The 56088-nt window shown below is 60.2% G+C and carries 57 protein-coding genes and 1 pseudogene (1 of these 58 only partly in view); 32 read left to right on the forward strand and 26 right to left on the reverse strand.

The genetic code is table 11. The annotated features are described in order from the left end of the window. Window positions 1–232: 232 nt before the first annotated feature. Window positions 233–412, reverse strand: a pseudogene (locus tag PG887_RS00805) (DJ-1/PfpI family protein); the annotation flags it as partial. Between the two features lie 30 nt (window positions 413–442). Next, a complete protein-coding gene (locus PG887_RS00810; protein WP_128274306.1) occupies window positions 443–1390 on the reverse strand; it encodes a ketopantoate reductase family protein in 948 nt (315 codons plus the stop codon). 358 nt (window positions 1391–1748) lie between these two features. On the opposite strand from PG887_RS00810, the gene PG887_RS00815 reads away from it, so the two are divergent. Next, window positions 1749–2231, forward strand: a complete 483-nt coding sequence (locus PG887_RS00815; protein ID WP_010673357.1) for a YajQ family cyclic di-GMP-binding protein — start codon at window positions 1749–1751, stop codon at window positions 2229–2231. Window positions 2232–2334: 103 nt separating this feature from the next. On the opposite strand, the gene PG887_RS00820 is transcribed toward PG887_RS00815, so the two are convergent. From PG887_RS00820 to PG887_RS00845, 6 genes are all read right to left on the reverse strand, one after another. Continuing rightward, window positions 2335–3177: a nucleoside-specific channel-forming Tsx family protein gene (locus PG887_RS00820; RefSeq protein WP_041211271.1), complete on the reverse strand. Its 843-nt coding sequence runs from the start codon at window positions 3175–3177 to the stop codon at window positions 2335–2337. Between the two features lie 156 nt (window positions 3178–3333). Beyond that, on the reverse strand, window positions 3334–4737 hold the full coding sequence (locus tag PG887_RS00825; protein WP_442866327.1) for an AmpG family muropeptide MFS transporter: 1404 nt from the start codon (window positions 4735–4737) through the stop codon (window positions 3334–3336). Window positions 4738–4822: 85 nt separating this feature from the next. Beyond that, entirely contained in the window at window positions 4823–5152 is a 330-nt protein-coding gene (locus PG887_RS00830; protein ID WP_042864276.1) for a hypothetical protein, read from the reverse strand. Between the two features lie 114 nt (window positions 5153–5266). After that, entirely contained in the window at window positions 5267–5818 is a 552-nt protein-coding gene (locus PG887_RS00835) for a peptidylprolyl isomerase (protein ID WP_010673361.1), read from the reverse strand. A gap of 14 nt (window positions 5819–5832) precedes the next feature. Next, complete coding sequence (locus PG887_RS00840; protein WP_039040711.1) at window positions 5833–6405, reverse strand: YajG family lipoprotein; 573 nt, start codon at window positions 6403–6405, stop codon at window positions 5833–5835. Between the two features lie 24 nt (window positions 6406–6429). After that, entirely contained in the window at window positions 6430–7563 is a 1134-nt protein-coding gene (locus PG887_RS00845; RefSeq protein WP_270821007.1) for a methyltransferase, read from the reverse strand. A gap of 207 nt (window positions 7564–7770) precedes the next feature. Between PG887_RS00845 and PG887_RS00850 the strand changes: the two genes are divergently transcribed. From PG887_RS00850 to nqrM, 9 genes are all read left to right on the forward strand, one after another. Next, window positions 7771–8079: a BolA family protein gene (locus PG887_RS00850; protein ID WP_010673364.1), complete on the forward strand. Its 309-nt coding sequence runs from the start codon at window positions 7771–7773 to the stop codon at window positions 8077–8079. Between the two features lie 419 nt (window positions 8080–8498). Then, window positions 8499–9842, forward strand: a complete 1344-nt coding sequence (locus PG887_RS00855; protein ID WP_270821008.1) for a Na(+)-translocating NADH-quinone reductase subunit A — start codon at window positions 8499–8501, stop codon at window positions 9840–9842. Window positions 9843–9845: 3 nt separating this feature from the next. Continuing rightward, on the forward strand, window positions 9846–11075 hold the full coding sequence (locus PG887_RS00860; RefSeq protein WP_010673367.1) for an NADH:ubiquinone reductase (Na(+)-transporting) subunit B: 1230 nt from the start codon (window positions 9846–9848) through the stop codon (window positions 11073–11075). Next, a complete protein-coding gene (locus PG887_RS00865) occupies window positions 11065–11853 on the forward strand; it encodes a Na(+)-translocating NADH-quinone reductase subunit C (RefSeq protein WP_029313922.1) in 789 nt (262 codons plus the stop codon). The genes PG887_RS00860 and PG887_RS00865 overlap by 11 nt, the downstream gene beginning before the upstream one ends. After that, complete coding sequence (locus PG887_RS00870) at window positions 11846–12478, forward strand: NADH:ubiquinone reductase (Na(+)-transporting) subunit D (protein WP_005303545.1); 633 nt, start codon at window positions 11846–11848, stop codon at window positions 12476–12478. Before PG887_RS00865 ends, PG887_RS00870 begins: the two co-directional genes overlap by 8 nt. A gap of 3 nt (window positions 12479–12481) precedes the next feature. Beyond that, the gene (nqrE, locus tag PG887_RS00875; RefSeq protein WP_005303538.1) at window positions 12482–13078 is read left to right on the forward strand and encodes an NADH:ubiquinone reductase (Na(+)-transporting) subunit E; all 597 of its coding nucleotides are present in this window, start codon (window positions 12482–12484) and stop codon (window positions 13076–13078) included. Window positions 13079–13095: 17 nt separating this feature from the next. Then, window positions 13096–14319, forward strand: coding sequence for an NADH:ubiquinone reductase (Na(+)-transporting) subunit F (gene nqrF, locus PG887_RS00880; RefSeq protein WP_010673369.1), 1224 nt, complete (start codon window positions 13096–13098; stop codon window positions 14317–14319). A 3-nt stretch (window positions 14320–14322) separates the two neighbouring features. Next, a complete protein-coding gene (locus tag PG887_RS00885) occupies window positions 14323–15360 on the forward strand; it encodes an FAD:protein FMN transferase (protein WP_029313924.1) in 1038 nt (345 codons plus the stop codon). An 11-nt stretch (window positions 15361–15371) separates the two neighbouring features. Then, window positions 15372–15596: a (Na+)-NQR maturation NqrM gene (nqrM, locus tag PG887_RS00890; RefSeq protein ID WP_010673371.1), complete on the forward strand. Its 225-nt coding sequence runs from the start codon at window positions 15372–15374 to the stop codon at window positions 15594–15596. Window positions 15597–15677: 81 nt separating this feature from the next. Here nqrM and PG887_RS00895 read toward each other — a convergent pair whose 3' ends face one another. Continuing rightward, the gene (locus PG887_RS00895; protein WP_270821009.1) at window positions 15678–15890 is read right to left on the reverse strand and encodes a hypothetical protein; all 213 of its coding nucleotides are present in this window, start codon (window positions 15888–15890) and stop codon (window positions 15678–15680) included. 190 nt (window positions 15891–16080) lie between these two features. On the opposite strand from PG887_RS00895, the gene dinB reads away from it, so the two are divergent. The 6 genes from dinB (at window position 16081) to rlmM (ending at window position 22708) form a co-directional block, all read left to right on the forward strand. Further along, on the forward strand, window positions 16081–17133 hold the full coding sequence (dinB, locus tag PG887_RS00900) for a DNA polymerase IV (RefSeq protein WP_270821010.1): 1053 nt from the start codon (window positions 16081–16083) through the stop codon (window positions 17131–17133). Between the two features lie 67 nt (window positions 17134–17200). Continuing rightward, entirely contained in the window at window positions 17201–19336 is a 2136-nt protein-coding gene (locus PG887_RS00905) for a methyl-accepting chemotaxis protein (protein WP_270821011.1), read from the forward strand. A 286-nt stretch (window positions 19337–19622) separates the two neighbouring features. After that, a complete protein-coding gene (locus PG887_RS00910; protein WP_029313926.1) occupies window positions 19623–20543 on the forward strand; it encodes a transcriptional regulator GcvA in 921 nt (306 codons plus the stop codon). Window positions 20544–20555: 12 nt separating this feature from the next. After that, the gene (locus tag PG887_RS00915) at window positions 20556–21191 is read left to right on the forward strand and encodes an alpha/beta fold hydrolase (protein WP_270821012.1); all 636 of its coding nucleotides are present in this window, start codon (window positions 20556–20558) and stop codon (window positions 21189–21191) included. 43 nt (window positions 21192–21234) lie between these two features. Next, on the forward strand, window positions 21235–21621 hold the full coding sequence (locus PG887_RS00920) for a DUF423 domain-containing protein (RefSeq protein WP_270821013.1): 387 nt from the start codon (window positions 21235–21237) through the stop codon (window positions 21619–21621). Next, on the forward strand, window positions 21614–22708 hold the full coding sequence (gene rlmM / locus PG887_RS00925; RefSeq protein WP_042864272.1) for a 23S rRNA (cytidine(2498)-2'-O)-methyltransferase RlmM: 1095 nt from the start codon (window positions 21614–21616) through the stop codon (window positions 22706–22708). Before PG887_RS00920 ends, rlmM begins: the two co-directional genes overlap by 8 nt. Before the next feature lie 66 nt (window positions 22709–22774). Here the strand turns inward: rlmM and PG887_RS00930 are convergent, their stop codons facing one another. The 7 genes from PG887_RS00930 to queF form a co-directional block, all read right to left on the reverse strand. After that, complete coding sequence (locus PG887_RS00930; RefSeq protein ID WP_010673379.1) at window positions 22775–23218, reverse strand: hypothetical protein; 444 nt, start codon at window positions 23216–23218, stop codon at window positions 22775–22777. A 120-nt stretch (window positions 23219–23338) separates the two neighbouring features. Further along, complete coding sequence (locus PG887_RS00935; protein ID WP_049636264.1) at window positions 23339–24346, reverse strand: isocitrate dehydrogenase; 1008 nt, start codon at window positions 24344–24346, stop codon at window positions 23339–23341. A 142-nt stretch (window positions 24347–24488) separates the two neighbouring features. Beyond that, on the reverse strand, window positions 24489–25286 hold the full coding sequence (gene xni / locus PG887_RS00940; protein ID WP_042864270.1) for a flap endonuclease Xni: 798 nt from the start codon (window positions 25284–25286) through the stop codon (window positions 24489–24491). A 121-nt stretch (window positions 25287–25407) separates the two neighbouring features. Further along, window positions 25408–26763, reverse strand: coding sequence for a nucleotide 5'-monophosphate nucleosidase PpnN (gene ppnN, locus PG887_RS00945; RefSeq protein WP_010673382.1), 1356 nt, complete (start codon window positions 26761–26763; stop codon window positions 25408–25410). A 158-nt stretch (window positions 26764–26921) separates the two neighbouring features. Continuing rightward, on the reverse strand, window positions 26922–28523 hold the full coding sequence (locus PG887_RS00950; RefSeq protein ID WP_048208181.1) for a GGDEF domain-containing protein: 1602 nt from the start codon (window positions 28521–28523) through the stop codon (window positions 26922–26924). An 85-nt stretch (window positions 28524–28608) separates the two neighbouring features. Further along, window positions 28609–30879 (reverse strand): hypothetical protein, encoded by a 2271-nt coding sequence (locus tag PG887_RS00955; RefSeq protein WP_128273291.1) that lies wholly within the window; start codon window positions 30877–30879, stop codon window positions 28609–28611. A 116-nt stretch (window positions 30880–30995) separates the two neighbouring features. Further along, window positions 30996–31844, reverse strand: coding sequence for an NADPH-dependent 7-cyano-7-deazaguanine reductase QueF (gene queF / locus PG887_RS00960; RefSeq protein WP_270821015.1), 849 nt, complete (start codon window positions 31842–31844; stop codon window positions 30996–30998). A gap of 105 nt (window positions 31845–31949) precedes the next feature. Between queF and syd the strand changes: the two genes are divergently transcribed. After that, window positions 31950–32498 (forward strand): SecY-interacting protein, encoded by a 549-nt coding sequence (gene syd / locus PG887_RS00965; RefSeq protein WP_270821016.1) that lies wholly within the window; start codon window positions 31950–31952, stop codon window positions 32496–32498. A gap of 73 nt (window positions 32499–32571) precedes the next feature. On the opposite strand, the gene PG887_RS00970 is transcribed toward syd, so the two are convergent. The 5 genes from PG887_RS00970 to PG887_RS00990 all read right to left on the reverse strand — a co-directional run bounded on the left by PG887_RS00970 (window position 32572) and on the right by PG887_RS00990 (window position 35520). After that, a complete protein-coding gene (locus PG887_RS00970) occupies window positions 32572–33357 on the reverse strand; it encodes a Zn-ribbon-containing protein (protein WP_270821018.1) in 786 nt (261 codons plus the stop codon). Window positions 33358–33366: 9 nt separating this feature from the next. After that, window positions 33367–33672: a hypothetical protein gene (locus tag PG887_RS00975; RefSeq protein ID WP_270821019.1), complete on the reverse strand. Its 306-nt coding sequence runs from the start codon at window positions 33670–33672 to the stop codon at window positions 33367–33369. A gap of 158 nt (window positions 33673–33830) precedes the next feature. Beyond that, on the reverse strand, window positions 33831–34067 hold the full coding sequence (locus PG887_RS00980; protein ID WP_039039420.1) for a DUF2789 domain-containing protein: 237 nt from the start codon (window positions 34065–34067) through the stop codon (window positions 33831–33833). Between the two features lie 59 nt (window positions 34068–34126). Further along, window positions 34127–34423, reverse strand: coding sequence for a DUF3301 domain-containing protein (locus PG887_RS00985; protein WP_039039421.1), 297 nt, complete (start codon window positions 34421–34423; stop codon window positions 34127–34129). A 68-nt stretch (window positions 34424–34491) separates the two neighbouring features. Continuing rightward, a complete protein-coding gene (locus PG887_RS00990; protein WP_270821020.1) occupies window positions 34492–35520 on the reverse strand; it encodes a DUF3549 family protein in 1029 nt (342 codons plus the stop codon). A 197-nt stretch (window positions 35521–35717) separates the two neighbouring features. On the opposite strand from PG887_RS00990, the gene PG887_RS00995 reads away from it, so the two are divergent. The 3 genes from PG887_RS00995 to PG887_RS01005 all read left to right on the forward strand — a co-directional run bounded on the left by PG887_RS00995 (window position 35718) and on the right by PG887_RS01005 (window position 37454). After that, entirely contained in the window at window positions 35718–36053 is a 336-nt protein-coding gene (locus PG887_RS00995) for a YqcC family protein (RefSeq protein WP_010673392.1), read from the forward strand. Then, the gene (gene truC, locus PG887_RS01000) at window positions 36053–36829 is read left to right on the forward strand and encodes a tRNA pseudouridine(65) synthase TruC (protein ID WP_324046314.1); all 777 of its coding nucleotides are present in this window, start codon (window positions 36053–36055) and stop codon (window positions 36827–36829) included. Before PG887_RS00995 ends, truC begins: the two co-directional genes overlap by 1 nt. 184 nt (window positions 36830–37013) lie before the next feature. Further along, the gene (locus tag PG887_RS01005; RefSeq protein WP_103244425.1) at window positions 37014–37454 is read left to right on the forward strand and encodes a flavodoxin; all 441 of its coding nucleotides are present in this window, start codon (window positions 37014–37016) and stop codon (window positions 37452–37454) included. Window positions 37455–37525: 71 nt separating this feature from the next. Here PG887_RS01005 and PG887_RS01010 read toward each other — a convergent pair whose 3' ends face one another. After that, entirely contained in the window at window positions 37526–37666 is a 141-nt protein-coding gene (locus PG887_RS01010; RefSeq protein WP_158654935.1) for a hypothetical protein, read from the reverse strand. A gap of 315 nt (window positions 37667–37981) precedes the next feature. On the opposite strand from PG887_RS01010, the gene PG887_RS01015 reads away from it, so the two are divergent. The 3 genes from PG887_RS01015 (at window position 37982) to ptsG (ending at window position 42174) form a co-directional block, all read left to right on the forward strand. Next, entirely contained in the window at window positions 37982–39256 is a 1275-nt protein-coding gene (locus PG887_RS01015) for a maltoporin (protein WP_103244426.1), read from the forward strand. Between the two features lie 182 nt (window positions 39257–39438). After that, complete coding sequence (locus tag PG887_RS01020; RefSeq protein WP_233759714.1) at window positions 39439–40308, forward strand: MalM family protein; 870 nt, start codon at window positions 39439–39441, stop codon at window positions 40306–40308. A 432-nt stretch (window positions 40309–40740) separates the two neighbouring features. After that, window positions 40741–42174 carry a PTS glucose transporter subunit IIBC gene (ptsG, locus tag PG887_RS01025; protein ID WP_104454583.1) on the forward strand — a complete coding sequence of 478 codons (1434 nt, stop codon included), beginning with the start codon at window positions 40741–40743 and terminating at the stop codon, window positions 42172–42174. A 163-nt stretch (window positions 42175–42337) separates the two neighbouring features. Here the strand turns inward: ptsG and PG887_RS01030 are convergent, their stop codons facing one another. The 4 genes from PG887_RS01030 to map all read right to left on the reverse strand — a co-directional run bounded on the left by PG887_RS01030 (window position 42338) and on the right by map (window position 47497). Continuing rightward, window positions 42338–42721 carry a DUF3461 family protein gene (locus tag PG887_RS01030; RefSeq protein ID WP_039039426.1) on the reverse strand — a complete coding sequence of 128 codons (384 nt, stop codon included), beginning with the start codon at window positions 42719–42721 and terminating at the stop codon, window positions 42338–42340. A gap of 274 nt (window positions 42722–42995) precedes the next feature. Next, window positions 42996–43823 (reverse strand): 2,3,4,5-tetrahydropyridine-2,6-dicarboxylate N-succinyltransferase, encoded by an 828-nt coding sequence (gene dapD, locus PG887_RS01035; protein WP_104454582.1) that lies wholly within the window; start codon window positions 43821–43823, stop codon window positions 42996–42998. Window positions 43824–44001: 178 nt separating this feature from the next. Beyond that, entirely contained in the window at window positions 44002–46644 is a 2643-nt protein-coding gene (glnD, locus tag PG887_RS01040; protein ID WP_010673401.1) for a bifunctional uridylyltransferase/uridylyl-removing protein GlnD, read from the reverse strand. A 64-nt stretch (window positions 46645–46708) separates the two neighbouring features. Next, window positions 46709–47497 carry a type I methionyl aminopeptidase gene (map, locus tag PG887_RS01045; RefSeq protein ID WP_270821021.1) on the reverse strand — a complete coding sequence of 263 codons (789 nt, stop codon included), beginning with the start codon at window positions 47495–47497 and terminating at the stop codon, window positions 46709–46711. Window positions 47498–47855: 358 nt separating this feature from the next. Between map and rpsB the strand changes: the two genes are divergently transcribed. From rpsB to bamA, 9 genes are all read left to right on the forward strand, one after another. Continuing rightward, window positions 47856–48584, forward strand: coding sequence for a 30S ribosomal protein S2 (gene rpsB, locus PG887_RS01050; RefSeq protein WP_010673403.1), 729 nt, complete (start codon window positions 47856–47858; stop codon window positions 48582–48584). A gap of 104 nt (window positions 48585–48688) precedes the next feature. Next, entirely contained in the window at window positions 48689–49570 is an 882-nt protein-coding gene (gene tsf, locus PG887_RS01055; protein WP_010673404.1) for a translation elongation factor Ts, read from the forward strand. A 71-nt stretch (window positions 49571–49641) separates the two neighbouring features. Beyond that, on the forward strand, window positions 49642–50376 hold the full coding sequence (pyrH, locus tag PG887_RS01060; protein ID WP_010673405.1) for a UMP kinase: 735 nt from the start codon (window positions 49642–49644) through the stop codon (window positions 50374–50376). Window positions 50377–50471: 95 nt separating this feature from the next. Next, window positions 50472–51029, forward strand: coding sequence for a ribosome recycling factor (gene frr, locus PG887_RS01065; RefSeq protein ID WP_010673406.1), 558 nt, complete (start codon window positions 50472–50474; stop codon window positions 51027–51029). A 72-nt stretch (window positions 51030–51101) separates the two neighbouring features. Beyond that, the gene (gene uppS, locus PG887_RS01070; protein WP_270821022.1) at window positions 51102–51878 is read left to right on the forward strand and encodes a polyprenyl diphosphate synthase; all 777 of its coding nucleotides are present in this window, start codon (window positions 51102–51104) and stop codon (window positions 51876–51878) included. Window positions 51879–51905: 27 nt separating this feature from the next. Beyond that, entirely contained in the window at window positions 51906–52763 is an 858-nt protein-coding gene (locus tag PG887_RS01075; RefSeq protein WP_270821023.1) for a phosphatidate cytidylyltransferase, read from the forward strand. Between the two features lie 67 nt (window positions 52764–52830). Then, window positions 52831–54027 carry a 1-deoxy-D-xylulose-5-phosphate reductoisomerase gene (gene ispC / locus PG887_RS01080; RefSeq protein ID WP_270821024.1) on the forward strand — a complete coding sequence of 399 codons (1197 nt, stop codon included), beginning with the start codon at window positions 52831–52833 and terminating at the stop codon, window positions 54025–54027. A gap of 76 nt (window positions 54028–54103) precedes the next feature. Next, window positions 54104–55456: a sigma E protease regulator RseP gene (gene rseP, locus PG887_RS01085; protein WP_270821025.1), complete on the forward strand. Its 1353-nt coding sequence runs from the start codon at window positions 54104–54106 to the stop codon at window positions 55454–55456. Between the two features lie 34 nt (window positions 55457–55490). Then, on the forward strand, window positions 55491–56088 hold the start of the coding sequence (gene bamA / locus PG887_RS01090; protein WP_182935961.1) for an outer membrane protein assembly factor BamA. It continues 1826 nt past the right edge of the window; the window shows 598 of its 2424 coding nt (coding positions 1–598); the start codon lies at window positions 55491–55493; the stop codon falls past the right edge of the window.

Consider the following 56088-nt stretch of genomic DNA (forward strand, 5'->3'; position numbering starts at 1 on the left):
TTGGCAGACATAGGCTCTTCCCTGGCAAAAGGGAGAGCGTATCAAAGGTTTTTAAATCAATGCGTTAAGGATGATTCCGGTGAATGTGAACAGTGATTCCGGGATGTTGAACACTGTTTCCGGAAAGGAGGGGCGAAGTGTTCAGGTTGAACCGGAATGAGCGTTCACATTGGTCCGGAAATGGTGTTCACGTTGAATCGGAATTGGTGTTCATGATCGGCCGGAATATGCACAGCTCGTCGAGATGGCAATCCGCCACCAGTTGCACCCCGCGAGAGGCGCGGATCTGGCGCGCTCCGGTGGGGCAACAGGAGGCCAGCACCACATCGATGCCACCTCGAACCAGGGTATCGACGATGGCAACCGTCTCTATCTCTTCCGACCCGGGGGCCACCAGTACCAGTACGCTCATCTTGCACTCCTTGCTTGCCAGCTGCTCTGCTCAGCGCTTCTCTTTGATGGCCTGATAGAGACCCTGATTGACCGGCACCGCGATACCGTGAAGGGCGGCCTTGTTCAGCAGGAAGCCGGTGATGGCCTCGATCTCGGTCTCGCGGCCCTGTTCCATGTCCTGATACATGGAAGAGTAATTGTCGGCGGTGAGCTCCACCACCATCATGACACGGCGTAGCAGCTCTTCGCTGCCGGTAGGCTGACTTTCGGCCCGCATGACGTCAGCCACTTCCACGCAGATTTGCTGCAGGGCATCGGCAAAACGCGGACCGGCCAATTCGCCGTTCTTGAGCTTATAGAGCGCGGTGAGGGGATTGATGGCGCAGTTGACGGCGAGTTTCTGCCACTGGCGTGTCAGGATCTGCTCATCCCAACCGGCCTGACCCAGGGCGCTGGCCAGCTCGTCGGCGAGGTGGGCATGGGCACGGGCCGCTTCGTTGATTGGGCCCAGCCAGGTCTCCCCCTTGCCGGTGTGGCGGAACACGAAGTGGCCGCTCTGCATGGCGCCATGGCTGGTGACGCCGGCGATCACCGGATTGTCGGGGAAGAGTGCGACCACCTGATCGGCGATCCCCATGCCGTTGTGCAGCAGCACGATGGGCACTCCTGCCGCCAGTTGCCCGACCAGAGGAGTGAGGGCCGATATCACCTGCCCCGCTTTGGTCATCACCAGCAGGCGTTTGATGCAGCCCGGCTTGTCGATGAAGGCGCGTTCGATGGCCAGGAGCTGGGTATGCCCCTCAAGGGAGGTAAAGTCGACGCCGGGGTGCAAGGTGGCACGATGGCGCTCGCGCAGCAGGAGGCGGGTTGCTTGGCCGCTTTGGGTCAACAGGGAGGCGAAGACGCCGCCCAGGGCGCCACAGCCCAGCAAGGTCCACTCGGGAGAGACAGGGTGACGGCGTGTTTTCAGGTTGTTGTCGCGTAATCCGCTTGGCATGAAGAGGCTCGATCATGGGAAGGGCTGCCATCCTGTCAACCGCCAACCCGGGATAAGGGAAGATGTCGCTTGGTGAATACCTGGAACTGGTGCATGAGCTGGTTGCCGGGTCGTGCTCAAGGTTCATGCACAGCCAGGGAGCCTCATGTATGCATGACCATACGGGTTCCTGGGCTGCACTTCACCGAGTGTCGGACCTCTCGCGACCGCTCCTGGACGGGTTCTAACGGGTCTCACCATTCCTGTGCGCAGGGGATTCTAGCAGAGCAATCCCATCGAAATCAGCAAATTTGCCCGTTTTCTGGTAGATTTGCCCACCTGTCAGCACAACCTGAAGTACAGCATGAGGAGCCCGGCTATGCCGTCATTCGATATTGTCTCTGAAGTCAAAATGAACGAGGTGTTGAACGCCGTTGATAACGCCAACCGTGAACTGGCGACCCGTTTCGATTTTCGTGGTGTGGAAGCCAGCTTCGAATTGAACAAGGAAGAAGTGAAGCTGGAAGCCGACGCCGATTTTCAGCTCAAGCAGATGGTCGAGATCCTGCGTGGCGCCCTGCTCAAGCGCCAGATCGAGAACAGTTCCATGGACGTGGGTGACAGCGTCCACTCCGGCAAGCGTTTCCACCTGACCGTGAAGTTCAAGCAGGGGATCGACAAGGAAGTGGCCAAGAAGCTGGTGAAGCTCATCAAGGATTCCAAGATCAAGGTGCAGGCCGCCATCCAGGGCGACGAGGTGCGGGTCACCGGCAAGAAGCGCGACGATCTGCAAGAGACCATGGCGCTGGTGCGTGGCGCCGAACTGGGCCAGCCGATGCAGTTCCAGAACTTCCGCGATTGATGGCGAACGGGGAGGGCGCGGCTCTCCCCCCACTGCCAGCATGAGGGCATAAAAAAACCGGAGCAGCTGCTCCGGTTTTTTTGTGTCCGTGTGACGAGTTCGATTAGAACTTGTAGGTCACGGAGAAGTAGTGGCTGAAGCCAGAGCTCTTCCACGGGGTACCGTCGTAGGCGGTGGAACCGTCTTTGGTGCCGTAGGCATCCATGAAGTACTTCAGGCCGTAACCGACGGCGTAGCGGTCGGAGTGCCAGTAGATACCGTGGAAGGTAGCCAGGTTGTCGCTGGTACGGTCAGCACGGTTGTGGGTGTCCAAGTCGAAGGCGTAGTCCAGGTAACCCTGATAGGAGACGAAGCTTCCGTTGCTGAAGGTGTAGAAAGGCTTGAACCAGTTCATGGCGAACCAGTAACCGTTCCACTCACCCTCTTCTTCGGTGAAGAACTGGTTTTCGGTGGCGTGACGAGCATACAGGTTCATGCCCACTTTGCCGAACCAAGGCACTTGTACATCAGCACCCAGACCGATCATGTTTTCCATCTGGTTGTCGCCGATGTTGTTCAGAGAGGCGATGTAAACCTCTTGCACCGGACCGAAGGAGAGATCTTTACCAGTCAGCGCATCCAGAGACATACGCGGCGCAAACTTCATGAACAGGTTCTGACCCTTGTGCTTGTCGCTGTGACGGGAGTCGAAGATATCGAAGACGTCGACGTAACCGTACAGGTCAAACAGGCCGGAGCGACCACCGAATTCCATTTCGAAGTAGGTGTCGTTGTAATCTTCAGCACCTGCAGTGAAAGGACGTTGGTCGATGGTGTGCATCACGTTGAACTGCATCCACTTGTAGTCGTTCTTGTGGATGTCGCCGCTGTAGTCGGCAGCGAAGGCCGGAGTGGCGGAGGCAGCCAGCAGACCGGCAGCGATCAGAGTCTTGGTAAATTTGGCCATTTTATTGGTCTCTTGTGCGTTAGTTGAGGTTTTCCGTAGCCTGCCCACAAGGAGCGGGAGGGATTCTAGCCAAATAAATTCAACGGATAAACAAGCACCAGGGAACTTTGTCAGGATTTGTGAATCTAATCACCCCCTAAAATGCGCAAACGCTTGCTATTTGTGCGTTTGTGGTGACAAGGTGCTGCCTCGTTTGGCAACCATGATGATCAGGATCATCACCGGAATACCGAGCAGACTGGTGCCGATGAAGAAGTGGCTGTAGCCGATCTGCTCCACTACCCGGCCGGAAAAACCCGCCAGCAACTTGGGCAGCAACAGCATGATGGAGCTGAACAGGGCGTACTGGGTGGCGGAGAAGGCGACGTTGGTGAGACTCGAGAGATAGGTCACAAACGCAGCCGTGGCGATGCCGGCGCTGAGGTTGTCCAGCGAGATGATCAGGGTCAGCAGCTCCAGGTTGTGGCCCACTTCGTTGAGGAGAGCGAACAGCAGGTTGGTGCTGGCGGTCAGCACGGCGCCGAGGAACAGGATGCGCAGGGTGCCAAAGCGCATCACCAGCACGCCCCCGAGCGCGGCCCCCACCAGCGTCATGATGATGCCATAGACCTTGGTGATGGTGGCCACTTCCGTCTTGCTGAACTGCAGATCCACATAGAAGCTGTTGGACATCACCCCCATCACCACGTCCGAGATGCGATAGCAGGCGATAAGCCCCAGGATCAGCAGGGCCGAGGAGCCGTAGCGGCGGAAGAAGTCGGCGAAGGGGCACCAGATGGCCTCGTAGGTCCAGGCCCCCAGCCCGGCCAGCGTGGGTGACCAACCCCGTGCCAGCAGGGTAGCCTTGCGCGCCATCTGCTGCTCGTCCTGACTCTTGAGATCGATCTGCGGCTCGTGACTCATCAGGGTGGTGAGGATGCCAAGAGACATCAGCCCTCCCATCAGCAGATAGGTGAGCTGCCAGCCGCGATAGTCATAGCCGCTGTTGCTGCCGAGCCAGGCCGCCAGCGCAAGCGCCCCCGCTCCCGCCATGATCATGGCGAGTCGATACCCCGTCATATAGGACGCGGCCATGGCCGCCTGCAGCCGCTCGGGAGCGGATTCGATGCGATAGGCGTCGATGACGATGTCCTGGGTGGCAGAGGAGAAGGCCACCAGCAGGGCGAAGAGGGCCAGCTGGGCGAGCTGGGTCTTGGGATCGCAATAGGCCATCCCCGCCAGGGAGAGGGCGATCAGCACCTGGGAGAACAGCATCCAGCTGCGTCGTCGCCCAAGCAGCCGTGACAGCAGGGGCAGGGGCAGCCGATCCACCAGGGGCGACCACAGCCACTTGAAACCGTAGGCCAGCGCTACCCAGCTCATGTAACCGATGTCGGTCAGGCTGACATCCGCCTCGCGCAGCCAGAACGAGAGGGTGCCAAAGACCAGCAGCAAGGGCAGGCCGGAGGAGAATCCCATGGCGAACAGGATGAGTACCCGCGCTTCCAGATAGACGGCGAGGGCATCTCGCCAGCGGGTGGCGCGGCCCGGTGTGTGGCTGGGCGGGCGGAGATTGTTCAACAGCCTGACTCCTCTGGGAAAAGGGGGTCATTTTGTCAGGTTCGGCAGGCGTAGCCAAGGCAAGCCGAGTGGCGGGCGGCAGGTTTCAGGGGCGCGAGCCGATGCAGTGGTGCGGGCAGGGGCCCTCGTCGGCGAGAAAATTGGCGCAGGCCATGAGTTGCAGGCGCAGCGCGTCATCACAGAGGAGGCGCTGCTCATCCCACAGGTGCAGGCTGTGAAGCAGATGCCAGAACACTCCTTCCTGTGCGTTGGCGGGGGTTTTGTCCATGGGGATCACGCAGAGCGCCTGCCAGTGGGAGAGGAGCTGCCAACTCAAGTCTTCCAGCTGCTGATAGGGAATCTTGCGTGCCAGAAAATGGCGAACCGCCTGGGCCAGCGGGCCGGCGTGTTGGGTTATGTAATCATGACAGGTCACCGGCTCCTCCTTCTGGTTCTGCTCCCCGATGCGTGGCACACATCGGGGAGCAGAGTATAGAAAAAGAGACCGGTGACCCGTTCAGGGACGCGGTGGAATGTGATCCGGGCCGCGTTATTTGTCCGCGAGCAGCACCACTTTCTTCAGGATGATGGGGCTGGTGGGGACGTCGTTGGCACGCAGGATGGAGCTGTAGCCGGTCTGGACCTGGGCCAGTTTGTCCAGCACCTCCATCCCCTTCACGACCTGGCCGAACACGGTGTAACCGGCGCCGGCATTGGCGTTGAGGTTGTCGTTGTCCACCAGATTGAAATAGAACTGGCGAGTGGCGCTGTCGACCGCCTGGGTGCGGGCCATGGCGATGGTGCCGCGCTTGTTGGGCAGGCCGCCTCTGGACTCGTTGACCACGGGATCGAAGGTCGGCAGGGGCTGGAACTGCTGGTTGTAGCCTCCACCCTGCACCACGAAGTTCTGGATCACCCGGTGGAACAGGCTGCCGTCATAGCTGCCGTCTGCCACGTAGCGCAGGAAGTTCTTCACGGTCTGGGGCGCCTGTTTGGGGGCCAGCTCCACGACGATGGTGCCATGGTTGGTCTCCATCTGGACTTTTTGACCGGCAAAAGCCAGGGGGGCGATCAGGGTGACCAGTAACCAGAGTTTCTTCATTTATATATCCTCGCTCAGCTCGGCTGACCCTTGAGATAACCGCGCAGCGCCTCGTCGGCCATGATCTGCTGCAGCACGCTGCCCAGCTGCTGGTTCAGAGTGGATTCCAGATCGGCCATGCTCGGCTCACCCGGGCCCTCCTTGCTGGAGGACATGTTGAACTGCTTGGTCAGCTTGCTGCCCTGGAAGTCCGCAATCACCTGCAGGCTGACGCGGGACTTGGTGACATAGGTGAAGGTCTTCTCTTCCACGGTGACGGCGGCAGTGGAGATGGCCAGCGTCAGGTTGGTGGTGCCGCTGTTGCCCACTTCCAGGCCCTGGCTGCGCAGCCCTTCCGCCAGTTTTTCAGCCAGCAGGCTGTTGAGAGGCTGACTGCTGTTCACCAGCACAGGAGCCTTCTCTTTCTTCTTGATGGAGAAGACATAGGCGGCTTCACGCTTGTCCACCCCTTCCATGGTGATGCGGTTGCCGGAGTAGTACTGCTGGTTGGAGGGGATGACTTGCGGGTTGAGCAGGGCGCTCTCGGGCCAGTGAGTAGCACAACCGCCCAATACCAGAGCGGCCAGCAGCAAGAGTGACTTTTTCATCATGGGTTTCCTTTAGCTTTATCTTTAGCGTTTGATGGCTTTCAAAATAACGAATTTGCTGTTCGACGCAACGACTTGTGCGTTGCCAAACAGGCGCTTGAGTTTGTTGTGATAGTCCAGATGACGGTTGCCTACTATCCAGAGTTCGCCCCCCTGAGGCAACACCCGGTGGGCATCGCTGAACATCTGCCAGGCGATGTGATCGGTGATCGCCTGCAACTGATGGAAGGGGGGATTGCAGAGGATCCTGTCCGCTGCCCCGACGGGAACGTCATCGAGACAGTTGTTGACCATGAAGTGGGCACGGGGCAGGGCATCGGGCAGGTTGTGCTCGACGTTGAGCCGTGCGGACGCTACCGCCATCCGGGATTCGTCGATGAAGGTCACCTCCACCTCGCTGTCGCGCGCCAGCAGGGAGAGCCCGAGCACGCCGTTGCCACATCCCAGATCGATCACCCTGCGGGCACTGTGGATGGGCAGGTTGTCCAGCATGAAGCGGGCGCCGATATCCAGGCTCGTGCGCGAGAACACGTTGGCATGGTTGTGGATGAGCATGTCGGTGCCTTCCAGCGGCCAGACGGTCGGGAAGGGACTGGTCAGGAACGGGCGCTCGACGGCCGGGGTGCAATGAATGAGGCGCGCCTTCTTCCAGGCGAGCGAGGTGCGGGTCTCCCCCAGATACTTCTCGAACAGCTTGAGGGTGGAGGTGTGGATGTCCTTGGCCTTGCCGGCAGCAATGATGCGGGTCGCAGGGGTGACGACCCCGCGCAGGGCAAGCAGTTGCTGCTCCAGCAGCGCCTGATACTTGGAGACCTTGATCACCACCAGGGCGGGGGCATCGGGCAGGGGGGCCAGGGCATCCTGCAGGGTGATGGCGTGGGGATCCAGCCCGTTTTCCGCCAGGTTGGCCAGGGTGGCCCGCTCGCTGATGTGGGAGTCGGTCACGCAGACGGGGGCGTGGGCATGCAGGTAGCCTGCCAGGGCGCCGAAGCCGTCGTTCATGATGATGACGGGGCCGTCAGGTGCCTGCTGCGATTCGGCAAGGTGGCTTATCAGATACTCGTCCGCCGCATCCCAGGCCTGCAGGGGATCCTGGCTCTGCCGTGGGTAACGATACAGGGTCAGGCGGCAGTGGGCCGTGTCGAGCAGGGTTTGCATAGGCAAGAGTCCAACGTGTGATTGATGAATGGCGACCGTCTGCCCCGTGTTGCCCGGCAGCGGTGAAAGTGGCGCTATTCTAGCGGCGGCGGAGAAATTCACCAGTCCGGTGCGGCGAGAGCGAGCGGATCCTTCGTACCTGATGCATCGGGCGCACAACCCTGGCTACAATGGCCGGATATTCAACGAGGAGTCCTTACCGTGAGCATGCAACAACAGATAGAGGCCAAGCTGGCCGCCGCGCTCTCCCCGAGCCACCTGGAAGTGATCAATGAAAGCTACATGCACAGGGTGGCACCGGGCTCCGAAAGCCACTTCAAGGTAGTCGTGGTGAGCCAGGCGTTTGAGGGACAGCGTTTGCTGGGGCGCCATCGTCAGGTGAACGGGGTGCTGGCCGACGAGCTGGCGGGAGCCATTCATGCATTGGCGCTGCATACCTATACCGAATCCGAGTGGCAGGCCCGGGAGCAGGCGCCAAAGACGCCGGGTTGCGTCAGCAAATCCCCCTTTGCGTGAGCCGTTGGACCTTCTGATGGCGCCTTCCTCGGGCCATTAACAGCGCTATCACGAATGGTGTGCCGCCAGGGATGAGGGGTGTAGCATTATTTTTTCTAATCCTTTTCCTTATGTTTGAAAAATACCTCTATATGGTTAGTTTTGCGAAAAGTCCTTTAAAACCACGGTTTGCAAGGACGTGCGCGAAATATTCAGTGAAGGTTAATTTTGTGATAGGGCGGGGATTTTCCCCATTTGGCGTGGCGGCTAACTCGCCTAAGGTGGTAAACTCAGGCGCTTTTGAATGATCCTGTATGTTGCTGATTTGTTTATTTCTTCGACAGCTTTCCGCGATGTTGACGGGCTCATTCAACAACTCGTCGTGATGTATTTCTCGGCGCTAACCAACCTGTCTTCCCTTAACGGTAGTGCAAGTGAGTATGATTACAATTAAAAGAGGACTGGACATCCCCGTGCTGGGTGCTCCGGAGCAAGTAATCTACGATGGCCCGGCCATCACCCGTGTTGCTACACTCGGCGAAGAGTTCGTGGGGATGCGTCCTACTATGTTTGTCAAAGTAGGTGATCGCGTCATTAAAGGTCAGGAGCTCTTCGAAGATAAGAAGAATCCCGGCGTTAAATTCACGGCCCCTGCCACCGGTGTGGTTTCTGAGATCAACCGTGGTGCCAAGCGTGTTCTCCAGTCCGTCGTCATCGACATTGATGGGTCCGACGAGCAGGTGACCTTTGAGCATTTTGCCTCCGCCGAGCTGGCACAGCTCGAGCGCAGCAAGGTGCAGGAGATCCTGGTCGCATCAGGCCAATGGACCGCGCTGCGTACCCGCCCGTTCAGCAAGGTGCCGGCCGTGGGCTCCACCCCGCGCTCCATCTTCGTCACCGCCATGGACACCAACCCGCTGGCCGCCAGTGCGGAGCTGATCATCAAGGAACAGGCCCAGGCCTTCCTCGACGGTCTGGCCGTGCTGACCCGCCTGACCGATGGTACCGTCCACGTCTGCAAGGGCGAAGCCAGCCTGCCGCACTCCTCCCTGGCCCAGGTCAAGGAAGCCGTGTTCGTCGGTCCGCATCCCGCCGGTCTGCCGGGCACTCACATCCACTTCCTGGATCCGGTCGGTGCCAACAAGGTGCAGTGGCACATCAACTATCAGGACGTGATCGCTTACGGCAAGCTGTTCACCACCGGCCAGATCTTTACCGACAAGGTGATCTCCCTGGCTGGCCCGAACGTCATCAAGCCGCGTCTGCTGCGTACCCGTCTGGGTGCCAGCCTCAGCCAGCTGACCAACAACGAGCTGCGTGCGGACGAAAACCGCATCATCTCCGGTTCCCTGCTGAGCGGTGCCAAGGCCGAAGGGGTCCATGACTACCTGGGTCGCTTCCACAACCAGGTGAGCGTGCTGGGCGAAGGCCGTGAGAAAGAGTTCATGGGCTGGGTCAAACCCAGTGCCAACAAGTTCTCCATCACCCGTACCACCCTCTCTCACCTGATGAAGGGCAAACTCATCAACTTCACTACCACCACCAACGGTAGTGATCGCTCCATGGTGCCTATCGGCAACTATGAGCGTGTGATGCCGCTCGACATCCTGCCGACCCTGCTGCTGCGGGATCTGATCTCCGGTGATACCGACAGCGCGCAGGCGCTCGGCTGCCTGGAGCTGGATGAGGAAGATTTGGCGCTCTGTACCTTCGTCTGCCCCGGCAAGACAGAGTACGGCCCCGTCTTGCGTGAGTGCCTGACCAAGATCGAACTGGAAGGTTAAGCGATGAGTTTCAAGCAACTTCTTGAAAATATGGAACATCACTTCGAGCCGGGTGGCAAGTACGCCAAGTACTATGCCCTGTTCGAAGCGGCGTACACCCTGTTTTATACCCCGGGTTCCGTGACCCGCAATGCCGCCCATGTCCGTGATGCGATCGATCTGAAGCGCATGATGATCATGGTGTGGCTGGCTGTGTTCCCGGCCATGTTCTGGGGCATGTACAACGTCGGCAACCAGTCTATCGCCGCTATCGCCCACATGGGCAGCGCGGCCGGTGCCGATTCCTGGCAATACGCCCTGGCCACCCTGTTCGGTGCCTCGCTGGATCCGGCCGTCGCCGGCATCGGCAGCAAGATGCTGATCGGTGCGGCGCACTTCTTCCCGATCTACATCACCGTCTTCATCGTCGGTGGTTTCTGGGAAGTGTTGTTCGCCATGGTGCGCAAGCACGAGATCAACGAAGGCTTCTTCGTGACCTCCATCCTGTTCGCCCTGATCGTGCCGCCCGAGCTGCCCCTGTGGCAAGCTGCCCTGGGTATCACCTTCGGTGTGGTGCTGGCCAAGGAAGTGTTCGGTGGTACCGGCAAAAACTTCCTGAACCCGGCGTTGGCGGGTCGTGCCTTCCTGTTCTTCGCCTACCCGGGTCAAATCTCCGGTGATGCGGTCTGGGTTGCCGTTGACGGCTTCTCCGGCGCAACCGCACTGAGCCAGTGGGCCCAGGGCGGCCAGATGGCGCTGATCAACGGTGCCACCGGTGAAGCCATCAGCTGGATGGATGCCTTCCTTGGCAACCTGCCCGGTTCCATCGGTGAAGTTTCCACCCTGATGATCCTCATCGGCGCAGCCATGATCGTCTATATGCGCATCGCCTCCTGGCGCATCATCGCCGGCGTCATGGTCGGCATGGTCGCGACCTCCCTGCTGTTCAACGTCATCGGTTCCGATACCAACCCCATGTTCAGCATGCCGTGGCACTGGCACCTGGTGTTGGGTGGCTTCGCGTTCGGCATGGCCTTCATGGCGACCGACCCCGTTTCCGCTGCCTTCACCAACAAGGGCAAGTGGTGGTATGGCGCCCTGATCGGCGTGATGGTGGTGCTGATCCGGGTAGTGAACCCCGCCTTCCCGGAAGGCATGATGCTGGCCATTCTGTTCGCCAACCTGTTTGCCCCCTTGTTTGACCATTTCGTGGCGCAGGCGAACATCAAGCGGAGGATCGCACGTGGCGTTTAATAAAGACTCTACTACCGGCACCCTCGCCGTAGTGACCGGTCTGTGTCTGGTCTGCTCCATCGTGGTCTCCGTGGCTGCCGTGGGTCTGCGTCCGGCCCAGCTGGAAAACAAGGCACTGGACAAGCAAAGCAACATCCTGTCCGTCGCCGGCGTCGACATCAGCGCCGTGGCCAAGCGTGATCTGGCCCAGCTCTATGGCGACAAGATTGAAGCGCGTCTGGTGGATCTGACCAGCGGTGAGTTCGTTGACGGCGACGCCGACAACTTCGACACCAAAGTCGCCGCCAAGGATCCGGCCAAGAGCATCCGTCTGGCCCCGGCCGACGACAAGGCCGGCCTGCGTCAGATCTCCAAGCTGGTTCCCGTGTTCTTCGCGAAAGATGCCGAAGGCAAGGTCGACAACATCATCCTGCCGATCTACGGCCAGGGTCTGTGGTCCACCATGTATGCCTTCGTAGCGGTCGCGGCCGACGGTCAGACCATCAAGGGCATCACCTACTATGACCACGGTGAAACCCCGGGTCTGGGTGGCGAGATCGAGAACCCGGCCTGGCGCGAACTGTTCGTCGGCAAGAAGCTGTTCGACCAGAACGGTCAGCCTGCGCTGCGGGTGATCAAGGGCCATGCTCCGGCTGGTTCCGAGCATGAAATCGACGGCCTGTCTGGTGCAACCCTGACCGGTAATGGTGTACAGCACACCTTCGACTTCTGGATGGGCCCCAAGGGCTTCGGTCCCTTCCTGGCCAAGGTACGTGCAGGAGAAATCAACAATGGCTGACAAGAGCGAAATGAAAAAGTTGCTGTTGACGCCTGTGCTCGGCAACAACCCCATCGCACTGCAGGTGCTGGGTGTCTGTTCCGCGCTGGCCGTTACCAGCCAGATGAAGACGGCGTTCGTGATGACGCTGGCCGTTACCGCGGTCACCGCCTTCTCCAACCTGTTCATCTCCCTGATCCGCAACCAGATCCCGAACAGCGTGCGGATCATCGCCCAGATGGCGGTGATTGCCTCGCTGGTTATCGTGGTTGACCAGGTGCTCAAGGCGTATGCCTATGACATCTCCAAGCAACTGTCGGTGTTCGTCGGCCTCATCATCACCAACTGTATCGTGATGGGTCGTGCCGAAGCCTACGCCATGAAGAGTGCCCCGCTGCCCTCCTTCCTGGACGGTATCGGCAACGGTCTGGGTTATGGCGCCGTGCTGCTGACCGTGGCCACCGTGCGCGAGATCCTGGGTTCCGGCACCTGGTTCGGCATCGAGCTGCTGCCGCTGGTGAACAATGGTGGCTGGTATGTGCCCAACGGCCTGCTGCTGCTGCCGCCGAGTGCGTTCTTCATCATTGGTCTGATCATCTGGGGCGTGCGCACCAAGGATCCCAAGCAGGTGGAGGCGAAGGATTAAGGTATGGAACACTATATCAGTCTGTTGATTCGCTCGATCTTCATCGAGAACCTGGCGCTCTCCTTCTTCTTGGGGATGTGTACCTTCCTGGCGGTGTCCAAGAAGGTCAAGACCGCCATGGGCCTGGGGATTGCCGTTATCGTGGTTCAGACCGTTGCCGTCCCGGCCAACAACCTGATCTACAACTACGTGCTTAAAGACGGTGCCCTGGTATCCGGTCTGGATCTGAGTTTCCTGAGCTTCATCACCTTCATCGGGGTGATCGCGGCCCTGGTACAGATCCTGGAGATGGCCCTGGACAAGTACTTCCCGGCCCTCTACAACGCCCTCGGTATCTTCCTGCCGCTCATCACCGTGAACTGCGCCATCTTCGGCGGCGTCTCCTTCATGGTGCAGCGTGACTACAACTTCGTTGAGTCCGTGGTCTATGGCGTGGGTTCGGGTGCAGGCTGGATGCTGGCCATCGTCGCGATGGCAGGGATCCGTGAGAAGATGAAATATTCCGATGTTCCGGAAGGCCTGCGTGGCCTTGGCATCACCTTCATCACCGCGGGTCTGATGGCGCTGGGCTTCATGTCCTTCTCTGGTATTTCCCTGTAATCGGAAAGGAAATATAGATGGAAATTATTCTGGGTGTGGTCATGTTCACCGTGATCCTGCTGGCCTTGGTGGCAGTCATTCTGTTCGCCAAGTCCAAGCTGGTGACCGCCGGTGACGTGACAATCAGCATCAACGGCGACCCGGCCAAGGCTGTGACCAGCCCGGCGGGTGGCAAGCTGCTTGGCGTGCTCGCCGGCAGTGGTATCTTCGTCTCCTCCGCCTGTGGCGGCGGCGGCTCCTGTGGTCAGTGCAAGGTGCGTGTGAAATCCGGCGGCGGCGACATCCTGCCGACCGAGCTGGATCACATCAGCAAGGGCGAAGCCCGTCATGGCGAGCGTCTGGCCTGCCAGGTCACCGTCCGCTCCGACATGGACATCGAGCTGCCGGAAGAGATCTTCGGCGTGAAGAAGTGGGACTGTACCGTCATCTCCAATGACAACAAGGCCACCTTCATCAAGGAGCTCAAGCTGCAGATCCCGGATGGCGAGAGCGTGCCGTTCCGCGCCGGTGGTTATATCCAGATCGAAGCGCCTGCCCACCACGTGCAGTACAAGAACTTTGATATTCCCGAGGAGTATCGTGGCGACTGGGATCGCTTCAAGATCTTCGAGCTGGAGTCCAAGGTCAACGAGCCGATCATCCGTGCCTACTCCATGGCGAACTATCCGGAAGAGTTCGGCATCATCATGCTGAACGTGCGGATCGCAACCCCGCCTCCCAGCAACTGGACTGCCCCTCCCGGCCAGATGTCTTCCTACATCTTCAGCCTGAAGGCCGGTGACAAGGTGACCATCTCCGGTCCGTTCGGCGAGTTCTTCGCCAAGGACACCGACGCCGAAATGGTGTTCGTCGGTGGTGGTGCGGGTATGGCGCCGATGCGCTCCCACATCTTCGACCAGCTGCGCCGTCTGAAGACCAAGCGCAAGATGAGCTTCTGGTACGGTGCCCGTTCCAAGCGCGAGATGTTCTATGTCGAAGACTTCGACATGCTGCAGGCCGAGAACGACAACTTCCAGTGGCACGTCGCCCTGTCCGATCCGCAACCGGAAGACAACTGGGATGGCTACACCGGCTTCATCCACAACGTGTTGTTCGAGAACTACCTCAAGAACCACGAGGCGCCTGAGGATTGCGAGTTCTACATGTGCGGGCCTCCCGTGATGAACGCCGCCGTCATCAACATGCTGAAAAACCTCGGTGTTGAAGACGAGAACATCCTGCTGGATGACTTCGGTGGTTAATCCATGCACAGCGTTGTAAAGACCTGGCTAGCCTTCGGGCTAGCCTTTTTCTTGACTGGGTGCGGTCAGGAAACGGTCCAATCGAAGCCGGAGATCCACATCACCGGCAGCACCATGGGTACCTACTACTCCATCAAGGTGGCAGATAGCGCTGTTCAGGATGCCGCCAGGCTGCAAGCCGAGGTTGACGTCTTGCTGGAGCGGGTCAACGATCAGATGTCGACCTATCGCCCGGATTCCGAGCTGTCACGCTTCAACCAGCACAAGAGCAATACCCCTGTGGTGGTTTCCCGCGATACCGCGCGGGTGGTGACCGAGGCCATTCACATTGGCCGCGAGAGCCGCGGGGCGCTGGACGTCACCGTCGGTCCTCTGGTCAATCTGTGGGGCTTTGGGCCGGATGCCAGACCGACCAAGGTGCCGTCCGACGAGCTGATCGCCCAGACCCGGCAGAAGACGGGCCTTGGCAATCTGCATGTGATAACCTCTGCCGATGCCGATACCCTGCAAAAGGACATCCCGGACCTCTACGTGGATCTCTCCGCCATTGCCAAGGGGTTTGGCGTGGACAAGGTGGCCGAGTACCTGGAGTCCCAGGGGGCGCGCAACTATCTGGTTGAGATCGGCGGCGAGCTGCGCATCAACGGTGTCAACGGCAAGGGGCATCCCTGGCGTGTCGCCATCGAGAAGCCGACCGTCAATGCCGGTTCCGTACAGGAGGTGATTCTGCCCGGTGACAACGGGGTGGCCACCTCGGGCGAGTACCGCAACTATTACGAGCTGGACGGCAAGCGCTTCTCTCACACCATGGATCCGCTGACGGGCAAGCCCATCCAGCACCGCCTGGTGTCGGTGACCGTCATCCACCCCTCCTGCATGACTGCAGACGGGTTGGCGACCGTGTTCATGGTCATGGGGCCGGAGAAGAGCCTGGCCTATGCCAAGGAACGGGGGCTGGCCATCTTCACCATCACCAAGACGGATGACGGGTTCGAAGAGGCCTATTCGGATGCCTTCAAACCATATCTGGTCAAGAAGTAAGGGGTAACTACATGCAGATCTTTCTGATCACCTTCGGGGTGTTTCTGATGGTCGTGGTGGCCATGGCCATCGGCTACATTTTCCAGCGCAAGTCCATCTCCGGCTCCTGTGGCGGCCTGGGTTCCATCGGGATCGAGAAGGAGTGCGACTGCCCCGAGCCTTGCGACAACCGCAAGAAGAAGATGGCCAAGGAAGAGGCCCGTCGCAAGATGCTGGTGGACAACCGCATCATCTAACGGCGGATATCGCTCTGAAGGCAGCCTTGCAACGAAACGAGCCGACCCCTGGGTCGGCTCGTTTTTATAAGTGGCATGGGGTCAGTAGTCATATTGGCTGCACGACTTTGCTTTGAACTCTTTCTTTCGCTTTGCCAGCTCCTCCCTGGTGCCCAGTTCATCCCCCTGCCTGATGGCGGCTTCCAGTATCTCGATGCGCTCGTACAACCAGCTGCACTCGGCCGTCGGGTGATCCTTGGCCATGGTCGCCAGCGGCAACAGCAGCAGGCAGAGCCCCGCCCGGATGATGCTCATGCTCTCCTCCTTGAGTCTCGTGTGGATGTGACCCTGAGAGTCTATGCCGCCGCGTCCGCTCGCAGACTGGTAGAAATGACAGGGCTGGGGTAGCATGAGTCAATAAACTGGTTATCCATACAGTGGTGTCGCCGGCAGGCCGCCCCGCCCGTGGCCATATGGCCGGCATCGACACGACAACAGACCCGACATGCGAAAGATCATTCACATCGACATGGACTGCTTCTTCGCCGCGGTGGAGATGCGGGACAACCCGGCCCTGCGGGACGTGCCGCTCGCCATCGGCAGCGCCGCCGATCGGCGCGGCGTCATCTCGACCTGCAACTATGTGGCGCGCCGTTTCGGGGTGCGATCCGCCATGCCGAGCGCCCTGGCCAGGAAGCTCTGCCCCCCGCTGGTGCTGATCCCCGGGCGGATGGCCGTCTACAAGGAGACCTCCCGCCAGCTGCAAGCCATCTTTAGGCGCTACACCGAGCAGGTGGAGCCGCTCTCCCTCGATGAGGCCTACCTCGATGTGACGATGAGCCCCCACTGCGGTGGCAGCGCCACCCTGATGGCGGCGGAGATCCGTGCCGCCATCAGCGCCGAGCTTGGGTTGACTGCCTCGGCCGGTGTGGCGCCGAACAAGTTTCTGGCCAAGCTCGCCTCCGAGCAGCGCAAGCCTGATGGCCTGTTCGTCATCCGCCCCCAGGAGGTGGACGAGTTCGTGCGCCAGCTCCCCCTTGGCAAGCTGCCCGGCATCGGCCGCAAGACGGCAGAGCGGCTGGAGTCCCTCGGGCTGTATTCGTGCGAAGATGCCCGCCAGCTCGGCAACGAGGAGCTGATCGCCCGTTTCGGCAAGCTCGGGGAGATGCTGGCCGGCCGCATCTGGGGGCATGACGATCAGCCGGTGCAGGCCAGGCGGGTGCGCAAGAGCATCGGTGTGGAGACGACGCTCGCCAGCGACGTGCTGGACGAGGACGCCTGCTGGCAGGTGCTTAGCCGGCTCATTCCCGAGCTGGAGCAGCGTTTTGCCAAGGCCTGCCCTGCGGAGATGCTGATGGGGCAGGGGATCAAGCTGAAGTTTGCCGATTTTCACCAGACCACCGTTTATCGCAAGGGGAGTTATCAGGCGGCCCGCTTCCACGATCTGCTGCACGAGGGACTGCAACGGGCTCAAGGAAAGCCCATTCGCCTGCTCGGTCTGGTCGTTGGTTTGCCCGGAGCGGGTGAAATCAATCAATTAAGCCTGGATTTCTGCTGATTTAGTTAAGTTTTTGTATCCAAAACCGATATAGTGTTCACATCTGTAGACGTTAGGAAATAGTGGCATGAGTTCTCTTTCTGTTCAGGGACGGATCACCCTGATCGCCGGTTGCTGTCTGCTGGCCAGTGCCGTCGCGCTGGTGGCTTCTTCTCTTTTCAACGCGGCCCGCATGCAGGAGCAGGTGCTCACCTCCACCACCCTGGAGGGGCAGCACGCGGCAGAAAACTGGATGCAGGCCATGGGAGCGACCCAGGCAGCCCGGGTGACCAGCTACCTCGATGAGGCTTACTTCAGGGCGACCCTGCTTGCCGAGGGTATCTTGTTCCAGCGCAAGAACGCGGCCGACAACTTCGTTCACTCCGAGGCGCTGCGCAATGCCGTCAACCAGCAGTTGCAGGATGCGGCGGAGTCGTCAGCGAACCTGCTCGGTGTCTATGCGGTATTCGAACCCAACCAGCTCGACGGGGAGGATGACAACTATCAGGGGTCGACGGCGCTCGGGGCCAACGACAAGGGGCGTTTCTCCAGCTATTGGGCCAGGGTCGATGGCAAGGTGACCCTGGAGGTGATGGACGAGGCGATACTGGCCAACGACAAGCCCTCCGGACACGGCGGCCTTGAGAACGACTGGTACAGTTGCAGCATCCGCAGCAAGGCGCTCTGTCTGCTCGAACCCTATGTGGACGAGGTGGGGACCCAGCAGGTGTTGATGACCTCGGTAACCGTGCCGCTGCTGGACCAGGGCTCCCTGCTTGGCATGGTGGGGGTCGACATCTCCCTGGGGACCCTGCAGAGCCTGGTGGAAGAGATGGGCCGGACCCTCTACAAGGGGCAGGGCAAGGTGCTTCTGCTCAGCAGTGAAGGGCGGGTGGCCGGCGTGGAAGGGTTCCCCGTCGCCCTTGGCAATCTGCTGGAGCAGCAAGGGCTGGCGCAGGATCTCAAGGGGTGGCTGACCAAGGGAGATGTGGTGACGCGCTGGAGCCCGGATGGCGCACTGTTGCAGACCTTCGTGCCGGTCAGCATGCGCGGTACGGATCGCAAGTGGGGCACCTATATCGAGCTGCCCCGCGCCGTGGTGCTCGCCTCGGCCCTGCAACTGCAAGGGGAGCTTGAGGATCAGGCCCAGCGCAGCGTGGCCACCCAGCTCACCATAGGTGGCGGGATTTCGGCGCTCGCCCTGCTCTGCATCTGGCTGATGGCCCAGCGCATCGTGGCGCCCATCCGCGCCGTGGTGGCACGCCTCAAGGACATCGCCAGCGGGGAGGGGGATCTCACCCAGCGCATCGATCTGCGCAGGGATGACGAGATAGGCGAGCTGGCCAAGTGGTTCAACAAGTTTCTGGACAAGCTGCAGTCCACCATCAGCGAGGTGATCGACACCGTTGCGGGCACTCGGGCCAGTGCGGCCCTGGCGGCGCAAGGGGCAGCCCGTACCAGCGCCGGCATGCAGTCCCAGTATCAGGAGGTGGATCTGGTGGCGACCGCGTTTGAAGAGTTGAGCGCTACCGCCCTGCAGGTCGCTGGCAATGCCAATGCGGCGGTGGCGGCGGCCGATGAGGCCGACACGGCGGCCCAGGAGGGCAAGTCCGTGGTGGCGCAGACCCAGGAGGCCATGTCCAGACTGATGACGGTGATAAGCGATGCCAAACCAGTGGTGGAGCACCTCTCTGCCAACAGCGACAACATCAACGACATCCTGGTGGTGATCCAGGGGATTGCCGAGCAGACCAACCTGCTGGCTCTGAACGCGGCCATCGAGGCGGCCCGAGCCGGTGAGCAGGGGCGCGGTTTTGCGGTGGTCGCCGACGAGGTGCGCAACCTGGCGGGCCGAACCCAGAACGCCATCGTCGAGATCCAGAACCTCATCGGCCAGTTGCAGTCAGGGACGGAGGCGGTGGTGAAGGCGATCCTGACCGGTCATCACCAGGCGGATCTGACCCTCACCAAGGTGGAGCTGTCGGTCAGCGTGCTGGAGCAGATCATCCAGGCGGTCGGCACCATCCACCAGATGAACGAGCAGATCGCGAGGGCCGCGCAGGAGCAGAGCGGAGTGGCGGACGAGATCAATCGCAACGTCAGCAACATTCGCGATGTGAGCCATACCATTCGGGCGGAAGCGGCGACCTCCGCCGACAACGGGCGCGAGCTGTCGCAACTGGCGGACAAGCAGCAGCAACTGGTGGGCCAGTTCCGGGTGTAGGGGAGGATAAGAAAAAAGGCGCCATCCAACCGGAGGCGCCAAACACATTCAGATGACAGACTGGGTTAAATCGACCTGATTTAGCCCTTCTTCCCGCAGAGGAAGAAACACAACACCACAATCACTGTCGACTCACTCACAAAAACCACATGTAAACCAACATGGAAGAGAAGGTGTGAGCCATATGACAACGAATTGCGTGGCGAATTATGTTTATTCACTGGTCGACCCGCAACCGACAATTTATAATGCGCCCCATTAGAAAAATTCATCGTCGGCCGATTCCATGTCTCGTCGTTTACCTCCGCTCAATGCACTGAAAGCGTTTGAAGCCGCGGCTCGTCACTTGAGCTTTACCCGCGCAGCAGAAGAGCTGTTCGTGACCCAGGCAGCCATCAGCCACCAGATCAAGGCGCTGGAGGAGTATCTCGGCATCAAGCTGTTTCGCCGCAAGAATCGCTCCCTGCTACTGACCGAGGAGGGGCAGAGCTACTTCCTCGATATCAAGGACATCTTTGCCTCCATCTCCGAGGCGACTGACAAGCTGCTGGCCCGCAGCGCCAAGGGGGCGCTCACCGTCTCCCTGCAGCCGAGCTTCGCCATCCAGTGGCTGGTGCCCCGACTGGTCAAGTTCAGCGAACGCCACCCGGACATCGATGTGCGGATCAAGGCGGTGGACATGGACGAGGGCTCCCTCACCGACGACGTGGACGTGGCCATCTACTACGGCCGCGGCAACTGGCCGGGGCTGCGCTCGGACAAGCTGCACACCGAGTACCTGATCCCGGTCTGCTCCCCCCTGCTGCTGACCGGCCCCAAGCCCCTGCGCACCCCGGACGATCTGACCCGTCACACCCTGCTGCACGACACCTCCCGGCGCGACTGGAAGGCCTGGTTCCGCCAGCTCGATATCGACGCGCCCAATGTCAATCAGGGGCCCATCTTCAGCCACTCCACCATGGTGATCCAGGCGGCGATCCACGGTCAGGGGGTGGCGCTCGGCCACAGCGTGCTGGCCCAGCCGGAGATCGAGGCGGGGCGTCTCATCTGCCCGTTCGAGCAGGTGCTGGTGAGCAAGAACGCTTTCTATCTGGTGTGTCAGGAGCAGCAGTCCGATCAGGGCAAGATAGTGGCTTTTCGCGACTGGATGCTGGAACTGGTGGAGCAGGAAGAGGCCCGCAGGCGTGCCCGCCTTGCCGATGCCTGAGGAGTTGACCTGGTGACTGACCTGACAAGAGAGGGGGCGAGTGACGCCCCCGTTCGCATTCTGCTTGCCCACGGCGCGGGGGCGGGCATGGAGCACAGCTTCCTGGCCGAGTTGTCGCGACTGCTGGCGGGGCCGGAGATCGAGGTGGTGCGCTTCAACTTCCCCTACATGACCAAACGGGCTCAGGACGGCAAACGCAGGCCGCCGGACAGACAACCCGTGCTGCTGGCTCACTGGCGCGAGATGGTGCGCCAGTTTGCCCATCCCCGGCTGTTTCTGGCGGGCAAGTCCATGGGGGGAAGGATGGCGGCCGAGCTGTTTTGCGAGGGGGGCGACGAGATGGATGCTGCAGGATTGATCGTTCTCGGGTATCCTTTCCACCCCCCGGCCAAGCCCGACGCATGGCGGGGCGAGGTGCTCAAGCTGATCACGACGCCCACGCTGCTGCTGCAGGGGGAGCGCGATACCTTCGGTTCCCGCGCCGAGCTGGCCGATTTCCCCTTCTCACCCGCCGTATCGGTCCACTGGCTGACCGACGGGGATCATGGTTTCAAACCGAGAAAGGCGAGCGGCATGAGTGAGCAGGAGAACCTGCGCCTGGGTGCGGAGCGGATCAAGGGTTTTATCGCGGCGGTGGGCCGCTCCTGACCATCTCGAGCGGGTCGAGAGAAGAAGCGTGCAAGGAGAGAAGATGCAGATCCAACGACATTGGCTGGTGCTGGCAGGTTTCTTCGGCCTGACGGCCACCATGCTCGGGGCCTACGGCGCTCATGGGCTGGCGCCGACCGGCATCGCCCCTTCGTTGCTGGCGGCGTTCAACACCGCCGTGCAATACCAGTTTTTCCACGCCCTGGCCCTGCTGGTGCTGGGGTTGTGCGGCGTGCGCGGCAAGGTGATCACCTTCGCGGGCGCCGTCTTTGTGCTGGGGATCCTGGGATTCTCCGGCAGTATTTACGCCATGGTGCTGCTTGGCAGCAAGGGGCTGGGGCTCATCACCCCGGCCGGTGGCCTCTGTTTTATGTTGGGATGGGCGGCTCTGATGTGGGTCGGCTGTCGTCTTGGAGGAAAGAATGAATAATCTGCTGCTTTATTGCCGCCCGGGTTTTGAGAAAGAGGCGGCGGCAGAGATCACCGAGCGTGCCGGCAACATGCAGTGCTACGGCTTTGCCCGGGTCAAGGACGACAGCGGCTATGTGATCTTCGAGTTGTATGACGAGGAGCAGGCCGATCTGCTGGCGCGCAAGCTGCCGTTCCGCGAGCTCATCTTCATTCGCCAGATGCTGGTGGTGACCCACGAGCTGAAAGATCTGGAAATAAGCGATCGGGTCTCTCCCATCCTGGAGGCGGCGAGTGGCTACGCCATTTGCGGGGATCTGCGGGTGGAGACGGCCGACACCAACGAGGCGAAGGAGCTCTCCGCCTTCTGCCGCAAGTTCACCGTGCCGCTTCGCCAGGCGCTGCGCAGCAACGAGATCCTGACCAAGAAGGAGACCCCGAACCGTCCCGTGTTCCACGCCTTCTTCCTGGCCAACGACCACCTGATGCTGGGGTACTCCTACTCCTTCAACAACTCTGCCTTCCACATGGGGATCCCGCGCCTGCGATTCCCGGCCGATGCCCCGAGCCGCTCCAGCCTCAAGCTGGAAGAGGCGTTCTACGTCTTCGTGCCGAAGGAAGAGTGGGACTTGCGCCTGTGCTCCGGCCTGAAGGCCGTGGATCTTGGTGCCTGCCCGGGTGGCTGGACCTATCAGCTGGTGCGTCGCGGCATGATGGTGACGGCGGTGGACAACGGCATGATGGCCCAATCCCTGATGGACACAGGTCAGGTGAAGCACATCCGTGACGATGGTTTCGTGTGGCGGCCGAGCAAGAAGAATACCTACTGGCTGGTGTGCGACATGGTGGACAAACCGGCGCGAGTGACCCACATGGTGGCCGACTGGTTCAGGGAGAACGACTGTCAGGAAGCCATGTTCAACCTCAAGCTGCCGATGAAGAAGCGCTACGCCGAGGCGGTGCACAACATCGAGGTGTTGCGCGGACTGCTGGCCGAGATCGACAGCGGCTTCATCATTCAGGCCAAACAGCTCTATCACGATCGCGAAGAGATCACGGTGCACGTCTACAACAAGTTCTGGGTCTCCAAGTTGTCTCCCAAGTCCTGAAGCAGCATCGGGAACAGGGCATGAAAAAACCGGACGGTGACGTCCGGTTTTTTTGTGTCTGGGCCATCAGAAGCGGTAGTCCAGACGCATCATGGACTCGTCGTCGGTGATCTTCAGCTCAATTTGCAGGGGAATGGTCTTGTCACTGGGGTTGAACTGCATCTTGACGCCATCCCCGCGAAGCTTGACCGAGGTGTTGATGCCGCCAGCGTTGAACTTGATCCTGGGCTTTTGCTTTTCGAAGGAGAGGCTGACGCTCTTCTCTGCCGTGAGGTTCAGTTTCTGATAGGGGGTGATCTGCCGATTACCGTTGCTGTCGGTGGTGATATCCACCCCCAGGGAGAGCGGCTTGGGCTGTTTGAGCAGATCGTTGGTATCCAGGGTGGATTGCCAGGTCTGCTTGGCTGGCGCCTCGTGCTGGGGAGGCGGCGTCAACCAGGCATTGTCGACTGGCCTGTCTAATGCCGTGGCACTGCTGCTGACAATCAGCAAGATGAAAGTAGCACGCATGGTGGATCTCCTTATCCCTCATATCAACATAGTATTCATCTGGCGAGGGAGGTAGGGAGGCGTTGGCATAAAACAAAGGGAGCCGAAGCTCCCTTTTAAAATCATATGGTTGGATTCTATTTATAGACGGTCGATGATGGCCTGGGTGAATTCGCTGGTGGACGCTGTGCCCCCCAGGTCACGGGTCACCCGATCGCCGGACTCGATGGTCGTCCGCACGGCCTCGCGAATGCGCTCCGCCTTGTCCTGCATGCCGAGATACTCCAGCATCTGGATGGAGGCGAGGATCACCGAGGTGGGGTTGGCGATGTTCTTGCCGGCGATGTCCGGCGCAGAGCCGTGTACCGCTTCGAAGATGGCGGCCCCTTCACCGATGTTGGCGCCTGGCGCCATGCCCAGCCCCCCCACCAGACCGGCACAGAGATCCGAGAGAATGTCGCCGAACAGGTTGGTGGTGACCATCACATCGAAGCGCTCCGGGTACATCACCAGGTTCATGCAGGCGGCGTCGACGATCATCTCCTCGTTCTGGATGTCCGGGTAGCGGGCCGCGACCTGACGGGCCACTTCCAGGAACAGGCCGGAGGTGGACTTGAGGATGTTGGCCTTGTGGATGATGGTGACCTTCTTGCGTCCTTCCTGGCGCGCCAGCTCGAAGGCGAAGGTGACGATGCGCTCGGCCCCTTCCCGGGTGATGATGCTCATCGCCTCGGCGCTCTGGTTGTCATCGCTGCGCTTCTGGCCGGCACCGGAGTACATGCCTTCGGTGTTCTCGCGCACCGTGATGATGTCGATGTTGTCGTAACGGCTCTTGGTGCCCTTGAAGGAGAGGACGGGGCGCACGTTGGCGTAGAGATTGAACTTCTTGCGCAGGGAGACGTTGATGGAGGTGAAGCCACCGCCGACCGGAGTGGTGAGCGGGCCTTTCAGGCTGACCTTGTTCTTCTCGATCAGGTCGAGGGTGGCCTGGGGCAGCAGCTCGCCATGTTTTTCCAGGGCTACCAGACCGGCGTCTGCGTATTCGTAGTCGAAGTCACAACCCGCGTGGGTCAGGATCTGGATGGCGGATTCGATGATGCTGGGGCCGATGCCGTCGCCCGGGATGACGGTAATCTTTCTTTTTGACATGAGGCGTATCCACTTCTAGGGAACAGAGGGGGAGGATTCGTCGGCTTTATACCATTTTTGCACCACATCCTCCATGTTTCTTTACATTTTACCCATTTATGTCAACAGGTACGGCCTGTCTTGGGAAATGGTGTGCTGGGGATCACGCCCCGGCATCAGGGATGGGAGGGTAGCGGATCTCCCGCAGGTTGAACCCGAGCGGGATATCGTGCTGCAGCCGGACCAGGCGTTGGGCCAGCAGGGCCTCTTCCCGGTGCTGGCGCAGCTTGAGCAGGGGTCTGGTGGCCTCCTCCCGCTCACAGGCCTCCAGCATGGCAGCCAGGTCCCCGTATTGCTGCAGCAACTGGGTGGCGGTCTTGGGGCCAATGCCGGGCACCCCCTTGATGTTGGAGCCGCTGATACCGGTCAGGGCCCAGAAGTCCACAAGCTGGGTCGGTGTAACGCCGTACTGCTGCTGGACGAAGGCGGCATCCAGCCAGCGTTTGTTGAAGTAATCCCGCACCCGGATCTGCGGGCAGATGAGCTGGCAGAACCCCTTGTCGGTGGAGATGATGGTGGCGCTGGCGCCGTGCTGGGCAATGCCGCTTGCCAGGGTGGCGATGAGATCGTCCGCCTCGTCGGTCTGGGAGAGCAGGGCATCCACACCGCACTCCCAGAAGGCGTCCTGCAGGTCGGCAAGCCCTTCCCTCAGCTCATCCGGCATGGGGGTGCGGCCCTCCTTGTAGGGGGGATAGAGCGTCTTGCGCCAGCTGTGGACCTCACCGTCAAAGACCGCGATGGCGTGGGTCGGCTCGCTGGCTGCCAGGAGCTTCTTGCAGGTGTTGATGAGGTTGGCTCGGGTGGCGAGCAGGGCCTGGGCCGGGGTCAGTCCCTGCTGGCTCTGCACCGCGTGCAGTCGGCGGATGAGGTTGAGGGCATCGATGATGAGCAGGTGTGGCATGGGGCACTCCGGGCGTCGGGGAGTGCCATTGTAACAATGGTGGCGTCTCCTGCTAACCCCGTAGAAGACCATCAATGAAAGAGGGGCCCATGGGCCCCTCCGGTGCATTGTGATGTTCCGACTATTTGACTATCTCGTAGCAGGGAACGTACTGGCTGCCCGGCAGCTTCATGCGCTGCTGCTTGACGAAGCTCTCCAGCAACCTGTCCATCAGGTGCATCAGCTCCTTGTCGCCGTGCAGCTTGAAGGGACCCTTCTTCTCGATGGCCCTGATGCCCCCTTCCTTGACGTTGCCTGCGACGATGCCTGAGAAGGCGCGGCGCAGGTTGGCTGCCAGCAGCTGGGGCGGCTGGTTGCGATGCAGATCCAGGCTGGCCATGCTGGCGTGATCCGGCTCGAACGGCAGCTGGAACTCGGGCTCGATCCGCAGGGACCAGTTGAAGGAGTAGGCATCTCCCACCGACTTGCGGTATTCGCGGATCTTCGGCATCGCCTCCTTCATCACGCGTGCCACCTCGGGCGCATCGCCGATGATGATCCGGTAGAGACTGGTGGCGGCTTCCCCCAGGGTCGCCTTGACGAAGTCGTCGATGGCGCGGAAGTAGTCGGCGCTCTCTTTCGGGCCGGTCAGCACGATGGGGATGGGTTGGCGATCGTTGGCCGGGTGCATCATGATGCCGAGCAGGTAGAGCAGCTCCTCGGCAGTTCCGACCCCGCCCGGGAAGATGATGATGCCGTGACCCAGACGCACGAAGGCTTCCAGCCGCTTCTCGATGTCCGGCAGGATCACCAGCTCGTTGACGATGGGGTTCGGCGGTTCGGCGGCGATGATGGAAGGCTCGGTGAGACCGATGTAACGGCCGTTGCGCACCCGCTGCTTGGCGTGGCCGACGGCGGCCCCCTTCATGGGGCCCTCCATGGCGCCCGGACCGCAGCCGGTACAGATGTTGAGCTCGCGCAGACCCAGCTCGCTACCCACTGCCCGGGTGTACTGGTATTCCACCTCGTTGATGGAGTGGCCGCCCCAGCAGACCACCAGGTTGGGATCGGCGCCGGGCAGGATCGCCTTGGCGTTGCGCAGGATGGCGAACACCACGTTGGAGATATGGGTGGAGCTGGTCAGGTTGACCAGACGATTGGACTCGAGCTGGGTCGACACATAGAGAATGTCCCGCAGCACGGAGAACAGGTGCTCCTGGATGCCGCGGATGATCTCGCCGTCGACGAAGGCGTGCTCGGGGGCGTTGAACAGCTCGAGCTTGACCCCGCGCTCGCGCCGGATCACGTGAATATCGAAGGATTTGAAACGTTCCAGTATCTCTTTGGAACTGTCGGTATGGCTGCCGGAGTTGAGGACCGCCAGCGAGCAGTTGCGAAACAGTTGATAGATATCGCTGGAGGCCGTCTGCTTGAGGCGATCCACCTCGAGCTGGGACAGCAGGTCCATGCTGCCCACGGGATTGATGTGTGTAATCATAATTTCCCCTTTCACTCGCTTGTTATCGTTGTGCTTTCCCTGGGGAGAAAACGGGATGCTTTGGCATCCCTCGGGTTCGATAGTAGAGGCAAGGGGGTGGGCAGGGGAATAGGGGGACTGTGCGTTTGCCGCTTTTTTAGCCGCCCCTCAAAGCGGATTCAGGCGAGATTGACCTGATCCCGGCCGGAGTGCTTGGAACTGTAAAGCGCCTTGTCGGCGCGCTCGAACGCATCCGTGGTATGGTCGCCGGTCCGAAACAGGGTGGCACCGATGGAGATGGTGATCTCGACCCTGGCATCGCGAAAGCGGAACGGGATGCTCTTGATGGTCTGACGCAGGTTCTCCAGCGGCTTCTGGTACTTGTCCGGATTGATGTTCGGCAGCAGGACCACGAACTCCTCACCGCCAAAGCGGGCGATGAAGTCGGTGTCGCGCAAGGCGTTCTGCAGGGCCTTGGCAACCACCTTCAATGCCTTGTCGCCGGCCATGTGGCCGTAATTGTCATTGATGTGCTTGAAGTGGTCGATGTCGATGATGGCCAGGCACAGGGGGGTGCCATAGCGTAGCCAGCGTTTGTATTCGAGCTCGAGCCGCTCGTCCAGGGCCGCCCGGTTGTGTACCTGGGTCAGGCTGTCGAGGAAGAGCTTGTGTTTCTGGATGCTGAGCCGCTTCTTGTACTCGGCGGTCTCGTCCTTCATCAACCTGAGCTTGGCTTCCATGTTGGAGAGGTGGGTGAGCAGGTGGCGCTCGCGGTTGGCCATCTCCTCCCGCTCCTGCTGCAGCCGGCGGATGGTGTCCAGATGCCCAGAAATGGCGTCCCTGAGTATCTGTGGCGAGTCATGGGCTGCCATGGCGCGATCGATGGCGGCGAGTTCCCGCTCCAGCGCCTGTCCGCTGAGATGGGCGGCATTTTGCAGCGCCCGCCCTTCATCCAGGGATTCGGTAAAGCTGTAATGGACCGAGGAGAGACTCTCGTTCAGTGTGCTGAGAAACGCCTGGGAGGCTTTGCGCTCTTCCCGGGTACCCTCGATGATGAGTTCGATGATCTGCAGGCAGACTTCGGCCAGCAGGGCAGGGGTGATGCCCCCGAGCAACTGGCGGCGGATGTCTGCGAGGCTCTCGCCCACGGCGCCGGCAAAGTCGAGCTCGGTGATGAGACGCTGCAACTCGTCTGAAATCTGGGCATGTGCCTTGATGTCAAAGGAGTCGGTAGGGGCCGGGCTGGAGAGCTCGGTGGGGATCTCCGCCGAAGGGGGGATCAGCGGCTTGCGCGGCAGCAGCTGGATCTTGATCGCCTGCTGGTAGAACTCCAGCAGCCGGATCACCTTCTTCTGGTGATCGCCGATGCCGTAACTCTCCGGGCTGGCGAGAAACTCCTTGAGGGCGCGGCGGGTATCTTCCGGAAACCCCTTGATGGTTTTGAGCTGTTTGCTGCCGAGATCGATGGCTGCCCGGGTCAGGCTGATGGACTCTTCCATGGTGTGGCTGTGCTGCTGCAACAGCTTCTCGATGGCGATCAGATCGGCATCGATGGAGGTGAGCGGAGGGTTGCCTTCAAGTTTCTGCTTGAGCTTGGCGAGCCGGTTGTCGAGCTCGCGATCGTGGCCGCGACAGGCTTGCATCAACTTGCCGATGAACTGGATACTGCGGGTGCGTTCGGCATCGGAGAAGCTCGCCATGCCGTCAAGCTCCTGCTGTTTCTGCTGGAGGGATTCCCTGAGTCTTGCCAGTTGTCCTGTTACGGCAGCCATATCATTCATTCTTCAGGTCGCCCTGTTGTCATTATCGTTTTTGTTTCGTCCAGCAACAGAAAGCCAATCAAAGACCCCGTTGAGTACCTTTTTGTCAAGGATTGTCCGCAACCTTCATCCGTGAAAGCGCAAGCCAGTTAACCCATTGCTTTTCATGAGAAGAATTTACTTTTACCAGTCCCTTGTCAATTGCCATCAAGCAGCATTGCCACACATCTCCGTTAAAAAATGCGGCCTGCTGGCAATCGATGGCGGCCAGCTCAAGCCAGACGCTCTGCTGGTATTTTTCGCTGAGCTGAATGGCTCCCGAGAGGGCCAGGTAGCAGAGATCGAACAGGCCGTGGTGATCGAGGGCCATGGCCGCCTTGGGCAGGAAGGGATGACTGACGATGCCGAGGCTGATGCGCCTGTCCAGCGGGTGCTCGCAGGGGAAGGCTGCCAGGGTGTCGAGCAGGGTCTGGGCCAGCTGATGCAACTGGGCCACGTGGCGCTGGGGCACCACATAGAGCAGGTGACCTTCGCGCAGGTCGTAGATGCGGCCATCCTGCGGGGTCAGTTCGTTGACGTAACGGCCGAAGGCCTGCTCTATCTCGCGGCTGACCTGATAGCCGTGCTGCTCCAGGCTGTTGATCAGGAAGGGAACCCGGAACAGCAGGTAGTGCAGCTTGTCGTCAAATTCGCTGGTGGGGCGTTCGCTCAGGTACCAGCGCTCGGATTTTTGCTGGCGCTTTGCCATCTCCCGCGGCCAGCGGCTCATCAGTCGCTGCCAGTTGGCCAGGCCGCTGCGCGGCTCTACCAGCAGGGCCTCTCCCAGCTGTTTGGCATGAAGGCGCGCGACCCGCAGTTTCAGCCAGAGGGTGAAGAACAGATAGATGAAGAGTGCCAGCAGCAGCCCGGTGCTGACGCTGGTCCAGAGGTATCGCTCCTGCTGGTGCTGGCTGACGTCGAGTTGCTGTTCCAGCTCCTTGACCTGTTGCACCCGCTCCACCTGGGCGTAGTTGTCGCGCACCGCCTCCTGCTCCAGCGCCAGCTGTTGCTGGCGAACCAGTTCGCTGCGCTGGTGGTAATTCTTGTAGCTCTCCAGGGCCTGCTGGAGGTAACCCTTCTGCTCATAAGCGACGGAGAGCAGGCGGAAGATCTCGAACTGGCGCCGGATGTCCCCAATCCGGTTGGCCAGGGTGAGGGCGTTCTCCAACTGCAGGATGGCGATGCCCGCCTCCTGCTGCTTGAGGTGCAACTCTCCCAGCAACAGCAGGGTGTCGATGAGCGACTCCTTGTCATCCCCCAGCTCATGGGACTGGCGTGCGGCGTTCAGGTAGTTTCGCGCCAGGTTGAGGTTGCCGGTCTGCAGGTAGGTCTTGCCTATCTCGAACTTGAGATGGGCGATGCGGGTGCGGTTGCTGCTCTCGTCCAGCAGGTCGAGGGCATTGAAGAAATAGACCAGCGCCATGTTCATCTCGCCCTGATCCCGGTTGAGACGGGCGAGCACGATCAAAGCGTCGCTCAGCATGGAGGAATTGCCGAGGGCATGAAAATAGTTGGCCGCCTCACTGGCGTATTGCAGCGCTTTTTGTGGCTCCTGCTCTTCCTGATAGAGGCTGACCATCTGGTTCGAGAGCAGGCCGAGGAAGAGGGGATCCTGCAGGGGCTTGGCTTGCTGTTGTGCTTCGATGTACTCCCCCAGTGCAAGCTGGGGCTGACCCAGCGCCTGATAGAGATCCCCGCCCACGGCGCTGGTCCAGGCCCTGGCCAGAGGCTGTTTGGCGTGTTCCGCCCATTTGCGGGTTTCGGCCAGCTGCTGTTTGGCGAGATCGAATTGCCGCTCCTCTACGCTGGCGTTGACGCGTAGCAGACGGCTGTAGACCTGCAACTGGCTCTCCTTGAGGTCGGGATTGGCCAGCAGTTTGTCGAGTTTGTCGAGCAGGGGGGCCGCGGCGCCATGGGTATGCTGTTGCAGATTGCGGCTTCGAACCAGCAGATAGAGCCCATGGGCCTGCAGCTCGAACTGCTGCTCTTTCTCGGCCATGGCGATGCCCTGCTCAAAGGACTCCTGTGCCTGGGCGAACTGCCCTAGCTGCTGCAGACACTCCCCCTTGAGCAGATAGGCGCCCGTGGTCTGGGTGGCGGTACCGTAGTTCAGCATCGGCTCGCGATAGCCGTACTCCTGACGGTTGCTGATGATCTGCTTGGGATTGTTGGCCGTGCGTTCGAGGAAGGAGGTGGCAATCTGGGCACATCTGGCGGGATCGGTCAGTACCAGGGTTTGGGCCTGCTGCAGGTCGATGGACAACTGCTCCTTGGCCAGATCCAGATCAGGAGCCGACAGGGAGGACATCATCATTGCCAGAAAAAACAGTTGATTCATTGGATTAAGAACGGCACGGAGGTGCAGGCATGTTATCCAAGCCCACCCCCGCCCGTCCAGAGTTTACTGAGGTGATGCGCAGCCGGCCGCAGCCCGCAGGATGGCGGCGCCGGTGATTACTGGCGAATGAGGCGCAGGTTCGCCGGAACCGGCTCCCAGTCGCTGCGGAAAGGGTTGATGTCCAGGCCGCCGCGGCGGGTGTAACGGGCATGGACGGTCAGTTTTTCCGGGGCGCAGAAGTGCTTGAGATCGGTAAAGATGCGCTCGATGCACTGCTCGTGGAACTCGTTGTGCTGGCGGAACGAAATGAGGTAGCGCAACAGCTTCTCCCGGTCGAGACGCGGGCCGCGATAGTGGATCACCACGGATCCCCAGTCCGGCTGGCTGGTCACCAGGCAGTTGGACTTGAGCAGGTGGCTGTGCAGGGTCTCCTCCACGATCTCGTGACCGGCGGCCCCTTGCAGCAGGGTCTCGTCAAACTCGTAGCCGTCCACCTCGATATCCAGGCTGTCGATGCACTCACCGGGCAGCTGGGCTATCTGGTGGGGGGCCTGGTCGAGGGTGAAGAGGGTGACGCTCACCGGGGCACCAGCGCAGCCACTCAGGTCCTGAACCAGCAGCGCCTGCACCGCCTCCATGGAGTCGCAGCGGGTCTGGTTGAAGGAGTTCAGGTAAAGCTTGAACGACTTGGACTCGATGAGATTCGGGCTGGTAGCAGGCACAAAGACCTCCCCGATGGCAACCACGGGCTTGCCTTTGGCATTGAGCCAGGAGAGTTCATACAGGGTCCAGACGTCGCACCCCTGGAACGGCAGTTCACCTCTCAGGCCAAGATCGTCGCGGTTCAGGCTGCGTGGCACGGGCTGCAGCAGACTCGGGGTGTACTGGCTGATGTAGGCGGACTGCTGCCCCAGGCTCAGGCCTTGCAGCACACTGGCGCCGGCGTATCTCTCTTGTTTGCTCATGCTGGTTTGCTCACGCTTGTCTGATAAGGGGTTTGATGGTGCAATGGCCCGATTTTTCGATCAGGTACTTGCGGCCATCAGAGGCCGCTATTGTGGGGAATATCGATGTCGGATCAAGTCCTGTCTGCCCTGGAGCAGTTCTTTTTACGCTGGCAGCGCGATGGCGAAGGAAGGCGGGGGCTGCCCCTGTGTGACTGGGAGGCCGACTGGCGCTCTCCTTGCGAGCTGGATGAACCCAGGGAGGGGCGGGTCGCCTGGCGTCCGTTCCAGCGGGAGCAGGCAGCCGACTTCACGGCCATGGCGAACGCCCTGGAGCTGACCCTGCATCCCAGCGCCATCGCCCTGTTTGGCCACTGGTTCAGCCGCCCTCTGCCCTGCTCTTTCAAGGGGTTGCGCATCGAACTCATCCTGCCGTGGAACGATGCCGATCTGGATCTGCTCAAGGAGAACCTCATCGGCCACCTGCTGATGCTGCGCAAGTTGAAGCGATCCCCTTCACTCTTCATTGCCACGACCCGCAACGAGATGACGCTGGTCTCCCTCGATAACGAGAGCGGCCAGGTGTGGCTGGAGTGGCTGGACTCCGGGCGGCGCCTGACGCTGGCCTCCTCGTTGCCGGCCTTTCTGGCGCGACTGGAAACCTTGCCCCAGTGATGCCCCAAAAGAGAGGGCCTTGCCACCTGGCAAGGCCCTCTCTTTTTAATGCGCCATTGTGCGCGGTGGGCACCTACTCCTTGAAGTCCCAGGAGAGGTTGGAGACCAGCCTGCAAGGCTCGCACCTGAAGTCGAAGATCTCGTGCAGGGGGGCGGCCAGCGCCCATGGGCCACCACAGCCAGGGCAGGGACGAGCCCGCTCTTCGGTAGCGCTCAGGCCACCTACCCGGTAGAGATAGTAATAGGTGGGGATGCCGCTCAGGAGCTCCAGCCGTCTGGCGAGATCGCTGCCCCGGCGATGAAGGCGGCTGCCCACCTCGCCGATTTCGTGCAGGGCGGCGTGTTCGGCGATGGAGCCGTTCATCTGCAACTGATCGCAGGCTTCCCAATCTTCCTGCCACTTGATGATCTGCTTGTGGTCACCGTTGGCGACGGCGGGCAGCCGATAGAGCGGTATGGGAGCGAAGTGGTCGCCGCAGCGCAGGGGAGAGCAACTGTGCAGGAAGCTGGTGTAGAGCAGCATCCAGCTGGAACGCTCCCCCTGCTCTGCGCACGGGTCCGTGCTGTCCGAGAGCAGATCCGCCCCTTGCAGGTGGAGTTTGGGGGCGAGCAGGCCCGCCTGGTGCAGACCTTGCTCGGCAAGGGCGACCAGCTCGCTCTGGTTGTCAGGGTGCAGGCTGTCCTGCTCCGGGCAGACCACCCGGCTGACGAAATAGCCTTCGTGCATGCTGGTGGGAAACTCCCGCCCCAGGATCTGACCCTGATAGCGCAGCATGTCGAGGTAGTGGACGATGGCCCGTTCGGCCTCCCCGAGGGAGGTATCGCGGTAGTACTCAAAGGTGAGTTCGAGGATATACATGGCGATGGGTCAATCCGGCTTCTGGTTGAGCAGCAGATCGGTGAGGCGATCGACCTTCTGCTCCAGCCGGGCGAGCTGCTCGCTCAGCTGCTGAAGAGTGACGCTTTCCGTGGCCAGGGGGGACGCCTCGGGGGCACTGGCGGGGGCGGACGCTGTCGACGCGGGCTGGGGTTGCTGCTTCCACTGGCTCAACACCTTGAGCAGCTCGGCCATGGGCACGGGATGGCTGAGGCGGGCCTTGACCATGGCGGTAGAGGGGGTGATCCCCCTGGCACTGAGTTCGTTGGCTATCTGGATGATCTCTTGGGCTGACATCTTGGCTCCTGCACGGCCGTCTTGCTGCGGGTGGATAGTGGCACAGAGCTTAATCAAAGCCTGTCCATCAGGAAAGCGGAGCGAAGGGCGTGGGTAGCGAGAGGGAGGGGATTGGCGGCTCCGCGTCTACCCAACGCTGGCCGCCGGGAGTGCGGGGATCAGGTCCCCTGGCGCAGCATCACATCCAGCTGGTCGATGGCTTCCGCCCAGTCGGCGTCGTGGCTGAGGGCATCGCGCAGAAAGCCTGCCTGGGAAGGCGTCCAGAACGGCGCGTCGGGCAACTGGGTATGGCGATCGATGGGATGGTCGCGGATAAAACGCTGCTGGCTGATGTCGTCACTGGCCAGCCCCAGCTGGGCAAACAGGGCGGCCATGTCATGGGTGAGCAATTCCATGTCGGTACTCCTTGGAAGGGGGCTGTGGAAGAGTATAGCCAGCCCCCGTGCTCTCAAATCTAGGAGGGGAGACGATGGGGTGGCAGTTCGACACCGGCGACATGCAGCCCCTGCATGCAGAGCTGCCCCTGATAATGGCTCTCTCCGTCGCTGGAGAACTCGAACTGGTAGTAGGTGAGCAGGCGCAGGGGCTTGTGCCCCAGGGCACGGTGTGTCCGCGCCAGCGACAGCAGTTGCAGGTCGTGGTGCTGGCAGTAGCGGCGCATGTATTGCCAAGCCAACTCCGCCTGGCGGCGCTGTTGCCAGAAGGCCCAGCCAACGAGGCCGAGCAGCAAGATCCCAAGCATTTCTCCCATCAGCGGGTTCCTTCTGTGATGTGTGTGGGGCCCTGTTCACCTCAGGCAACAGGGCCGTTGTGTCGGGCCTAGGTGGAAGCGAACAGGCGACCGATGGCCAGACCCAGGGCCTCGCTGCGTTCGGGGTCACGCAGTTTTGCCAGCATATCATTGCGCAAGGCCTGTAGCGTGACGAGCTCGGCAAATACCTGGTTGAAGAACTGAGTGGGTTGCAGGGCGAGCTGCTCCAGAAACAGGCCGAGCAGTTCGGGGTGTTTCAGATCGGGCCAGAGGCGGCCAGCGATGGCGAGGAGCAGGGAGGGGCTTGGCCGGGTTTGCAGCAGGGTCAGCAGCTTGTTGGTGCGTAGTCCGTTGCCCGGGCAGGAGGCCAGTGCCCGGCACAGATAGGCCAGGGTTTCGGGGTCAGGCTCGGCGCACTCCTGCTCCTTGCCGATGCGCTCCAGCAATGCGCCTTGCAGGGCAGGAGGCAGGGGGGCGTTCTCCAGGCTCTGGCACAGGGCGTAGAGGGGGGCTTGCGGCAGCACGGGCAAGGCCTTGCAGACCAGTGCCAGGTTGCGTTCAACCTGCAGCCGCTCCGCGAGATCTGCAAACCCTTGCAGTCCCAGGGCCTGCCACCCCTCTTCCCCCGGCGCCGCCAGATAGTGGCAGAGGGCCTCGTAGTAAGGGGAAGGGGCTTGTTCCAGCTGGCGGGCCAGCTTGGCGTGCACACTGGCCATCTTGGCCTCGGCCGGACGGAAGGTATAGGGGTTGTCCGCCAGACGCTGGGCCTTCTCTTCGTCCAGTTCACCGGTGAGCTTGTAGCCCAGAGTCTCTACCACCTGATCCATGAAATGCTTGGGGCCGCTGGAAATGAGCAGGCCGCGTTCATCAAGGGCGAACTTGAGGAACCAGAGGTAGTGCCTGGATTCGGTCGGCTGGAAGAAGTGCACGCCGAGCCAGGCGTGTTGCTGCAACGGCCAGGGGTAGGGCTCCTGCTGCTGCTCGATGCGCACGAAGAGGTCGCTGGGGAGCGGGCGCACCTGGTGGCCCAGATCGAACAGCTGGAACTGGGTATCGGCCTGGGTCAGAAACTCGGTCAGGGTGTTGATGGAAGACATGAAGAGATCCCGCTTGAAGATAATGCGGGCGATTATAAGGGGGCTGCACCAGATAGCCAGAGGCGGTGATGCAGGGGATGAAGGTGACGGTAACATGGCAGCCATTGCGGGGTCGGTGTATAGTAGCGCCCCTTTTTGATGGCCGTATTGAGTGGGGCCCCGTCGCAGACCGGGCCCGCGATGAGGAAGTGAGCGAGATGAATCAATATCTGCTGGTTGCCGGTCTGCTGGGAGAGCTGACTGCCGAGTTGCAACGTCTGGAACGCTGGCAAGCCGACCATCCGGGGAGCGAGGCGCTGGCAAGCGAGCTGCCGTTTTGTGTCGATACCCTGAGTTTCGATCAATGGCTGCAGTTCGTGCTGATCCCGCGCATGGAGCAGCTGGTGCTGCTGCAGGCTCCGCTGCCGACCAGCGTCTCCCTCTATCCCATGGCGAGTGAGGTCTATAAAGAGGAGCTGGCGGAGGTCGAGGCCCTGCTTCGTCTGATCGCCCGTTTCGATCTGCTGCTCTCCGGCAAAGTGGTCGAACAATGATGGACGAGCAGACCCGGACAGCGGATGCCTTGCAGCCAACTCTGCTCTATCAGGATGACTGGCTGGTGGCGGTGAACAAACCGTCCGGTCTCCTGGTGCACCGCAGTTGGCTCGACAAGGCCGAAACCCGTTTCGCCATGCAGATGACCCGGGATCTGATCGGGGGTCGTCATGTCTACCCCGTGCACCGACTGGACAGGCCCACTTCGGGTGTGCTGCTGTTTGCTCTCGATCCTGCCGTGGCCCGTACCCTGACCGAGGCCTTTGCTGCCCGTCAGGTCCACAAGGAGTACCTGGCACTGGTGCGGGGATGGGCCCCCGAAGAGGGGCTCATCGACTATCCGCTCAAGGAGCAGCTGGACAAGATTGCCGATGCCTTCAGCGACCCGGATCGCCCCGCCCAGGAGGCGGTGACCGCGTTTCGTCGTCTGCATCAGGTCGAGCTGCCCTTCGCCGTCTCCAAGAAGCATCCCACCAGTCGCTACAGCCTGGTCCGCCTCTTTCCCAAGACGGGGCGCAAGCACCAGCTGCGCCGCCATCTGGATCACCTGTTCCACCCCATCGTCGGTGATACCACCCACGGGGATGGCCGACACAACCGCTTCTTTCGCGAGCACTACGGGTGCGACCGCCTGCTGCTGATCGCGCACCGTCTGAGCTTCGAGCATCCGGTGCTCAAGGTGCCGATGCGGATCCAGGCGCCCCTGGGCCCCGAGGTGCTGGGTCTGTTCGCCCGTCTGGGCTGGCCTGCCAGCGAGCAAGACTACGGCGCCTGAGCCTCTTTCCATCTGTTGCCTCTGACCGGGCTGTGGCATGCTGTAGCCTAGGTACGTCAGAGGAATGACTTATGGCTCAACGAGATATCGCCTGCGCAATCGCGTGCCCCCCGCCTGTACAGGGGGGCTCTTCCTACCCATCCCGGTCTTGCCGGGCCCAATGTTTGTCCCTGAGGAGTCGCTGATGGCCGAGATCGATATCCTGGTCGGCACCGTCTACGGCTCTGCCATGCTGGTGGCCGAGACCCTCTGTGACCACCTGCAAGCCAATGGCCATGTCTGCCAGATCTTCGATGACGCGGCGCTGACCGACATCGATGCCTCCCGCTTTCTGCTCATCGTGATCGCCACCACGGGGCAGGGGGATATACCGCCCAATTTGCAGCCCTTTGCCAGTGCCCTGGCCGATCGTGCTCCTTATATGAAGGGATGGCGCTATGCCCTCATCGCCATGGGAGACAGCAGCTATGAACACTTCTGCGGAGCGGGGCGAACGCTGGATGCCCTGTTGCAGGAGCTGGCTGCCGAGCCACTGGTTGTGCGCCTGGAAATCGATGCGACGGTAGAAGATGAGCCTGAAGTGGCAGCGCTGGCCTGGTTGAAAACCTGGGAAAGTAGACTGTAGCCAGACCCTTCTCCCCGAGAATAAATTCACCTCCGTGAGTGTGCTGACGGGGGTGTTTTATTTTTGGGGCGTCACGCCTCAGCCCCCAAATATATCCTCACTTTCGTCCGGTTATTTTTCTCGCCAATGATGATAACCGGTTGGCCATATTCATCATCACCCACGACAAATTGAAAAATTAAAAGTTCCGCATTGAAAGCGATTTCAGTCATGTTTTTGCTACTGCGACACGGATTTATCACTTAACTCTCGTTGCAAATTAATATTTGAAAGCGCTTTCTTTGGTTATTGTTTTTCTTTTTTGTGCTTATCTTGGGTGGTTGGTGCCAAAAAATGAAAATTCATTGACATTTTGTGGTTGTGGCTGTCGGTGGCGTGCGATTTGTCATCGTTTTGTGAATCAGCTCATGTTTGCAGGGAATTTGGGTACCTATAATCGACCTCGGTTATCACCAAAACGTTTTTCCGGTGATAAGAACTTGAATATCAGGATCACACTCCTCTCAGCGGGAATAAGGAAAATGAAAATGAAAGCAAAGTGGCTCCCGATCGCTGCAGCAGTAACCGCAGCCCTGGCTTCCCAAGCCGCCTTCGCCGTTGATTTCCACGGCTACATGCGTTCCGGTGTCGGTACTTCCGATAACGGCAGCCTGCAAACCTATTCCAAGGCGAAAGTCGGTCGTCTGGGCAATGAAGCCGAGACCTACGGCGAAGTCCAGCTAGGTCAAGAGGCTTACAACAAGGACGGCAAGTCTTTCTACGTAGACTCCATGTTTGCAATGGTTTCTGGTCAGCAAGGTCGCGACTGGGAAAGCACTAGCGGTAGTGATGCCGACTTTGCCCTGCGCCAATTCAACGTCCAGGCCAAAGGCGTGCTGGGCTTCGCGCCGGAAGCCACTCTGTGGGCCGGTAAGCGTTACTATCAACGTCACGACATCCACATCTCCGACTTCTACTACTGGGATGTGTCTGGTGCCGGTGCTGGTGTAGAAAATATCCAGGCTGGTCCGGGCAAGCTCTCTTTTGCATGGCTGCGTAACGACCCGTGGGATGATTACGATCAGTTTGTAGGTGGTGTTGGTGTCGACAAGCGTGTTGATACGGACGTACTGGACCTGCGTTATGCCGGTATCCCGCTGTGGAAAGACGGCTCCCTGGAGCTGGGATATGACTACGCCCGCGGTAACCTGACCGATGAGCAGAAAGCGGCTCTGGGCAGCAAAGATTACGAGAAAAACGGCCACATGCTGACCGCCGAGCTGACCCAATCCATGCTGGGTGGCTTCAACAAGACCGTGGTTCAGTATTTCGCCGACGGTTATGCCGCTCAGGCTGTTGACTACGGTAGCGGTTCTGGCAGCGGCCTGAGCCAATCTGCCGCCAAGGGCGATGGCTGGCGCTTCATCAACTGGGGCGTGCTGCCCGTTGGCGATAAGGTCGAGTTCGGTCATCAGCTGGTTTACGGTACTGCCAGTGATATTGACAATGACAGCGCTGACAAAGACACCTTCTCCGTTGTCGTTCGCCCGATGTACAAGTGGAATGACACCATGAAGACCATCGCCGAGCTTGGCTATCACCATGACAGCTACAAGCCGAACAATGGCACCGAAACCAGCACCATCGGTAAGAAATACACCCTGGCTCAGGCCTGGTCCGCTGGCTCCAGCTTCTGGGCCCGCCCGGAAATCCGCGTATATGCTTCCTACCTGGATTCTGACGGCCAGTTCCGCCCGGATGACAATGGCGTGAAGCAGGACGACTCCTGGAACTTCGGTGTTCAAGCTGAAGCTTGGTGGTAATCTGTTGACGTCATGACTGCAAGTGCCCCCGCATGACGGGGGCTCTTTTTTTACAACACGTTTCTTAGGGTCACGCGATGAGATATTCCAGATTAGCCTTGACTGTATTCTGTTCTGTTGTGCTGGGTGGGTGCGCCACGTTGGAAACGACGGTAGCGCCGACTCAGGAGTTCAAGTCCATCATGGGAAATCGCGACGTTGCGATGAGCCAATTGGCTACGGTTGGCAGCTGCTGTCGCGATGTCTCCAGTCTGCCGTTCCAGGACATACAACCGGGCGCAACTAAGCTTATCCCCATTGATGACAGCTCCCCCGTTTACGCTTTCAGCGAAGGGAAAAGCCACTTTGCCGCCTTCCGGTTGCCGGTCAACTCCGGTGACCTGCGCATCACGGTTGATGGCTTGATCGACAAATCGCTGTTCAACCCGACCGTCTTGATGCTGGATTCCAAATTCAATGTGACCCGCAAGTTGGGCAGCGACGTGTTCAAGTACGAGCCTGCACGCATGCTGCAAGGGGATCGCATGGAAGCCGTGTTTACCGTGGATCGCTCCTATGTTGGTAACCCCAATAACGAAAGTTACATGGTGATCTACACAGACCAGAGCGGTCTGGACAAAACAACCACCATCCTTAGCCCTTCCAAGCTGATGACCAAGTCGCTGGGGGTGGTTGATTATGGTGAAAAAGACCCCGTCATTCCGCACTCCCCCTGGGGCGTGGTCAGCCTCTCTGTGGAGGACTTGAGTGGTGTCAAAACCGAGAGCAACTATTACAAGCCTGTCTATCAGGATGTGATTGATGCCAACACCCCGGTAGTCAACACGGCACCAAACAAGCTTGTCGTGCCCCTGGCGACCGCCGGCGCAGTCAAGAGCAGTGCCCCCATGCTGAGCGAAACCGAGGCCTTCTATCAATCCCAGATCGAAAAAGCGGTGAAAGCCGGTGATATCGACAAGGCGATGCAACTGGTCAGCGAGGCGGAGCGGGCCGGTTCGACCAAGGCGAAATCGATCTTTATTGATGCGGTGAAGCGTTCCCAAAAGGGCTGAATATTGCCCGGTCTTTAAAATATAATATTTATTTGAGGCCTCCCTTGTTGGAGGCCTTTTTAATCGGTAGACTAAAATAGAAAAAACAGCAAATGGTTACATTAAGTTACAGTGTGTTTCGTTGGGTATTGGTTTGATTGGCTAAAATACAATGCGAAACAGCACTTTTCATATTTATGGTTTAGCATGAAGATGCCGAAATATATCCGTAATTAGCCGAAAATTCCCGCCGAAATTATCTTGTGATCTCCCCTCCAAATTTTTTATTCGCTTACCCCTGATGGAAGATATTTGCGATCTGCTGGGTTATATTCAGCTGGTCAAAATAAACAAACCCGCGTCGAATTCATGCCGATGAGAGATGATGTTGATGATCGTCTATAAATTGGACTGAAGCGTCTACGGTAAGACATTCCATTCAGGAGCGCACACATGTTAAAAAATGCTTTCTCTAATCTGCAAAAGGTCGGTAAGGCGCTGATGCTGCCCGTATCGGTCTTGCCCGTTGCAGGTATTCTGCTGGGGGTGGGTGCTGCCCACTTCAGCTGGTTGCCGGAAATCGTCTCCCAACTGATGGAGCAGGCCGGTGGTTCCGTATTTGGTCAGATGGCCCTGCTGTTCGCCGTGGGCGTCGCCCTTGGCTTCACCAATAACGACGGTGTTTCCGGCCTGTCCGCCATCGTCGGCTACGGCATCATGACTGCCACCCTGACTGTGATGGCGCCTGTGATGGGTGTCGAGAAGATCGATACCGGTGTGCTGGGTGGTATCCTCGCCGGTGGCGTGGCTGCCTGGGCGTTCAACCGCTTCTACAAGATCCAGCTGCCAGAGTACCTCGGCTTCTTCGCTGGCAAGCGCGCCGTGCCCATCATCACCGGTTTTGTTTCCATCGGTCTGGGTGTCGTGCTCTCCTTCATCTGGCCGCCTATTGGTGGTGCCATCGGTGCCTTCTCCGACTGGGCTGCCAACCAGAACCCGGTCCTGGCCTTCGGCATCTACGGCGTGGTTGAGCGCTCCCTGATCCCGTTCGGTCTGCACCACATCTGGAACGTGCCGTTCTTCTATCAGGCTGGTACCTGCGTCAACGCCGCCGGTGAAACCGTACACGGCATCATGACCTGCTTCCTGACTGCTGATGACGCTTCCCGTGCTGCCGGTAACGGCTTCGGTCAACTGGCGGGTGGCTACCTGTTCAAGATGTTTGGTCTGCCTGCTGCCGCGTTTGCCATTGCGCACTCCGCCAAGCCGGAAAACCGCGCCAAGATCGTAGGTATCATGGCTTCTGCTGCCCTGACCTCCTTCCTGACCGGTATCACCGAGCCTATCGAATTCTCCTTCCTGTTCGTGGCCCCGGTACTGTACGCCATCCACGCTCTGCTGGCAGGTCTGGCCTATGTCCTGACCAACATGCTGGGTGTCGTTCACGGTCACACCTTCTCCAACGGCTTCATCGACTTCGTGGTGCAATCTCCGCGTGCCGACAACATGCTGCTGCTGGTGGGTCTGGGTCTGGTCTACGCGGTCATCTACTACGTGGTCTTCACCGTGGTTATCCGTGCCATGAACCTGAAAACCCCGGGTCGTGAAGACGAAGCTGCCCAAGAGTCCTCTGCCGGTCAAAGCAAGGACGAGATGTCTGCTGCACTGGTCTCCGCCTTCGGTGGCAAAGAGAACATCGCCTCTCTGGACGCCTGCATCACCCGTCTGCGTGTCGGTGTGAAGGATGTGGCCAAGGTTGACCAGGCTGGTCTGAAGAAGCTGGGTGCCGCCGGTGTGGTGTTGGCGGGTTCCGGTGTACAAGCCATCTTCGGCACCAAGTCCGACAACCTGAAAACTGAAATGGACATCTGGATGAAGAGCAACTGATTGTCGCTCCGATATCCGAGTTCCGAAAAGGGAGGCGCAAGCCTCCCTTTTTGCTGGGTTGCGTTTGGTGGCGGGACATGTGCGGGGGCTTTCCTGGCGGCGCCAGCATGGTGTGACCCAATGAAAAAGGCGCCCCTGGGCGCCTTTGCTGCATCAGACCGGCTTAAAGCTTTTCGAGATCCCGTTCTATCTCGCTGATCTTGTTCTGCACCACTTTTTCCAGATGACGCAAGTCGCGCAGTATTTTCTGCTTGATGTCCGGATCGGCGGAAGGCTGGCCGCCCTGGGTCAGATTGTCCAGCTCATCCACCACGTATTTGAGGTTGGCGTTGATCTCGGTGACATCTTTGTACTCATGGGTCCCCGAGTCGACCAGCATGGTCTTGCGCTGGCGGGGGTATTTGAATTTGACGCTCTTGGCGAAGAATTCACCCTTCTGCTTCTTGAAATAGATCTTGAGGATGTCGTGGTTGGCTTCCTGGCGCAGGGTGTAGCTGTCCACCGAGGTGGGTTCCTGGATCCCCAGGCTCTTGAGATTCTCGTACATCGGGCTTCCTTGGTTTGAAACGATCCTGACCCCTCTATCTTACCCGAGTCCGGACGCCTTGCCTGTGACAGGCGCGCCAAATTCAAATTGGTGTCAAAAAGGTCTTCTTTAATCAATGAGCCAAGGGGAGGGGTGAACGCCTTGCCAGCACTGCCATAAGCGGTATCGTCTCATGGGGGTGTGCAGTGCTGGTGGGGCAGGGGAGTTGGCGTCCACCCATGAGAGCGGGCATGAAAAAGGGCACCAGAGGTGCCCTTGATGACATCGGCGTGGATTACTCGTCGATGGAGCGCAGCAGGGCGTTGATGCCGACCTTGGCGCGGGTCTTGGCATCCACCTTCTTGACGATGACGGCGGCGTAGAGGCTGTACTTGCCGCACTTGGAGGGCAGGGAGCCGGAAACGACCACGGAGCCGGCCGGGACGCGGCCGTAGTGGATTTCACCGGTTTCGCGGTCATAGATGCGGGTGGACTGGCCGATGAAGACCCCCATGGAGATGACGGAGCCCTCCTCGACGATCACCCCTTCAACCACCTCGGAACGGGCACCGATGAAGCAGTTGTCTTCGATGATGGTCGGGTTGGCCTGCAGTGGCTCCAGTACGCCGCCGATGCCGACGCCGCCGGAGAGGTGCACATTCTTGCCGATCTGGGCGCAGGAGCCCACGGTGGCCCAGGTGTCGACCATGGTGCCTTCATCGACGAAGGCGCCGATGTTGACGTAGGAGGGCATCAGCACGGTGTTCGGGGCGATGAAGGAGCCTTTGCGCGCGGTCGCGGGCGGCACGACGCGTACACCGGCAGCCTTGAACTGCTCTTCGGTGTAGTTGGAGAACTTCAGGGGAACCTTGTCGTAGTACTGGGCATCGTCGCCCTTGATGATGCCGTTGTCGTTGATGCGGAAGGAGAGCAGCACGGCCTTCTTCAGCCACTGGTGGACGACCCACTCGCCGGCAATCTTCTCGGCAACCCGGGCTTTGCCGGAGTCCAGCAGGTCGATGGCTTCCAGAATGGCGGCCTTGGTGGTGGCATCGACGGAGCCGGGGGTGATGGAGTCACGGCGCTCGAAGGCCGCTTCGATGGTCTGTTGCAACTGGGTCATGACAGGTTTCCTTTATAAAATTCTGTTTGTTGTATCACACTTTTCCAATCGTTTTTAAGGGCTCTCGCCGATTTCTTCAGAATTAGGGCGATTTATTGTACTTGAGTGGTCCAACCATTTGTTCTGATTGAGGAATCAATACGTCAAAAAGCCTCTTTCGAGGCTTCATCCGAGCGTGTCAGGCGCTCTCGCCAAGCGGTTCCTGGGGGTTGAGCTGATTGACCAGCCTCTCCTCGAGGGCTTGCTGCTCCTCCGGGTTCAGCGGCTCTCCGGCCAGGGTGGTGAGGCTGAAGAAGTCCTCCACCCGCTCACCGATGGTGGTGATCTTGGCGGCATGGAGGGAGAGGCCGCACTGCTGGAACACGGCACCGATACGGGCCAATAGGCCCGGAGTGTCCAGGGCCGTCAGCTCCAGCAGGGTGTGGCGGTTTTCCCCCTTGTGGGGCAGGAAGACCACCCTGGTCGGCACGCTGAACTGGCGGTGGCGTCTGGACAGGGGCTTGCTGCGCAGCACCAGCTTGCCCGGCTCCTGAAGGGCTTTCTCCAGCGCCTTCTTGATGGTGGCGGTACGGTTGGGGCTGATGGGCTCGCCGTTCGGTTCCAGCACGATGAAGGTGTCGAGCACGTAGTCGTTGCGCGAATTCATGATCTGGGCGTCGTGGATGCTGAGGTTCTTCTGATCCAGTGCCGAAGCCACGGTGGCAAAGAGGTTGGGGGTATCGCGGCAATAGATGAACACCTCGCTACCGCCCCGTATGGGATGCTTGCCGATGAGCACCAGGGGGGCCGGGTTGTCACCGTGGGCGATGATCTTGCGGCAGTGCCAGGCGATCTGCTCCGGGCTGTGGCGCAGGAAGTAATCGGCCTTGAAGTCGTTCCAGAGGGCGGTGACCGCCTCCTGTGGCACCTCGCGCTGGGTCAGGATCTGCCTGGCCTGGCGCTGGTTTTCACGGATCTTGAGGCGCATGTCCGGCGGGTTTTCCAACCCCTGGCGCAGGGCCTTTTGGGTGGCGAAGTAGAGTTCGCGCAGCAGGGTGCCCTTCCAGTCGTTCCACAGACTGTCGTTGGTGGCACAGATGTCGGCCACGGTCAGGCAATAGAGCAGGTCGAGGTGCAATTCATCCCGCACCTTCTGGGCGAAGTCGGTGACCACGTCCGGGTCGTAGATGTCGCGGCGCTGGGCGGTGACCGACATCAGCAGATGGTGGCGCACCAGCCAGGCGACCAGTCGGCTCTCGTAGCGATCCAGCCCGTGCAACTGGCAGAACTCCAGCGCATCCACGGCCCCGAGTTCGGAATGATCGCCACGCCTGCCCTTGGCGATGTCGTGGAAGAGGGCGGCGATGCTGAGCAGCTCGGGCTTGCGCAACTGGGTGAACACCTCGTGGCAGAGCGGGTGAGTCTGGCGGCTGGCTGGATTCGGGAAGCGATGGATGTTCTGCAGCAGCCGATGGGTGTGCTCGTCCACCGTGTAGGCGTGGAACATGTCGAACTGCATCTGGCCGACGATGAGGTTCCACTGGGGCAGGTAGGCCGCGAGGATCCCGTACTTGTGCATCAGGGTGAGCGGCTGGCCGATGCCGTTGGGGTGGCGCAGGAGCGCCATGAAGAGACGGCGGCACTCGGGTAGATCTTGCAGCCAGCAGTTGAGGGTGCGTCTGGCCTCGCGCAACTGGCGCAAGGTGGCGGAGTGGATGCCGGCAATCTCCGGGTGCTGGGCTATCTGGTAGAAGAGTCGCAGGATGGCGGCAGGATCCCGGCCGAACAGCTCGGAGTCCACCGCATCGATGAGGCGGCCGCGCAGCTGGAATTCGTCGCTGATGCGGCGCACGTCCATGGCGGTGTTGCCAAGAATGGCCTCGTCAAAGAGTTGCAGCAGCATCTCGTTGAGCTCGGCCACCCGTCGCACCGTCTGGTAGAAGCGCTTCATCATCTGCTCGACCGGGCCGTTTCCTTCCCCCTCGAACCCCAGCATCTGGGCCACGGTGCGCTGGCGGTCGAACAAGAGGCGGTTGTCCCCCTTGTTGATGGCCATGTGCAGGGCGAAGCGCACCTTCCACAGGAAATTCTGACAGTCGAGCAGCTCCCGGTACTCGGCCCGGTTGAGAAAACCGTGGCTGGTCATCTCGAACAGGGTGGTGGCGCCGAAGTGGCGGCGGGCGACCCAGGCCAGGGTCTGGATGTCGCGAAGGCCCCCGGGATTGTTCTTGAGATCCGGCTCCAGCTTGTAGGCGGTGCCGAGAAACTGCTGGTGTCGCAGAGCCTGCTCTTCGCGTTTGGCACGAAAGAAGGCTTCGCTCGGCCAGAAGTGCTGGGGCTGGGTGGCAGCCTGCAACTGCTCGAATCCCGCCAAGCGACCCGTGATGTAACGGGCCTCGATGAGGTTGGTGGCAACCGTGATGTCGTTGCGACCCTGCTCGATGCACTCGGCCACGTTGCGCACCGACTGCCCCACTTCCAGCTTGAGATCCCACAAGAGGGTGATGAACTCGCCGATGCGAAGCCCCAGCACCTCGTCCAGTTCATCTCCTTCGTAGAGGATCAGCAGGTCGATATCGGAGTGGGGATGGAGTTCGCCGCGGCCATAGCCGCCTACCGCGATCAGGGTGAGCTCGGTCCTGTCGAAGCCGAACTTGTGCCAGAGCCTGGTCAGCAGCGCGTCCATGTATTCGGAGCGGGTGGCCACCAGTTCGATGATGTTGTCACCGGCGTCGAAGCGCTCATGCAGCCAGGCGAGAAAGCGGCTCAGATACTCCTTGCAGTTGTCACGGGTGAGCTGATCGTCTGGGAGCAGATGGGGAGAAAGCAGGCTGGCATCCATGGCATGTCACACTCTCGGTCGGGCCGGGTAAAGAGCAACCCCGGCGCGCGGCCGGGGTTGAATGTCAAACGTGGTGGATAAAACGCTCGATAGTGTCGTCGGGGCGCAGGGTCAGGACCTCGCAGCCATCCTCGGTCACCAGCAGGGTGTGCTCCCATTGGGCGGAGTCGCCGCCGTCCTTGGTGGTCACGGTCCAGCCATCCTTCGGATTGACCTTGCAGTGGTACTTCTTGCTGTTGACCATGGGCTCGATGGTGAAGCACATGCCCGCTTTCAGCTCCAGCTTGCCGCCGTTGCGGTAGTGGAGGATCTGCGGCTCTTCGTGGAACTCGGCACCGATGCCATGGCCGCAGTAGTCGCGTACCACGGAGAAGCCGGCCTGCTCGACGATGGGCTGGATGACGGCGCCGATCTCGGTGATGCACATGCCCGGGCGCACCCGCTTGATGGCGGCATAGAGGCTATCCTGGGCCACCTTGCAGAGCTGGCGGCGCAGGGGGGTGGTCTGGCCCACGATGAACATGGCGGAGGTATCGCCGTGATAGCCATCCTTGATGACGGTGATGTCCAGATTGATGATGTCCCCTTCCCGCAGCTTCTTGTGGTTCGGGATGCCATGGCAGATGACATCGTTCACCGAAGTACAGATGGACTTGGGGAAGCCGTGGTAATTGAGCGGCGCGGGGGTGGCCTGCTGCACGTCGACGATGTAGTCGTGGCAGAGGGTATTCAGTTCGTCTGTGGTGACGCCCGCCTTGACGTGGGGGGCGATCATGACCAGCACGTCGGCGGCCAGCTGGCCGGCGACACGCATTTTTTCAATCTCTTCCGGTGTCTTGATTTTAATGGACATGGGATCTCTCTTGGGGCCTGATTGCGCATCCTGCCGATGCCCAACAACCAGGTAATGAAAAATAGATGCGTTTGCAATCAGGGCGAAATTTTATCCCCAACCCCCGTTTACTTCCAGTGTGATCGTCATCGCAACGTCATCAGGCGGTCGCACCATGGTCCGGGATCCATTTTTAGCACCCGGGCTGGTGGTGTCATGACCAAAGTTATGGTATAAAGCGCGCCGGAATGGGGAACTCGTGTCCTCATACCATCACCCTTACTCAACAACACACACACATCGACACATATGCCGGGGTGCCTTAACGGGTCGGTTATATGGGATGTGTGGAGGCCTAACCCCAATACAGAGGTATAAAATGGCTAAAGTTTCTATGCGCGACATGCTGCAAGCCGGCGTTCACTTCGGTCACCAGACTCGTTACTGGAACCCGAAAATGAAGTCCTACATCTTCGGCGCCCGCAGCAAAGTTCACATCATCAACCTGGAAAAAACCGTTCCGATGTTTGACGATGCCATGAACTTCATCAGCTCCGTAGCTGCCAAGAAAGGCAAGGTACTGTTCGTAGGTACCAAGCGTGCCGCGTCTGAAGCCGTCAAAGAAGCCGCTGAGCGTTGCGACCAGTTCTATGTTAACCACCGCTGGCTGGGCGGCATGCTGACCAACTGGAAAACTGTTCGTCAGTCCATCAAGCGCCTGAAAGATCTGGAAACCCAGAGCGAAGACGGTACCTTCGACAAGCTGACCAAGAAAGAGGCGCTGATGCGTACTCGCGAAATGGAAAAGCTGGAGAAGAGCCTGGGTGGTATCAAGAACATGGGCGGCCTGCCTGACGTTCTGTTCGTTGTCGATGCTGACCACGAGCACATCGCTATCAAAGAAGCCAACAACCTGGGTATCCCGGTAGTTTCCATCGTTGATACCAACTCCAACCCGGACGGCGTTGACTATGTCATCCCGGGTAACGACGACGCTATCCGTGCCGTACAGCTGTACCTGAACGCTGCTGCTGACACCGTTCTGGAAGCCCGCGAGCAGGACATCGTTGTTCAAGCCGAACAAGATGGCTTCGTTGAAGCTGAGTAATTGATAAGGACTGAAAAGCCCTTATTAACCAAGCTGATGTAATTGGTTAGCAGGGGCCCTTGTGGCCCCTGTTTCTTGTCAATTCAAGACCGAGGATACTGGACATGGCAAACATTTCTGCCGCCCTGGTAAAAGAACTGCGCGAGCGCACCGCCGCTGGCATGATGGATTGCAAAAAAGCGCTGGAAGAAGCCAACGGTGATATCGAGCTGGCTATCGAGAACATGCGTAAATCCGGTCAGGCCAAGGCCGCCAAGAAAGCTGGCCGTATCGCCGCTGAAGGTGTGATCTTCGCCCGTACCGAAGGCAACGTTGCCGTCATGATCGAGCTGAACTGCGAGACTGACTTCGTTTCCAAGGATGCCGGTTTCCTGGCCATGGGTCAGAAGATCGTCGAGATCGCTGCTACCCAGAAAATCGCTGACGTTGACGCGCTGAAAGCCGCCGACTTCGGCAACGGCGAGTCCGTCGAGCTGACCATCACCAACCTGATCGCCAAGATCGGTGAGAACATGAACCTGCGTCGCGTGATGCTGGTTGAAGGTGACAACCTGGGCACCTACGTTCACGGCTCCCGCATCGGTGTTATCACCAAGCTGGTTGGCGGTACCGACGAGCTGGCCAAAGATCTGGCCATGCACGTTGCTGCCAACAGCCCGCAATTCGTCAAACCGGAAGACGTGTCTGCCGAAGTCGTTGCCAAAGAGCGCGAAATCCAGATCGACATCGCCATCAACTCCGGCAAGCCGAAAGAGATCGCCGAGAAGATGGTTGAAGGCCGCATGAAGAAGTTCACCGGTGAGGTTTCCCTGACTGGTCAACCGTTCGTGAAAGATCCTTCCATGACCGTTGCCGAGCTGCTGAAGAAAGAAGGCGCTGACGTTGTTTCCTTCACCCGTTTCGAAGTGGGCGAAGGCATCGAGAAGCAAGAGACCGACTTCGCTGCTGAAGTAGCAGCCCAGATCGCGGCCGCTCAGAAGGCCTAATCGAACCGGTTTTTCCGTTTCCCCAGACCGCGACTTATGTCGCGGTCTTTATATGACCAGGAATCAGTGACATGAGTACCAATCCCAAGCCTGCATACAGACGTGTTCTTCTGAAGTTGAGTGGTGAAGCCCTGCAAGGATCCGAGGGTTTCGGCATTGATCCGGCGGTGCTGGAACGGATGGCCCAAGAGATCAAAGAGCTGGTTGAGCTGGGTGTTCAGGTCGGTCTGGTCATCGGTGGCGGCAACCTGTTCCGTGGTGCCGGCCTTGCCAAGGCAGGCATGAATCGCGTGGTGGGTGACCACATGGGCATGCTGGCGACCGTCATGAACGGCCTGGCCATGCGTGATGCCCTGCATCGTGCTTATGTGAATGCCCGCCTGATGTCGGCCATCTCCCTGCAAGGGGTCTGCGACTCCTACAGCTGGGCCGAAGCCATCAGCCAGCTGCGCGCCGGCAAGGTGGTGATCTTCTCTGCCGGTACCGGCAACCCCTTCTTTACCACCGACTCGGCAGCCTGCCTGCGCGGTATCGAGATCGAAGCTGACGTCGTGCTGAAAGCCACCAAGGTCGATGGCGTGTTCACCGATGACCCGGTCAAGAACCCGGATGCCGTGCTCTATCAGGAACTGAGTTATGATGAAGTTCTTGAAAAAGAACTCAAAGTGATGGATCTTGCTGCTTTTACCCTGGCCCGCGACCACGATCTGCCGATCCGGGTGTTCAACATGAACAAACCGGGCGCGCTGCGCCGCGTGATCATGGGTGAGCCGGAAGGTACCCTGATCCACCAGGCCAGCAAGTAAGGCAAGTGTGAGCCCCAGGCTCGCTTGTCCATTACGCCAGTCAACAAGATAGATACGAGCCGCCCGTCGGCTCGTTCGCCAAAAGGAAAACCACTGTGATCAACGAGATTAAAAACGACGCCAAGGACCGCATGGGCAAAAGCGTAGAGTCGCTGAAGACCCAGATGTCCAAGATCCGTACCGGCCGTGCTCACCCGAGCCTGCTTGACGGCATCCAGGTGGAGTATTACGGTGCTGCCACTCCTCTGAAGCAGTTGGCCAACGTGGTGGCAGAAGATGCCCGTACTCTCTCCATCTCCATCTTCGATCGCTCCATGATCCAGGCGGTGGAAAAAGCCATCCTGACCTCCGATCTGGGCCTGAACCCGTCCAGCAACGGCCAGACTCTGCGCGTGCCGCTGCCGCCGCTGACCGAAGAGCGTCGCCGTGATCTGACCAAGATCGTCCGTGCCGAAGCCGAAGGTGCCCGGGTTGCCATTCGCAACATCCGTCGCGATGCCAACGCCGACCTGAAAGCCCTGCTGAAAGAGAAAGAGATCTCCGAAGACGACGACCGTCGCGCCCAGGAAGAGATCCAGAAGCTGACCGATACCTTCATCAAGCTGGTGGATGACGCCCTGGTTGTGAAGGAAAAGGAGCTAATGGAAATCTAAGCCTCCGACAGGTATATTACGAGCGCCGTGTAGTGCCCCTGCACGGCGCTTTTGTCTTTGTGGGAGAAATGAATGTCGCTTTTGGCAGCGCTAGGCGATAGCGCCAGCTCGTCCTTGCCCCGTCACGTCGCCATCATCATGGATGGCAATGGTCGCTGGGCCCAGAACCGCGGCAAGATGCGGGTTTCCGGGCACAAGGCGGGCGTGAAATCCGTGCGTGAGGCCGTGGCCTTTGCCGCCCGTGCCAAGATGGAGGCGCTGACCCTGTTTGCGTTTTCCAGCGAGAACTGGCGCCGTCCGGAAGGGGAAGTCAACGCCCTGATGGAATTGTTCATGACGGTGCTGGGTCGCGAGGTGAGCAAGTTGCACAGCAACGGCATTCGCCTTCGGGTGATTGGCGACACTGTCCGCTTCAGCGAGCGGCTGCAGGCCAAAATCGCCAAGGCCGAGGCCCTGACCGCCAACAATCAGGGATTGACCCTCAATATCGCCGCCAACTATGGCGGTCAGTGGGACATCGCCCAGGCGGCCCGGACCCTGGCACGGGCCGTGGCGGCGGGTGAACTCGATGCCGAGGCGGTCGATGAGGCGGCATTGGGTCGTCATGTCTGCATGGCTGATCTGCCCCCCGTGGATCTGTTGATCCGCACTGGCGGGGATCATCGCATCAGCAACTTTGTCCTGTGGCAGCTCGCCTATGCCGAACTCTATTTTACCCCGGTCCTGTGGCCCGATTTTGACGAGGCCGAGTTCAGTGGGGCAGTTGCCTCCTTCGTTGCTCGCGAGCGTCGCTTCGGGTGTACGGGTGAACAGATCCGGGAATTGATCGCCGCGCAACAGACCGGCTAAACCCCGCTCCCAAGAGAGAGGTTTCTTTTGCTAAAACAACGAATTATTACCGCATTACTGTTAGTGCCCCTGGTGTTGGGGGCGCTGTTTTTCCTGCCATTGAAATTCTTTGCCCTGCTCGCCGCCCTGGTCTTTCTGCTGGCCAGCCGCGAGTGGAGCGCCTTCGTGACCGCCCAGCCGCAGCAATGGCTGTCGGTGGTGTTCTGTCTGCTGCTGGGGGCCAGCCTGTTCTGGGTGCCGGTAGAGCAGCTCTGGATCCCTCAACTGCACCCACTGGTGATGGGCGTGCTCTGGACCGCGGTCAGCTGGTGGCTGCTGGGGCTGCTGCTGGTGCTGCGCTACCCGCAGAGCGCCAAGTTGTGGCGTGAATCCATCTGGCTCAAATCCCTGTTCGGTCTGGTGACCCTGGTTCCCTTCTTCTGGTCCCTGGTGGCCATTCGCGGCTACAACTTCTACCACGACCCCATGATGGGGGCCTGGATCCTGCTGTTCGTGATGGGGCTGGTCTGGGCGGCAGATTCTGGCGCGTATTTTTTCGGCAAGGCGTTCGGCAAACACAAGCTGGCGCCGGCCGTGAGCCCGGGTAAAACCATCGAAGGCATGCTGGGTGGCCTCTTTACCGCCAGCCTGCTGGCCATCGGCGTGACCTGGTTCATGGGCTTCGTGCCTGCCAAGATGGGCACCGTGCTGCTCTGTTCCCTCCTGGCGGTGCTGGCCTCCGTGCTCGGCGATCTGGCCGAGAGCATGTTCAAGCGGGAAGCCGGCATCAAGGATTCCGGCACCCTGTTGCCGGGCCATGGGGGCATTCTCGATCGCATCGACAGCCTGACGGCGGCGCTGCCCGTCTTCCTGCTCAGCTACCTGTTGCTCGGTCCGGAGTTTTGATGTTTCGCGCACTGATGATCCCGGGAGCGTCCCGCTCCATCAGTCTGTTACCCAATCAGGAGTCTTGATGCAAAACCTGGTGATCCTGGGAGCGTCAGGCTCCATCGGTCAGAGCACCATCAAGGTACTGCGCCACAACCCCGGGCGCTGGCAGGTGCTGGCGCTGACCGCTGCCCGCAGCGTGGACGCCATGCTGCGCGACTGTCTCGAATTCTCCCCCCGGTTCGCCGTCATGGTGGACGAAGGCGCCGCCAGCGAGCTGGCGGGTCGGCTCAAGGCCCACGGCAGCACCACCCGGGTGTTGTCCGGTCAGGCAGCCCTGTGCGACGTGGCTGCTCACCCCGATGCCCACAGCGTGATGGCGGCCATTGTCGGTGCGGCGGGTCTGGCACCCACCATGGCTGCCGTGCGCGCCGGCAAGCGCATTCTGCTGGCCAACAAGGAAGCGCTGGTGATGTCCGGCGCCTTCTTCATGGAGGCGGTGCGCGAGCACGGTGCCGAGCTGCTGCCCATCGACAGCGAACACAACGCCATCTTCCAATGCCTGCCGGTCGACGTGCAGCGCCAGCCCGGTTTCTGCGATCTGGCCGGGGCGGGGATCAGCAAGATCCTGCTGACCGGCTCCGGCGGACCTTTCCGCTATGCCGATGTGGGTGAACTGCACCATGTCACCCCGGCGCAAGCCATTGCCCATCCCAACTGGTCCATGGGGGCCAAGATCTCGGTGGACTCCGCCACCATGATGAACAAGGGGCTGGAGTACATCGAGGCGCGCTGGCTGTTCAATGCGGCCCCCGAGCAGATCCAGGTGGTGATCCACCCCCAGTCCGTCATTCACTCCATGGTGCAGTACAAGGATGGCTCCGTGCTGGCCCAGCTCGGCAACCCGGACATGTGTACTCCCATTGCCCACGCTCTGGCCTATCCGGAACGGATCGAGTCCGGTGTGGAACCTTTGGATTTCTTCAGTGTCGGAGAGTTCAGCTTTATCCGGCCCGACTATGAGCGCTATCCCTGTCTGGCGCTGGCCATGAGGGCGTGCCAGCAGGGGCAGGGGGCGACCACCTCCCTCAATGCCGCCAACGAGGAGGCCGTCGCGGCTTTTCTTGCAGAGCGGATCGGATTTATGGATATTGCCAGAGTCAACGAATCCGTCATGGCCGAGCTGGGCAGCAGTGCCGCTGGCTCTCTGGCGGATCTCATCGCCCTGGACGGTACGGCCCGAGCCCGTGCCCAGCAACTGATAAAGGAGCTTGCCGTATGAACGGACTGTGGTGGCAGCCAGCCCCTCTCCATGCTCTCGAGCGCAGGACTGGACATGACCGCGAGGTACGCGGCTGATGGGCGGGCTTCTGTGGAATATCGGCGCCTTCATCGTGGCCCTCGGGCTGCTGGTGGCGGTGCATGAATTTGGCCACTTCTGGGTGGCTCGTCGTTGCGGCGTCAAGGTGGAGCGCTTCTCCATCGGCTTTGGCAAGGCCATCTGGCGTCGCCTTGGCAAGGATGGCACCGAATACGTGCTGGCCCTGATCCCCCTTGGCGGCTACGTCAAGATGCTGGATGGCCGGGTCGACGAACTCAAGCCGGGGGAGGAGGCGCAGGCCTTCAACCACAAGAGCGTCTGGGCCCGGATGGCCATCGTCGCGGCCGGCCCCATGGCGAACTTCGTGTTCGCCCTGTTCGCCTTCTGGCTGATGTTCATCATAGGGGTGCCGAGCGTCAAACCCGTGGTGGGCGAGGTGCGTCCTGCCTCCATCGTGGCAGAGGCCGGCATCCTGCCAGGCATGGAGATCGTCGGCGTCGGCGGCGAGGAGACCGGTGACTGGGAGAGCGTCACCTATGCCCTCATCAGCCACCTTGGTGATGACTCGGTGCAGCTCAAGCTCAAGGCGGCCAACACCAGCTATGCAGTGGACAAGACCCTGCAGCTGGCAGGCTGGAAATTCGACCCCGACAAAGAGTCCCCCATCGGGAGCCTCGGGATAGTGCCCCTCGGTGGCAAGGTGCTGCCCGTGGTGGAGGCCGTGGTGCCGTCGAGCGCGAGCGAGAAGGCTGGCCTTCAGATAGGGGATCGCATCAAGGGGGTCGATGGAGAGGCCATCACCGAATGGGCCCAGTTTGTCGAGCGTGTCCAGCAGTCACCGGCGCAGCCGCTGCAGGTGACGGTGGAGCGCCGGGGCAGCGAGATGACCCTGACCCTGACCCCGGACGGGAAGAAAGTGAAGGGCCAGCTGGTCGGTTTTGTGGGCTTGTCGCCGCAACTGGTTCCATTACCGGATGAGTATCGAACTCTGTTACAGTATGGGCCTTTGCAAGCCCTGTGGCATGGGGTCCAGAAGACCTGGAGCCTGATCACCCTGACCTTCGACATGATAGGCAAGCTGATCGGTGGCATCGTCTCTTTGGACAACCTGAGCGGCCCCATCTCCATCGCCAAGGGGGCCGGCAGCAGCGCCGATTACGGGTTGGTCTATTTCCTCGGATTCCTGGCGCTCATCAGCGTCAATTTGGGGATCATCAACCTGTTCCCCCTGCCGGTGCTCGATGGTGGCCATCTGGTCTATTTCCTCATCGAGGCGATCACCGGCAAGCCGGTATCGGAAAAAATTCAGGAAGTTGGGTTCAGGATAGGCGCCGCCATTCTGATGTTACTGATGGGCATTGCGCTGTTTAATGATTTCGCTCGCCTCTGAGGCCAGAGCATCAACAAGGACACATAAGAACAAAATGGCTGTTAAAAAAGCATTGGTGTTGAGTTGCCTGCTGGGGGCCAGCTTCCTGGCTCAGGCTGCCCCGGCCTCTTTTGTGGTGCAAGACATTCAGGTCGAGGGCCTGCAGCGGGTGACCCTGGGTGCCGCCCTGTTGAATCTGCCGGTGCGGGTCGGTGATTCCGTTGACTCCGTATCCCTGGCGAACGCCATCAAGAAGCTCTATGCCTCCGGCAACTTCGAGGACGTCAAGGTCTATCGCGACGGTCAGGTGCTGCAAGTGGTGGTCAAGGAGCGCCCGACCATCTCCAGCATCGAGTTCTCCGGCAACAAGGACATCAAGGAAGAGCAACTGACCCAGAGCCTGGAATCCTCCGGGATCCGCGTGGGTGATCCGCTGGATCGCACCGTGCTGAGCTCCCTCGAGAAAGGGCTGGAAGATTTCTACTACGGCGTGGGCAAGTACTCCGCCAAGGTCAAGGCCATCGTCACCCCGCTGCCGCGCAACCGGGTCGACCTCAAGTTCACCTTCGTGGAAGGGGAAGCGGCCAAGATCCAGCAGATCAACATCGTCGGCAACAACGTCTTCCCGGAAGAGAAGCTGCTGGCCCAGCTCT

This window comes from Aeromonas sp. QDB14 (assembly GCF_027707845.1).
Classification (GTDB): domain Bacteria; phylum Pseudomonadota; class Gammaproteobacteria; order Enterobacterales; family Aeromonadaceae; genus Aeromonas; species Aeromonas caviae.

Coding starts and splice junctions, on each gene's coding strand:
- PG887_RS00810 (WP_128274306.1), bottom strand. CDS start 1,390: ATGCCAAGCGGATTACGCGACAACAACCTGAAAACACGCCGTCACCCT.
- PG887_RS00815 (WP_010673357.1), top strand. CDS start 1,749: ATGCCGTCATTCGATATTGTCTCTGAAGTCAAAATGAACGAGGTGTTG.
- PG887_RS00820 (WP_041211271.1), bottom strand. CDS start 3,177: ATGGCCAAATTTACCAAGACTCTGATCGCTGCCGGTCTGCTGGCTGCC.
- PG887_RS00835 (WP_010673361.1), bottom strand. CDS start 5,818: ATGAAGAAACTCTGGTTACTGGTCACCCTGATCGCCCCCCTGGCTTTT.
- PG887_RS00840 (WP_039040711.1), bottom strand. CDS start 6,405: ATGAAAAAGTCACTCTTGCTGCTGGCCGCTCTGGTATTGGGCGGTTGT.
- PG887_RS00845 (WP_270821007.1), bottom strand. CDS start 7,563: ATGCAAACCCTGCTCGACACGGCCCACTGCCGCCTGACCCTGTATCGT.
- PG887_RS00850 (WP_010673364.1), top strand. CDS start 7,771: ATGCAACAACAGATAGAGGCCAAGCTGGCCGCCGCGCTCTCCCCGAGC.
- PG887_RS00855 (WP_270821008.1), top strand. CDS start 8,499: ATGATTACAATTAAAAGAGGACTGGACATCCCCGTGCTGGGTGCTCCG.
- PG887_RS00860 (WP_010673367.1), top strand. CDS start 9,846: ATGAGTTTCAAGCAACTTCTTGAAAATATGGAACATCACTTCGAGCCG.
- PG887_RS00870 (WP_005303545.1), top strand. CDS start 11,846: ATGGCTGACAAGAGCGAAATGAAAAAGTTGCTGTTGACGCCTGTGCTC.
- nqrE (WP_005303538.1), top strand. CDS start 12,482: ATGGAACACTATATCAGTCTGTTGATTCGCTCGATCTTCATCGAGAAC.
- nqrF (WP_010673369.1), top strand. CDS start 13,096: ATGGAAATTATTCTGGGTGTGGTCATGTTCACCGTGATCCTGCTGGCC.
- PG887_RS00885 (WP_029313924.1), top strand. CDS start 14,323: ATGCACAGCGTTGTAAAGACCTGGCTAGCCTTCGGGCTAGCCTTTTTC.
- nqrM (WP_010673371.1), top strand. CDS start 15,372: ATGCAGATCTTTCTGATCACCTTCGGGGTGTTTCTGATGGTCGTGGTG.
- PG887_RS00895 (WP_270821009.1), bottom strand. CDS start 15,890: ATGAGCATCATCCGGGCGGGGCTCTGCCTGCTGCTGTTGCCGCTGGCG.
- dinB (WP_270821010.1), top strand. CDS start 16,081: ATGCGAAAGATCATTCACATCGACATGGACTGCTTCTTCGCCGCGGTG.
- PG887_RS00905 (WP_270821011.1), top strand. CDS start 17,201: ATGAGTTCTCTTTCTGTTCAGGGACGGATCACCCTGATCGCCGGTTGC.
- PG887_RS00910 (WP_029313926.1), top strand. CDS start 19,623: ATGTCTCGTCGTTTACCTCCGCTCAATGCACTGAAAGCGTTTGAAGCC.
- PG887_RS00920 (WP_270821013.1), top strand. CDS start 21,235: ATGCAGATCCAACGACATTGGCTGGTGCTGGCAGGTTTCTTCGGCCTG.
- rlmM (WP_042864272.1), top strand. CDS start 21,614: ATGAATAATCTGCTGCTTTATTGCCGCCCGGGTTTTGAGAAAGAGGCG.
- PG887_RS00930 (WP_010673379.1), bottom strand. CDS start 23,218: ATGCGTGCTACTTTCATCTTGCTGATTGTCAGCAGCAGTGCCACGGCA.
- PG887_RS00935 (WP_049636264.1), bottom strand. CDS start 24,346: ATGTCAAAAAGAAAGATTACCGTCATCCCGGGCGACGGCATCGGCCCC.
- xni (WP_042864270.1), bottom strand. CDS start 25,286: ATGCCACACCTGCTCATCATCGATGCCCTCAACCTCATCCGCCGACTG.
- ppnN (WP_010673382.1), bottom strand. CDS start 26,763: ATGATTACACACATCAATCCCGTGGGCAGCATGGACCTGCTGTCCCAG.
- PG887_RS00950 (WP_048208181.1), bottom strand. CDS start 28,523: ATGAATGATATGGCTGCCGTAACAGGACAACTGGCAAGACTCAGGGAA.
- PG887_RS00955 (WP_128273291.1), bottom strand. CDS start 30,879: ATGAATCAACTGTTTTTTCTGGCAATGATGATGTCCTCCCTGTCGGCT.
- queF (WP_270821015.1), bottom strand. CDS start 31,844: ATGAGCAAACAAGAGAGATACGCCGGCGCCAGTGTGCTGCAAGGCCTG.
- syd (WP_270821016.1), top strand. CDS start 31,950: ATGTCGGATCAAGTCCTGTCTGCCCTGGAGCAGTTCTTTTTACGCTGG.
- PG887_RS00970 (WP_270821018.1), bottom strand. CDS start 33,357: ATGTATATCCTCGAACTCACCTTTGAGTACTACCGCGATACCTCCCTC.
- PG887_RS00975 (WP_270821019.1), bottom strand. CDS start 33,672: ATGTCAGCCCAAGAGATCATCCAGATAGCCAACGAACTCAGTGCCAGG.
- PG887_RS00980 (WP_039039420.1), bottom strand. CDS start 34,067: ATGGAATTGCTCACCCATGACATGGCCGCCCTGTTTGCCCAGCTGGGG.
- PG887_RS00985 (WP_039039421.1), bottom strand. CDS start 34,423: ATGGGAGAAATGCTTGGGATCTTGCTGCTCGGCCTCGTTGGCTGGGCC.
- PG887_RS00990 (WP_270821020.1), bottom strand. CDS start 35,520: ATGTCTTCCATCAACACCCTGACCGAGTTTCTGACCCAGGCCGATACC.
- PG887_RS00995 (WP_010673392.1), top strand. CDS start 35,718: ATGAATCAATATCTGCTGGTTGCCGGTCTGCTGGGAGAGCTGACTGCC.
- truC (WP_324046314.1), top strand. CDS start 36,053: ATGGACGAGCAGACCCGGACAGCGGATGCCTTGCAGCCAACTCTGCTC.
- PG887_RS01005 (WP_103244425.1), top strand. CDS start 37,014: ATGGCCGAGATCGATATCCTGGTCGGCACCGTCTACGGCTCTGCCATG.
- PG887_RS01010 (WP_158654935.1), bottom strand. CDS start 37,666: ATGACTGAAATCGCTTTCAATGCGGAACTTTTAATTTTTCAATTTGTC.
- PG887_RS01015 (WP_103244426.1), top strand. CDS start 37,982: ATGAAAGCAAAGTGGCTCCCGATCGCTGCAGCAGTAACCGCAGCCCTG.
- PG887_RS01020 (WP_233759714.1), top strand. CDS start 39,439: ATGGGAAATCGCGACGTTGCGATGAGCCAATTGGCTACGGTTGGCAGC.
- ptsG (WP_104454583.1), top strand. CDS start 40,741: ATGTTAAAAAATGCTTTCTCTAATCTGCAAAAGGTCGGTAAGGCGCTG.
- PG887_RS01030 (WP_039039426.1), bottom strand. CDS start 42,721: ATGTACGAGAATCTCAAGAGCCTGGGGATCCAGGAACCCACCTCGGTG.
- dapD (WP_104454582.1), bottom strand. CDS start 43,823: ATGACCCAGTTGCAACAGACCATCGAAGCGGCCTTCGAGCGCCGTGAC.
- glnD (WP_010673401.1), bottom strand. CDS start 46,644: ATGGATGCCAGCCTGCTTTCTCCCCATCTGCTCCCAGACGATCAGCTC.
- map (WP_270821021.1), bottom strand. CDS start 47,497: ATGTCCATTAAAATCAAGACACCGGAAGAGATTGAAAAAATGCGTGTC.
- rpsB (WP_010673403.1), top strand. CDS start 47,856: ATGGCTAAAGTTTCTATGCGCGACATGCTGCAAGCCGGCGTTCACTTC.
- tsf (WP_010673404.1), top strand. CDS start 48,689: ATGGCAAACATTTCTGCCGCCCTGGTAAAAGAACTGCGCGAGCGCACC.
- pyrH (WP_010673405.1), top strand. CDS start 49,642: ATGAGTACCAATCCCAAGCCTGCATACAGACGTGTTCTTCTGAAGTTG.
- uppS (WP_270821022.1), top strand. CDS start 51,102: ATGTCGCTTTTGGCAGCGCTAGGCGATAGCGCCAGCTCGTCCTTGCCC.
- ispC (WP_270821024.1), top strand. CDS start 52,831: ATGCAAAACCTGGTGATCCTGGGAGCGTCAGGCTCCATCGGTCAGAGC.
- rseP (WP_270821025.1), top strand. CDS start 54,104: ATGGGCGGGCTTCTGTGGAATATCGGCGCCTTCATCGTGGCCCTCGGG.